50 protein-coding genes (1 of these 50 cut by a window edge) are annotated in these 57,671 nt (G+C 49.8%); 22 read left to right on the top strand and 28 right to left on the bottom strand.

The window, feature by feature from the left end; all coding sequences use genetic code 11:
* Positions 1-474: the 5' portion of a hydroxymethylbilane synthase gene (hemC, locus tag MET42_RS0101065; RefSeq protein ID WP_198289759.1), read on the bottom strand. Its footprint begins 471 nt before the window's first position; only the first 474 of its 945 coding nucleotides appear in the window; the start codon lies at positions 472-474; its stop codon lies off the left edge, out of view.
* 205 nt (positions 475-679) lie between these two features.
* Between hemC and MET42_RS0101060 the strand changes: the two genes are divergently transcribed.
* Positions 680-1,348, top strand: coding sequence for a hypothetical protein (locus MET42_RS0101060; RefSeq protein WP_019880833.1), 669 nt, complete (start codon positions 680-682; stop codon positions 1,346-1,348).
* 16 nt (positions 1,349-1,364) lie between these two features.
* On the opposite strand, the gene MET42_RS0101055 is transcribed toward MET42_RS0101060, so the two are convergent.
* Positions 1,365-2,111, bottom strand: a complete 747-nt coding sequence (locus MET42_RS0101055) for a LytTR family DNA-binding domain-containing protein (protein ID WP_019880832.1) — start codon at positions 2,109-2,111, stop codon at positions 1,365-1,367.
* Positions 2,104-3,123: a sensor histidine kinase gene (locus MET42_RS0101050; protein WP_019880831.1), complete on the bottom strand. Its 1,020-nt coding sequence runs from the start codon at positions 3,121-3,123 to the stop codon at positions 2,104-2,106. Before MET42_RS0101050 ends, MET42_RS0101055 begins: the two co-directional genes overlap by 8 nt.
* Positions 3,124-3,252: 129 nt before the next feature.
* Here MET42_RS0101050 and argH point away from each other — a divergent pair, with 129 nt between their 5' ends.
* Positions 3,253-4,671, top strand: coding sequence for an argininosuccinate lyase (gene argH / locus MET42_RS0101045; RefSeq protein ID WP_019880830.1), 1,419 nt, complete (start codon positions 3,253-3,255; stop codon positions 4,669-4,671).
* Between the two features lie 50 nt (positions 4,672-4,721).
* Positions 4,722-5,381 carry a hypothetical protein gene (locus tag MET42_RS0101040; protein WP_232411643.1) on the top strand — a complete coding sequence of 220 codons (660 nt, stop codon included), beginning with the start codon at positions 4,722-4,724 and terminating at the stop codon, positions 5,379-5,381.
* Between the two features lie 607 nt (positions 5,382-5,988).
* On the opposite strand, the gene hemW is transcribed toward MET42_RS0101040, so the two are convergent.
* The 7 genes from hemW to MET42_RS0101005 are packed head-to-tail and all read right to left on the bottom strand — an operon-like array spanning position 5,989 to position 12,518.
* Positions 5,989-7,197, bottom strand: a complete 1,209-nt coding sequence (gene hemW, locus MET42_RS0101035; RefSeq protein ID WP_019880827.1) for a radical SAM family heme chaperone HemW — start codon at positions 7,195-7,197, stop codon at positions 5,989-5,991.
* Between the two features lie 60 nt (positions 7,198-7,257).
* The gene (recQ, locus tag MET42_RS0101030) at positions 7,258-9,084 is read right to left on the bottom strand and encodes a DNA helicase RecQ (RefSeq protein WP_019880826.1); all 1,827 of its coding nucleotides are present in this window, start codon (positions 9,082-9,084) and stop codon (positions 7,258-7,260) included.
* Between the two features lie 10 nt (positions 9,085-9,094).
* A complete protein-coding gene (locus tag MET42_RS0101025; RefSeq protein WP_019880825.1) occupies positions 9,095-9,310 on the bottom strand; it encodes a hypothetical protein in 216 nt (71 codons plus the stop codon).
* Positions 9,307-9,930 carry an RdgB/HAM1 family non-canonical purine NTP pyrophosphatase gene (rdgB, locus tag MET42_RS0101020; RefSeq protein WP_019880824.1) on the bottom strand — a complete coding sequence of 208 codons (624 nt, stop codon included), beginning with the start codon at positions 9,928-9,930 and terminating at the stop codon, positions 9,307-9,309. Before rdgB ends, MET42_RS0101025 begins: the two co-directional genes overlap by 4 nt.
* Positions 9,931-9,932: 2 nt before the next feature.
* Positions 9,933-10,652, bottom strand: a complete 720-nt coding sequence (gene rph, locus MET42_RS0101015) for a ribonuclease PH (RefSeq protein WP_019880823.1) — start codon at positions 10,650-10,652, stop codon at positions 9,933-9,935.
* A 16-nt stretch (positions 10,653-10,668) separates the two neighbouring features.
* Positions 10,669-11,586, bottom strand: a complete 918-nt coding sequence (locus MET42_RS0101010; RefSeq protein ID WP_019880822.1) for a PP2C family serine/threonine-protein phosphatase — start codon at positions 11,584-11,586, stop codon at positions 10,669-10,671.
* Positions 11,583-12,518: a serine/threonine-protein kinase gene (locus MET42_RS0101005; RefSeq protein ID WP_019880821.1), complete on the bottom strand. Its 936-nt coding sequence runs from the start codon at positions 12,516-12,518 to the stop codon at positions 11,583-11,585. Before MET42_RS0101005 ends, MET42_RS0101010 begins: the two co-directional genes overlap by 4 nt.
* A gap of 159 nt (positions 12,519-12,677) precedes the next feature.
* On the opposite strand from MET42_RS0101005, the gene MET42_RS0101000 reads away from it, so the two are divergent.
* The 9 genes from MET42_RS0101000 (at position 12,678) to recG (ending at position 23,096) form a co-directional block, all read left to right on the top strand.
* Positions 12,678-13,583 (top strand): YicC/YloC family endoribonuclease, encoded by a 906-nt coding sequence (locus MET42_RS0101000; protein WP_019880820.1) that lies wholly within the window; start codon positions 12,678-12,680, stop codon positions 13,581-13,583.
* Positions 13,584-13,768: 185 nt separating this feature from the next.
* Positions 13,769-15,262 (top strand): circularly permuted type 2 ATP-grasp protein, encoded by a 1,494-nt coding sequence (locus MET42_RS0100995; protein WP_019880819.1) that lies wholly within the window; start codon positions 13,769-13,771, stop codon positions 15,260-15,262.
* Positions 15,256-16,200, top strand: coding sequence for an alpha-E domain-containing protein (locus MET42_RS0100990; protein ID WP_019880818.1), 945 nt, complete (start codon positions 15,256-15,258; stop codon positions 16,198-16,200). The genes MET42_RS0100995 and MET42_RS0100990 overlap by 7 nt, the downstream gene beginning before the upstream one ends.
* A gap of 85 nt (positions 16,201-16,285) precedes the next feature.
* Positions 16,286-17,122: a transglutaminase family protein gene (locus MET42_RS0100985; protein WP_019880817.1), complete on the top strand. Its 837-nt coding sequence runs from the start codon at positions 16,286-16,288 to the stop codon at positions 17,120-17,122.
* A gap of 55 nt (positions 17,123-17,177) precedes the next feature.
* Positions 17,178-17,915 (top strand): proteasome-type protease, encoded by a 738-nt coding sequence (locus tag MET42_RS0100980; RefSeq protein WP_019880816.1) that lies wholly within the window; start codon positions 17,178-17,180, stop codon positions 17,913-17,915.
* Positions 17,912-18,523: a guanylate kinase gene (gene gmk, locus MET42_RS0100975; protein WP_019880815.1), complete on the top strand. Its 612-nt coding sequence runs from the start codon at positions 17,912-17,914 to the stop codon at positions 18,521-18,523. The genes MET42_RS0100980 and gmk overlap by 4 nt, the downstream gene beginning before the upstream one ends.
* Before the next feature lie 49 nt (positions 18,524-18,572).
* The gene (gene rpoZ, locus MET42_RS0100970) at positions 18,573-18,788 is read left to right on the top strand and encodes a DNA-directed RNA polymerase subunit omega (RefSeq protein ID WP_019880814.1); all 216 of its coding nucleotides are present in this window, start codon (positions 18,573-18,575) and stop codon (positions 18,786-18,788) included.
* Positions 18,789-18,794: 6 nt separating this feature from the next.
* Positions 18,795-21,011 (top strand): bifunctional (p)ppGpp synthetase/guanosine-3',5'-bis(diphosphate) 3'-pyrophosphohydrolase, encoded by a 2,217-nt coding sequence (locus tag MET42_RS0100965; RefSeq protein WP_024930241.1) that lies wholly within the window; start codon positions 18,795-18,797, stop codon positions 21,009-21,011.
* An 18-nt stretch (positions 21,012-21,029) separates the two neighbouring features.
* On the top strand, positions 21,030-23,096 hold the full coding sequence (recG, locus tag MET42_RS0100960; RefSeq protein ID WP_019880812.1) for an ATP-dependent DNA helicase RecG: 2,067 nt from the start codon (positions 21,030-21,032) through the stop codon (positions 23,094-23,096).
* Here recG and MET42_RS0100955 read toward each other — a convergent pair.
* Together MET42_RS0100955 and MET42_RS0100950 are read right to left on the bottom strand one after the other, a co-directional pair.
* On the bottom strand, positions 23,093-25,075 hold the full coding sequence (locus MET42_RS0100955; protein ID WP_232411206.1) for a bifunctional diguanylate cyclase/phosphodiesterase: 1,983 nt from the start codon (positions 25,073-25,075) through the stop codon (positions 23,093-23,095). The two genes, recG and MET42_RS0100955, sit on opposite strands and share 4 nt — an antisense overlap.
* Before the next feature lie 236 nt (positions 25,076-25,311).
* Entirely contained in the window at positions 25,312-26,205 is an 894-nt protein-coding gene (locus tag MET42_RS0100950; RefSeq protein ID WP_019880808.1) for a LysR family transcriptional regulator, read from the bottom strand.
* Positions 26,206-26,324: 119 nt separating this feature from the next.
* Here MET42_RS0100950 and MET42_RS0100945 point away from each other — a divergent pair, with 119 nt between their 5' ends.
* From MET42_RS0100945 to MET42_RS0100930, 4 genes are all read left to right on the top strand, one after another.
* Positions 26,325-27,185, top strand: a complete 861-nt coding sequence (locus tag MET42_RS0100945; RefSeq protein ID WP_019880807.1) for a pirin family protein — start codon at positions 26,325-26,327, stop codon at positions 27,183-27,185.
* A gap of 104 nt (positions 27,186-27,289) precedes the next feature.
* A complete protein-coding gene (gene ycaC / locus MET42_RS0100940) occupies positions 27,290-27,916 on the top strand; it encodes an isochorismate family cysteine hydrolase YcaC (protein ID WP_019880806.1) in 627 nt (208 codons plus the stop codon).
* A 267-nt stretch (positions 27,917-28,183) separates the two neighbouring features.
* Complete coding sequence (locus MET42_RS14845) at positions 28,184-28,345, top strand: hypothetical protein (RefSeq protein WP_019880805.1); 162 nt, start codon at positions 28,184-28,186, stop codon at positions 28,343-28,345.
* Positions 28,346-28,475: 130 nt separating this feature from the next.
* Complete coding sequence (locus tag MET42_RS0100930) at positions 28,476-29,585, top strand: catalase family protein (protein WP_019880804.1); 1,110 nt, start codon at positions 28,476-28,478, stop codon at positions 29,583-29,585.
* Positions 29,586-29,619: 34 nt separating this feature from the next.
* Here the strand turns inward: MET42_RS0100930 and MET42_RS0100925 are convergent, their stop codons facing one another.
* Genes MET42_RS0100925 through MET42_RS0100900 form a run of 6 tightly spaced genes read right to left on the bottom strand, consistent with a single transcriptional unit; the run spans position 29,620 to position 35,108 of the window.
* On the bottom strand, positions 29,620-30,585 hold the full coding sequence (locus MET42_RS0100925) for a vWA domain-containing protein (RefSeq protein ID WP_019880803.1): 966 nt from the start codon (positions 30,583-30,585) through the stop codon (positions 29,620-29,622).
* Positions 30,582-31,145 (bottom strand): tetratricopeptide repeat protein, encoded by a 564-nt coding sequence (locus MET42_RS0100920; RefSeq protein ID WP_019880802.1) that lies wholly within the window; start codon positions 31,143-31,145, stop codon positions 30,582-30,584. Before MET42_RS0100920 ends, MET42_RS0100925 begins: the two co-directional genes overlap by 4 nt.
* Complete coding sequence (locus tag MET42_RS0100915) at positions 31,142-32,107, bottom strand: VWA domain-containing protein (protein ID WP_019880800.1); 966 nt, start codon at positions 32,105-32,107, stop codon at positions 31,142-31,144. Before MET42_RS0100915 ends, MET42_RS0100920 begins: the two co-directional genes overlap by 4 nt.
* Positions 32,104-33,081 carry a hypothetical protein gene (locus MET42_RS0100910; protein WP_019880799.1) on the bottom strand — a complete coding sequence of 326 codons (978 nt, stop codon included), beginning with the start codon at positions 33,079-33,081 and terminating at the stop codon, positions 32,104-32,106. The genes MET42_RS0100915 and MET42_RS0100910 overlap by 4 nt, the downstream gene beginning before the upstream one ends.
* A 15-nt stretch (positions 33,082-33,096) precedes the next feature.
* Positions 33,097-34,014 carry a DUF58 domain-containing protein gene (locus MET42_RS0100905; RefSeq protein ID WP_019880798.1) on the bottom strand — a complete coding sequence of 306 codons (918 nt, stop codon included), beginning with the start codon at positions 34,012-34,014 and terminating at the stop codon, positions 33,097-33,099.
* 26 nt (positions 34,015-34,040) lie between these two features.
* Positions 34,041-35,108, bottom strand: a complete 1,068-nt coding sequence (locus tag MET42_RS0100900) for a MoxR family ATPase (RefSeq protein ID WP_019880797.1) — start codon at positions 35,106-35,108, stop codon at positions 34,041-34,043.
* Between the two features lie 193 nt (positions 35,109-35,301).
* On the opposite strand from MET42_RS0100900, the gene MET42_RS0100895 reads away from it, so the two are divergent.
* Positions 35,302-36,759, top strand: coding sequence for a PLP-dependent aminotransferase family protein (locus MET42_RS0100895; RefSeq protein ID WP_019880796.1), 1,458 nt, complete (start codon positions 35,302-35,304; stop codon positions 36,757-36,759).
* 213 nt (positions 36,760-36,972) lie between these two features.
* Here the strand turns inward: MET42_RS0100895 and MET42_RS0100890 are convergent, their stop codons facing one another.
* From MET42_RS0100890 to MET42_RS0100870, 5 genes are all read right to left on the bottom strand, one after another.
* On the bottom strand, positions 36,973-37,839 hold the full coding sequence (locus tag MET42_RS0100890) for a DUF3800 domain-containing protein (protein ID WP_019880795.1): 867 nt from the start codon (positions 37,837-37,839) through the stop codon (positions 36,973-36,975).
* Positions 37,840-37,859: 20 nt separating this feature from the next.
* Positions 37,860-41,099, bottom strand: a complete 3,240-nt coding sequence (locus tag MET42_RS0100885; protein ID WP_019880794.1) for a type I restriction endonuclease subunit R — start codon at positions 41,097-41,099, stop codon at positions 37,860-37,862.
* A gap of 39 nt (positions 41,100-41,138) precedes the next feature.
* Positions 41,139-42,392, bottom strand: coding sequence for a restriction endonuclease subunit S (locus tag MET42_RS0100880; RefSeq protein ID WP_019880792.1), 1,254 nt, complete (start codon positions 42,390-42,392; stop codon positions 41,139-41,141).
* A gap of 2 nt (positions 42,393-42,394) precedes the next feature.
* Complete coding sequence (locus MET42_RS0100875) at positions 42,395-44,458, bottom strand: class I SAM-dependent DNA methyltransferase (RefSeq protein WP_019880791.1); 2,064 nt, start codon at positions 44,456-44,458, stop codon at positions 42,395-42,397.
* Between the two features lie 247 nt (positions 44,459-44,705).
* A complete protein-coding gene (locus tag MET42_RS0100870; protein ID WP_019880790.1) occupies positions 44,706-45,152 on the bottom strand; it encodes a helix-turn-helix domain-containing protein in 447 nt (148 codons plus the stop codon).
* Between the two features lie 107 nt (positions 45,153-45,259).
* Here MET42_RS0100870 and fabF point away from each other — a divergent pair, with 107 nt between their 5' ends.
* Positions 45,260-46,525 (top strand): beta-ketoacyl-ACP synthase II, encoded by a 1,266-nt coding sequence (gene fabF, locus MET42_RS0100865; RefSeq protein WP_019880789.1) that lies wholly within the window; start codon positions 45,260-45,262, stop codon positions 46,523-46,525.
* On the opposite strand, the gene MET42_RS0100860 is transcribed toward fabF, so the two are convergent.
* On the bottom strand, positions 46,522-46,866 hold the full coding sequence (locus tag MET42_RS0100860; RefSeq protein WP_019880788.1) for a thioredoxin family protein: 345 nt from the start codon (positions 46,864-46,866) through the stop codon (positions 46,522-46,524). The two genes, fabF and MET42_RS0100860, sit on opposite strands and share 4 nt — an antisense overlap.
* A 134-nt stretch (positions 46,867-47,000) precedes the next feature.
* Here MET42_RS0100860 and MET42_RS0100855 point away from each other — a divergent pair, with 134 nt between their 5' ends.
* Positions 47,001-48,788, top strand: a complete 1,788-nt coding sequence (locus tag MET42_RS0100855) for a glutathione-regulated potassium-efflux system protein KefC (protein WP_019880786.1) — start codon at positions 47,001-47,003, stop codon at positions 48,786-48,788.
* Position 48,789: 1 nt separating this feature from the next.
* Here MET42_RS0100855 and MET42_RS0100850 read toward each other — a convergent pair whose 3' ends face one another.
* The gene (locus MET42_RS0100850) at positions 48,790-49,704 is read right to left on the bottom strand and encodes a LysR family transcriptional regulator (protein WP_019880784.1); all 915 of its coding nucleotides are present in this window, start codon (positions 49,702-49,704) and stop codon (positions 48,790-48,792) included.
* Positions 49,705-49,842: 138 nt separating this feature from the next.
* Here MET42_RS0100850 and MET42_RS0100845 point away from each other — a divergent pair, with 138 nt between their 5' ends.
* Genes MET42_RS0100845 through MET42_RS0100835 form a run of 3 tightly spaced genes read left to right on the top strand, consistent with a single transcriptional unit; the run spans position 49,843 to position 52,022 of the window.
* Positions 49,843-50,592 (top strand): glucose 1-dehydrogenase, encoded by a 750-nt coding sequence (locus MET42_RS0100845; protein WP_019880783.1) that lies wholly within the window; start codon positions 49,843-49,845, stop codon positions 50,590-50,592.
* Positions 50,593-50,609: 17 nt separating this feature from the next.
* Positions 50,610-51,245 (top strand): glutathione binding-like protein, encoded by a 636-nt coding sequence (locus MET42_RS0100840; protein WP_019880782.1) that lies wholly within the window; start codon positions 50,610-50,612, stop codon positions 51,243-51,245.
* A 3-nt stretch (positions 51,246-51,248) separates the two neighbouring features.
* Positions 51,249-52,022: an alpha/beta hydrolase gene (locus tag MET42_RS0100835; protein WP_019880781.1), complete on the top strand. Its 774-nt coding sequence runs from the start codon at positions 51,249-51,251 to the stop codon at positions 52,020-52,022.
* Positions 52,023-52,293: 271 nt separating this feature from the next.
* Here MET42_RS0100835 and gyrB read toward each other — a convergent pair whose 3' ends face one another.
* From gyrB to dnaA, 3 genes are all read right to left on the bottom strand, one after another.
* Positions 52,294-54,699 carry a DNA topoisomerase (ATP-hydrolyzing) subunit B gene (gene gyrB, locus MET42_RS0100830; protein WP_019880780.1) on the bottom strand — a complete coding sequence of 802 codons (2,406 nt, stop codon included), beginning with the start codon at positions 54,697-54,699 and terminating at the stop codon, positions 52,294-52,296.
* Positions 54,700-54,769: 70 nt separating this feature from the next.
* Positions 54,770-55,873: a DNA polymerase III subunit beta gene (dnaN, locus tag MET42_RS0100825; RefSeq protein ID WP_019880779.1), complete on the bottom strand. Its 1,104-nt coding sequence runs from the start codon at positions 55,871-55,873 to the stop codon at positions 54,770-54,772.
* Between the two features lie 257 nt (positions 55,874-56,130).
* Positions 56,131-57,552 (bottom strand): chromosomal replication initiator protein DnaA, encoded by a 1,422-nt coding sequence (dnaA, locus tag MET42_RS0100820; RefSeq protein WP_019880778.1) that lies wholly within the window; start codon positions 57,550-57,552, stop codon positions 56,131-56,133.
* Positions 57,553-57,671 lie beyond the last annotated feature (119 nt).

The following is a 57,671-nucleotide window of genomic DNA, read 5'->3' as shown; positions in this document are numbered from 1 at the left end:
GGTTTGCACATTGCCACGCAAAGATTCGATTTTGAGCGTAGGGAAACGCGCCTGTATCTGGCTTTGACGGCGCAAACTGGAAGTACCAACCACGCTGCCCTCAGGCAGCTCTTCAAGGCTGGCATAGTCGTTAGAGACAAACGCATCGCGCGGATCTTCACGCTCACCGGTGGCGGTCAGCACAAAGCCCTCGGGCAAATGCATGGGCACATCTTTCATACTGTGCACGGCCAAATCTGCGCGGCCATCAGCCAGTGCATTTTCAAGCTCCTTGACGAATAAACCTTTGCCACCAATACGCGACAACGGGGAATCCAGAATCTGGTCACCAGTGGTGGTCATGCCTAAAATGCTGACTTCACATTGTGGATATAAGGCCTGTAACCTGGCCTGGATATGCTTGGCCTGCCACATGGCGAGTGCGCTTTCGCGCGAGGCAATGACTAGCTTGGCTGGAGGATTAAATGTACTCACAACGATGTTACCTATGATGGATTTAGCGCGCTATTTTAACACGGCATCGGCAGACTTCTGCGCCCCTTACGTGCCAGGCTAAGACGCACCTTTACATGAACCTTTTGTTCGCCAAGGCAGTCGGATTGAGTTATGCTGATGCCTGCATAGCAACCCGAAGTGGCTAGAAAAGTCGCTATTCAATGATAAAAATGGAGGACTATCCATGCAATACCAACTTGAAATTTTTCTTTCTTCTCTCAATCAATTCTGGGTCGAATTGGTCCATTTTGTACCCAAATTACTCGCTGCCATGGTCATTCTGTTTTTTGGCTGGCTGGTCGCCAAAGCAGTCAGATTAGGCGTAAAACGCATTCTTGAAATTTCGCACTTTGATACTTTTGCGCAAAAATCCGGCCTCGAAGCCTTTATGCGCAGTGCCAACTATAAAGTTACCTTAAGTGGCATTATCAGCCAGGTCATCTATTGGCTGGTGATTCTGCTATTTGTCATCACCGGTGCCAACTCACTAGGCCTGACAGAGGTCGCTTCATTGCTAAAAGAGCTCGCCAGTTACCTGCCGCATATTATCGTGGCGATTCTGGTGGTCATTTTCGGCACCCTGTTTGCACGCTTTATCAACCGCCTGGTGTTTGCCTGGCTGCATAGCATCAAGTTTGAGCAAGCGCTGATCATCAGTACTTCAGCTGAATATTGCATCCAGATCCTGGCGATTTTTATTGCCCTGGAACAACTTGGCATTGGCATGCAATTGATTCACTCACTTTTTGTGATTGTATTTGGTGCCGTGTTTCTGGCGCTGGCGATTGCCTTTGGCCTCGGTGGCCGCGACTGGGCCGCCAAGGTCATTGATCAGGCGCAGAAGAAGAAATAATGAAAAAAGGCCACCGTCAGGTGGCCTTAATCACACTTTGGTGACGTCGGCTAACAAGCAATGTCTCCGGAATGCCCTTGATTAATACCACCCACGCCGTTTCTCCAGCCTCTTCGCCTTCCGAAATCCGTTGCTTTTCAAACCCGCTGATGGCCGCACGTGCGACCAATGCATTACGGTGTATGCGCACAAACTGCGCCGCATAGGTTTGCTCCAGCTGACTCAATGAGGTTTCGAGCAAGTAACTTTTGTCACGCGTGCGTACCGTCACATATTTCAACTCAGCCCGCAAATAGAGCACGTCTGAGATGGGCACCAGCAATACTTTGCCACGCTCGTGGATGCTCAGGTGGTCGTACGTTTCCTGCAATGGCCGCAAAGCCTGTGACTGCGCGGCTTGTAGTGGCTGCGCTTTGGCTAGTGCGGCGGCCAGGCGCTCACTGCGTATCGGCTTGAGCAAATAATCAATGGCATTGAGCTCAAATGCCTGCACGGCATAATGGTCATAAGCCGTGGTAAAGATGAGCTTGGGCGGCTGGGGCAAACCACGCAGGTGTTGCGCCAGCTCAATGCCATCCATCATCGGCATACGGATATCCACCAGCACAATATCTACCGATGCCTCTTGCAGCATGCCGATTGCCTCGACGCCATTGGTGGCTTCACCGGCCACCTCATAGCCACCGACATCCCCCACTAAATCACGCAGCCGCTGCCTGGCCAGTGGCTCATCATCGACGATTAGCAAACGCGGACTAGCCATGCATCACCTCGGACAACGGCCGTGTTGGAATCACGATTTCGACGATATAACGCTGATCTGCTTCGTATTGGCGCAACTGTGCTTCCAGGTCGTAGTGCAAACGCAAGCGTTCACGTATATTTTTGAGCGCCATTTTATTGCCGCCAGATTTATCACTACGGGGCGGCAAAGGATTACTGATACGTAACAGCAAACTCTTGCCACTAGGCTTGATTTCAATATGCACCACACCGCCTTGTGACTGCGGCTCTATACCGTGATAGACGGCGTTTTCGAGCAAAGGCTGCAAAATCAGTGGCGGAATCATGACTTCCGGCGGAATATCCTCTAATTGCCAGTCGCATTGCAGTCGTTCATCCAGTCGCAGCTTTTCAATATTCAAGTATTGCTGGCACAAGGTGATTTCTTGCGACAAAGGCACCAGGTCACGGTTATCCGCCATCAGCACACGAAACAGCTCCGCCATATCTTCCAGTGCAGTCTCCGCGCGCTGCGGCTGGCTGCGGATCAAAGATAGTGCAGCATTCAGGCTATTGAACAGGAAATGGGGGCGGATACGTGCCTGCAAAGCCTGCAAACGGGCCTCAGCAATGGCGGGCGAATAAGCCCGCTGTAACAGATCAAGATAATATAAACACACCAGCACATCGGCCACACACAGCAGCATCACCTGCCAATATTGTGCGGATGTGAATGGCAAGATCCAGCGCTGGTATCCATAGGCAGACAAAGCGGTGATGCCAATAGCCAGCAAAAAGATCACCAGCAAGGCCAGGCGATAAGGCCAGCGGTTGATCACAGGATACGCCAACGTGAGGGCGCCCATCACCAGCAGCAGTGGCGGCAACCACTGGCTGCCAATCTGCGCCAGGTCATTTAGCCATGACGATACGCTCCAACCCGACTGGCCGTCATAGACCGTGAGCAATGCCAGCAAACACAGATGCAGCAACAGTACACGTAAGTGTATGCCCAGATTGCGGAAATTGGGGATGCGGCTACTTTTACGCACGGCGTGATGTTCGTTTATAATGTCGTGCCAGCATAATAAGTATTAAGTGCCACGGGCGCAAGCCGCGACCAGTGGGCAATTTTCAAGGTTTAATTTGAAGGTGCAAATTTTGGCAGAAAGAATTTTGCTTTGACAACTCAGCAACCCAACACACAATCTTCGCTACACCAAAAAGACCAGGCATGGTCTGGCCGTTTTAACGAGCCAGTCGCCGAACTGGTCAAACGCTATACCGCCTCCGTCGATTTCGACAAACGTCTGGCTGCATTCGACATTCAAGGCTCGATTGCCCACGCCACCATGCTGGGCACACAAGGCATTATTTCGGCGCAAGATGTAGAAGATATCAAACGTGGATTGGGTGAGATTCTGGCGGAGATTACAGCAGGCCAGTTTGAGTGGCTGCTGGACCTGGAAGATGTACACCTCAACATTGAAAGACGCCTGACCGAGAAGATCGGCGATGCTGGCAAACGCTTGCATACCGGCCGTTCACGTAACGACCAGGTCGCGACTGATGTGCGTCTGTGGCTGCGCAGTGTGGTCGACGACGCCATCGCCGGTATCCGCGCACTGCAAACTTCATTACTGGATTTGGCCGAACAACATGCCGCCACCATCATGCCAGGCTTTACCCACTTGCAAGTGGCGCAACCTGTGACCTTTGGCCATCACCTGATGGCCTACTTTGAAATGCTCAACCGCGATGCCGAACGCTTTGCAGATGCGCGCAAGCGTATCAACCGCTTGCCATTGGGTGCCGCTGCACTCGCCGGCACCAGCTACCCGATCAAACGTGAATTAGTAGCAGAATTATTAGGGTTCGACAGCGTCTGCCAGAACTCCCTGGATGCTGTCTCCGACCGTGACTTTGCCATTGAGTTTAATGCAGCGGCCTCATTGCTGATGATGCATTTGTCGCGCTTTTCTGAAGAACTGATTTTATGGATGAGCCCACGATTCGGCTTTATTGATATTGCCGACCGTTTCTGTACCGGCTCCTCCATCATGCCACAAAAGAAAAACCCGGACGTACCCGAGCTGGTGCGCGGTAAAACCGGCCGCGTCTATGGACATTTGATCGGCTTGCTGACCCTGATGAAAGGCCAGCCACTGGCTTATAACAAAGACAACCAGGAAGACAAAGAGCCTCTGTTTGATGTAGCCGACACCTTGCTGGTGACCTTGCAGATTTACGCCGACATGTTACGCGGCATCACAGTCAAAGCCGACAATATGCGCCAGGCGGCCTTGGAAGGCTTTGCCACTGCCACCGACTTGGCTGATTACCTGGTGAAAAAAGGTATGCCATTCCGTGACGCGCACGAAGTGGTCGCCCACGCCGTCAAAGCAGGCGTGGAAACAGGTCGTGACCTGGCCGAATTCAGCCTGGCTGAGTTACAAGCCTTCAGCAATACCATCAGCGACGACGTGTTTGAAGTGCTCACCCTTGAAGGCTCTGTTGCCAGCCGTAACCACACCGGCGGCACCGCGCCCGAACAAGTGCGCCGCGCCATCGCCCAAGCCAGGCAGCAATTAGGACACTGATGCCCCACCGCCATCATCCACCGAGTAAGTGCAAATCACACCCGGTAATGATGGGGCTAGTGTTAGCCATCACCCTATTGGCGACCCAGCTCACGCAAGCAGCGCTTGGCATCGCGAACCCCAAGCACGAACAGGCCATGCTGTGGCCGCTGTTGCCGGGTGAAAGCGTCAACAGCCTGGCCGCCAAGCTTTACCCACAAAGCCCGGTGCTACAGCAGCGCTTTGTGCAGCAATCCATCACCCTCAGTCGGGGCCGCGGCATTCTGCTACGCCCGGATGAGCGCAGTGAAACCGCACAACTCATTGCCGTGCCCAACGCGCAAACCTTGCACACCCTCACCCACCGCATTAAAAAAGCCGATGAAGTCGACACCGACGCATTTGTCACACCGGGGCTGGTGATGAGCGTGCAACTCACACAAGCATCGCAACAAAACGCGACCGGGTGGCATTTGCCAAAGCTGAATCTGCCAGAAGGACTCGCGTTAAAAGGGTATTCTTTTTCCGTGTCGAACTTGACCAGGCGAATTGCAGCCGTACAGTCACATATTGTGGAAACCTATCAGGCCAATGCACGGTCGATTGCGCGGACGCCAGTGAAGAGACTTTATCAAACACCGCAATTGGCGGTGATTGTGGCAAGTGCGATTTTGTTGCTGGTGTTGAGTTTGAGTTGGGGTGTTTTGGAAAAGCGGCAGTCTAAAAAGTAATTCTGTAGATACTCGTCACTTATGCTTTCGCCTTTAGGCGAGTCACTTTCTGATGCTTGCCCCTCAGAAAGTAACCAAAGAAGAGGGCACCCAGCCATCACGGCCTTCGGCTTCCTTGCGTTGCTCAACAAAACAAGCGGTCACGAAACTCGCCCTAGCAGCTTGCACACGACACAAGCTGCCGCGGTGCTCAAACAGTCGCTCCCTTCTTCCTTGTTTTGTCTCCGCTACTCAGCGTGATGGGATGGGATTTATCTCGCCAAACAACCATTAGTGAAAATTTAACGGAAGCATAATTTTTCAGCTGTGCTGATAACCACCAAGAATGGTTGCGCTCAGTTGGTGTTCGGGGTCCCCATCTGCCGCGCCGAGCAACGCAGGGTTGGCGGGAGTCTTCGGCCATCGGCTGTCCGAGCTCCGCAACAAGCCACGCCTTGTGTGGCTTGTCAGGGCAAGTTTCGATGGACGCCCGGCAAGCCGAGTAGCACAGGATACAAGCGGAAGTTGGGGTGCACTTTCTTTTGGTTACTTGTTCTTTGTGCAAGCAAAGAAAAGTAACTCGCCTAGATGGCGAAAAGCAACCTTACCTAATCAGCAAAAACACTGATTAAGGCAAAAACATCCCCAATAACTCATTCAAAAACCGTTGCCCTTTTAACGTCGGCGCAATCACGCCACTCGTTTGCGCCAACAATCTCTGCTGCTGTGCTTCCTGCAAAGTAGCTTGGATACTCCGTAACGGTAATCCCGTGCGCTGCTGAAACAAATCCGCTTCCACACCATCCACCAGCCGTAACGCATTCATCATAAATTCAAACGCCAAATCCTCGCGGCCAATCTGCCACTCACTATCGACCATCTGGCCTTTGGCCACACTCTCCAGATATTTCTTAGGATGCTTATGTCGACTTTGGCGGATAATTTTGTCGTGAAAGCTCAGTTTGGAATGCGCACCGGCGCCTATGCCCAAATAATCCCCAAACGTCCAATAGTTGAGGTTGTGCTGGCACTGCTGACCAGGCTGGGAAAAACCAGAAGTTTCATAATGTTGATACCCATGACTGGCAAGAACCTTCTCAATTTCTTCTTGCATGGTGGCACTAGTATCGTCATCCGGCAAACTCGGTGGCGTGCGGTGAAACGGCGTATTGGGCTCCAGCGTCAGGTGATAAAACGACAAATGCGCCGGTTTGAGTTGGCAAGCCGTTTCGGCATCTTTCAATGCATCTTCCAGGCTTTGCTCCGGCAAGGCATACATCACATCCAGATTCACCTGATCAAAGGTATTTAATGCCAATTCTGCCGCTGCCAGTGCTTGTTCGCGATCGTGAATACGCCCTAGCGCTTTAAGATATTGCGGCTGAAAACTCTGGATGCCCAGTGAAACCCGGTTCACACCTGCCTGGCGATACCCTTGAAAATTAGCGATATCCACCGTTCCTGGGTTGGCCTCCAGAGTCACTTCAGCACCATACTCCAGCGGCGTCAGCATGCGCACATGGCTCAAAATCTTATCAATCGCCTCGGCTGAAAAAATGCTGGGCGTGCCACCACCAAAAAACACACTACGGATTTTTCGCCCCCACACCAATGGCGTGGCCTGCTCGAGGTCAGCAATCAATGCATCCACATAAGCAGTCTCTGGGATTTCCTGGCGAGCCTCATGCGAATTAAAGTCGCAATAAGGGCATTTTCGTACACACCAGGGAATATGAATATAAAGTGAAAGCGGTGGTGGATTAGTGAGGCCGCTGAGCGTGACATCACCTTGCAGAGGTGCTTCACTCAAACTATTGGCAGGGTAAATCGGGATCATGCTGACATTTTAACTCGGAACCTTCCCGTTGAAGTCTAACGATCCCTAGATCGGGGTTGATTAAGTCATTTCTTCTAAAACTAACAAAAACGCATCCCCATACTTCTGCAATTTCGCCTGCCCTATCCCGCTAATTTGCCCCATTTCATCTAATGTCTGCGGCTTGCGGTTATGAATCTCCAGCAAAGTACTATCGTGAAAAATAACATACGGTGGCACGCCCTGCTCTCTTGCCAGTTCCAACCGTTTGGCTTTAAGGGCTTGCCAGAGCGGATCGTCATTCGCCCCTGCAAAGGCTTCTTTAGCGCGGGCGCTGCGTTCGGCTTTGCTCATGCGTTTTTCGGGTTCGGCGTCGCGGCGTAGCCAGACCTCTTGCTCGCCTTTGAGTACTGGCCTTGCTGCTTCTGTCAGCTTTAAGCCACCATACGCCGCCATGTCAGCCTCAAGCATGCCAGCCGCAATCAGTTGGCGATAGACACCACTCCATTGGGCTTGATTGAGGGATTTGCCTATACCAAAGGTACTGACTTTGTCATGGCCGAAGCGCTCCACTTGCGGCGTGAGTTTGCCGGTGAGCACGTCGATTAAGTGGCCGACACCGAAGCGTTGCCCGGTACGGTATACGCAGGAAAGTGCCATTTGGGCGACTTGTGTGGCTTGCCAGGTTTCAACCGGGTGCAGGCAGTTATCGCATTGGTCGCAAGCGCCGGGATGGCTTTCGCCAAAGTAGCGCAAAATGGTCTGGTGACGGCAGGCGGTGGATTCGCAGTAGCCGAGCAAGGCATCCAGCTTCAGGCGTTCAAGCCGTTTGCGCTCTTCGGAGGCTTCGCCACTATCTAGCATTTGCCGCATGGAGACGACATCGCCCATGCCGTAGACCATCCAGGCATTGGCGGCTAAGCCGTCGCGGCCAGCACGGCCAGTTTCCTGGTAGTAGCCTTCCATGCTTTTGGGCAGGTCTAAATGCGCGACAAAGCGCACGTTGGGTTTATCGATACCCATGCCGAAAGCAATCGTCGCCACCATGATAATGCCTTCTTCACGCAAAAAACGGCGCTGGTGATGCTCACGTAATTGCGCAGGTAAGCCGGCGTGATAAGGCAACGCTGACCAGCCTTTTTCGACCAACCAGGCGGCGGTTTCTTCGACTTTTTTGCGCGATAAACAATAAATGATGCCAGCGTCGTTAGCGTGCTCACGCTCAAGAAAGGCCTGCAATTGCTGGCGCGCATTATTCTTGATACCGACATGGTAGCGGATATTCGGCCGGTCAAAACTGGAGACAAACTGGGCGGCATTTTCGAGGTTGAGCTGGCTGATGATTTCGGCGCGCGTGGGCGCATCGGCCGTGGCGGTGAGCGCAATACGTGGTACTTGCGGAAAGCGCTCATGCAGCACAGTAAGCTGGCGATATTCTGGCCTGAAATCATGCCCCCATTGCGACACGCAGTGGGCTTCGTCGATGGCAAACAGCGCCAGGCCCACATGCTGGTGCACTTCATCGAGCAGGCTTAAAAAGCTGCCGACCATGAGCCGTTCGGGGGCGACGTAGAGGAGTTTTATTTCGCCTGCGAGTACTTGGCGCGTAATACGGCTATTGTCTTCTGCGCTTAAACTGGAGTTTAAAAAGGCGGCGTTGACGCCTAATTGCTGCAAAGCCTCGACCTGGTCTTGCATCAGGGCAATTAAGGGCGAGACGACAATGGCCAAACCCTCGCGTGCGAGCGCAGGAATCTGGTAACACAGTGACTTACCGCCGCCCGTAGGCATCAATACCAGCGCATCGCGCCCGTCGATCACATGTTCAACGATGGCTTGCTGCTGGTGACGGAACTGCGAGTAACCGAAAACGTCATGGAGGATTTGCTGCGGTAAGAGACCTGCCATATTGGCAAGCCTATAGCTTGTTGTAAGGATTAACCAGAGTATCGACGAGCGCATGCAACGCAGCACGCATCTGCTCTTCGCTGACTTCCATCAGCAAACCGTCTTCCATGGCATCCTGGGCGATTTGCTTGAGTTCATCAAAATTTTCGGCCATGACTTTGACCTTTTCGGTGCAAGAGACCACCGAACCGTCATCGCGTACCCATTTTGGCCATTCGTTTTTCATACACTGACTCTTTCCAAGGCTTGCAGCAATTTTACCAAAGCCTGACCGCGATGGCTCATGCGGCTTTTCACTTCCAGCGGTAATTCAGCAACCGTTTTACGGGTTTCAAGGTCCATAAATAACGGGTCATAGCCGAAGCCTTCCGTGCCGCGAAATTCGCGCAAAATTTCTCCACGCCACAGGCCATCGGCAATAATCGGCTGCGGATCTTGTGGCGAACGCACCAGCACCAGCACACTGTAAAAATACGCCTGACGCTCGCTGATACGTGACAATACTGTGAGCAGTTTATCGTTGTTTCGTTCATCTTGCGTGAGCAGGCTATTGGCCGGTTGCGGCCCGGCATAGCGCGCCGAAATCACACCCGGCGCGCCTTGCAAGGCATCGACACACAGGCCGGAATCATCGGCCAGCGCAGGCAAGCCTGTGTGCTGGCTGGCATGGCGTGCCTTAGCCAAGGCATTTTCAATAAAGGTGCCATAGGGCTCAGGGCATTCCGGCACATTGAATTCGGATTGCGACACGATGTCGATATTTAGCGGCGCCAGCACATGCGCAATCTCGCGGATTTTGCCTTTATTGCCAGAGGCGATGACCAGTTTATTAAATGGCAAGGCCATGGTTATTTTGCCAATGCCAGGGTTTGCAGCTGGCCCAGCTCATGAATGCCTTTAGCCGCCAGGTCCAGCATCTGGTTCATGGTATCACGGCTAAATGGTTCACCTTCGGCCGTGCCCTGAATTTCAACAAAGCCACCGTTGCCGGTCATTACCACATTCATGTCGGTATCGCAGTCTGAATCTTCGATATAGTCGAGGTCCAGCACTGGCGTGCCCTGATAGACACCGACCGAAATGGCTGCCACTGAGTCTTTGATGGGCGTTTCGGTGAGCAGGCCTTTTTGCAGCAAGGTGCCCACGGCATCTACCATGGCAACATAAGCACCGGTGATGCTGGCAGTACGTGTGCCGCCATCGGCCTGGATGACGTCACAGTCAAAATGGATGGTGCGCTCACCCAGCTTTTGCAGATCAATCACCGCGCGCAGGCTGCGGCCAATCAGGCGCTGGATTTCTTGTGTACGGCCGCTTTGCTTGCCGCGTGCGGCTTCGCGGTCCATACGTGAGCCGGTAGAACGTGGCAGCATGCCATATTCAGCCGTGACCCAACCCTGGCCTTTGCCCTTCAAAAAACCAGGCACTTTTTCTTCTACGCTGGCAGTGCAAATCACGTGCGTATCGCCAAATTTCACCAATACTGAACCTTCAGCATGTTTGGTGTAGTGGCGGATAATTTCGATGGCGCGCAATTGGTCATTCGCGCGCTGGCTTGGTCTGATCATGGTTTACAACTTCCTGTTATTTAATATGTTGCCGGGTTCTACCCAGCGCTTCCTGTATTTCGGCAATCGCCTTTTCAATTTCATCATCGGTCAGGTCCAGCGCATATTGGCTGGGCGGGGCCGTGGTTTCATTCATCATGGTAGTGGTGACGTCTACCGGTAAATCCAGTGTTGAAATCGTCAGCGGGCTGGTCACCCGTTGCCCCCACTGCAGAGCAATCGCGCTCATATTATCGCCGACGGTAATGCTGGCGGCATCGGCATCGTCCAATAAGCGGTTCACGCCATCGTTAATGTCTGCGGCCAGCATATGTTGCGCCATGCTGATATCTGGCACGGTGTTCCATACACCATCCGAGCACAGCATAATGACATCGCCTTCGCGCAGCGGAATCGGCGCCGCCAGCTCTACTTTGGGCGGGCGCTCTCCACCTACGCAATTATAAATTTTATTACGGTGCGGGTGATGATCCATCTCATCTACCGTAATTTTGCCTTCTCTTAATAACGATTGCACGACTGAGTGGTCCTCGGTCTGGTGTTCGACCAGGCCGTTTCGATAGAGATATAAGCGGGAATCACCCACATGGGCGCAAAACAGTTTGTTATGCTGGATCAGTGCGACGACAATGGTGGTGCGTGGCGATTCCAGCAAACGTTTTTGCAAACGCACATTTTCGATCACATCATGCGCCCGGGCAATTTGCTCACGCAAAAACTGCGCAGGCTGGGTAATCAAAGGCTGCGATTCGCGCTGAAAGGCTTCTATCGTGGTTTTCACCGCGATTTCGGCGGCCACATCACCATGCTGGTGCCCGCCCATGCCGTCAGCCAGCACCATGAAAATAGCATGCCGGTGGTAAGAATACGCCAACCGGTCCTGATTATAAGGCCGCGGCCCCTGGCGGCTACCTTGTGCAATGGTGAATTTCATAGCGGTTTATTCAATACCTTGATGATTTTATCCACCAGCGAACCACGAGGATCTTCTACCACGCGGATGCCGATCATTTTTTTCTGTAATGAGAACACGCTTTGCGGCCGTAACAGGTAGTCCAGCTGCATGCATTCATCAATAATCGCCAGTAATTTTTCAGAGTATATCTGTTTACCGAGCTCAATCGCAGGCACCAGCGTATCATCTTTCAGCCGCACATTGGCCGAGATGGGCGATGCGCGTTGCAAGCAGGCATACATGCTGGCACCTATGCTGTAAATATCACTCCAGGGCCCCAGGTGCTTACGGTCTATGTATTGCTCCGGCGGCGCAAAACCCGGTGTGTAAGTCGGCGCCAATGTCACCTCAGACAAGGCCTGGCGCGCTGATCCGAAGTCCAGCAGCATGGGTGAGCCATCCAGGCGGATATAAATATTGGCGGGCTTGATATCCAGATGCAGCAACTTGCGCGTATGCACTTCACGCAAGCCATTGAGCAACTCCACAAACATGCGGATCAGGAAACTCTCAGGCACCGGCTGCGACAAGGCCATGATGTAATCTTGCAGCGATTTGCCGCGCTCGTACTTCATGACCATGTAAACGGTGTTGTTGGCACGGAAGAAGTTTTTCACCCGCACAATATTCTTGTGCTCGATATTGGCCAGCGCCAGGCCTTCTTCAAAAAAGCACTTCATGCCATGTTTGTAGGCAGCTTCATTTTTGCCATTGGAGCGGATATGCGTATGCTCGTCACGCTCAGCCAGCGTCACTGGCATATATTCTTTAATGGCGACGGTATTTTTTTGCGGATCCTGCGCCAGATAGACGAAACTAAACCCGCCCAGACTCAGCACCCGTGTAATGGTGTAGTCATGCAGCGCAGTGCCGACCGGCAAGGCAAAATCGAATTTATTAGAAAGCTTCACTAGCGCTTTAACGTCACAATCATGGCTTTTATTAAGGGAAACGCCGAATTAAGTGGCTTGCCGTCTCTGCCATAAAACCGGGTTTCTTTTATCTGTACGCTATTTTCGCATATCGATAGTGCATTTGATACAATCGTCCAGTTTGCCCGGAGCGCGATAATGACTGCCAACAAAACCACAGAAAAAGAAACCAAAAACGCACACCCCATTTTAAGCATGACCGGCTTTGCCGCAAGTGAAGCCCGTTTTCCGGGCGGCCTGTTGCTGATCGAACTGCGGGCAGTGAATCATCGCTACCTCGAGCTCAACGTCAAAATTGAAGACAGTTTGCGCCAGTTTGAAGCGCTGATACGCGAACAACTGCAAACCCGGCTCGGCCGCGGAAAAGTTGAATGCCGCATGAGCCTCAAGAGTGATAGCGCAGCCACCACCCTGGCGCTCAACCCGGCCATGGTGGCGCAAATTGCACAAACGCTCAAAGACCTGCAACAGCATTTTCCGCAAGCGCAACCGATCAACCTGGTCGATGTCTTCAAACTGCCCGGCGTCTTGCAAACCGAAGCGGTGGATGCCGAAGCCATGGCACAAGGCGTACAAAACGGCCTGTCGCGCGGCATTGATGAACTGATTGCTGCACGCCAGCGCGAAGGTGAAAAGCTCAAACAGGTATTGCTTGATCGCCTGCAAGGCGTGCGTGAACAAATTAGCATTGTTAAACCACTGCTGCCGACGCTAGTGAGCCAATACCAGGAAAAACTGACCGCCAAACTGCAAGAAGCCATGCAGGCCGATGACGACCGTGTGCGCCAGGAAATCGTGCTTTACGCGCAACGCATTGATGTGGACGAAGAGTTGGCACGCTTGCAATCCCATATCACCGAAATGGACCGCATCCTCAATGCCGGTGGCGCCATGGGTAAAAAGCTGGACTTCCTGATGCAGGAAATGAACCGCGAAGCCAATACCCTGGGCTCAAAATCGGTGGCCATCGAAACCACACAAGTGTCTATGCAACTAAAAGTGCTGATCGAACAAATGCGCGAGCAGATTCAGAACATCGAGTAAGCGGCTTAAATGTAAAACGGCACTGCACCAAAATCGTGACGCCAAAACGCACCGCAATGGTGCGTTTTGCTTTGGTAGCAACAGCTAAAAAACAATAACAATATGATTTAAAACACTATTCTTTGCTGGCACACGGCTTGCTCTTATTTAATTGAATTTTACAAGTAAGGCAAAGGTCCAGCATCATGACGCAATCGGCCAAACAGTTTTTTGATGAAATGCAGGGCTATGGGGGCAATGTACGTGCCATCTATCAGGCGTATAACCGCTGGTTAAGCGATGTACCGACACAACAGCTGGCAGCCAAGCGTGCCGAAGCTGAAGTATTGTTCCGCAGGGTTGGGATTACGTTTAACGTCTATGGCGAAGAGGATGGTGCCGAACGTTTGATTCCGTTTGACGTGATTCCGCGCATGATCTCTGCCAGCGAGTGGGCACACCTGGCCAAAGGCGCCGTGCAACGCGTGCGCGCACTCAATATGTTTCTGCATGATATTTATCATGAGCAGGAAATTATCAAAGCAGGCATTGTCCCGAACAGCATTTTAAGCAACTCACAATACCGGCCGGAAATGGTAGGCGTCAATGTGCCTAACCAGGTGTATGCACATGTCGCTGGTATCGACCTGGTTCGCACCAGTGAATCGCAGTTTTATGTGCTGGAAGATAACTTGCGTACGCCGTCTGGTGTCTCTTACATGCTGGAAGACCGCAAAATGATGATGCGGCTGTTTCCGGATTTATTTAAAAAATACCCGATTGCACCGGTCGAGCATTATCCACACGTATTACTCAATAATTTGCGCTCTGTAGCACAAACTGGCGTCACTGACCCGACCGTGGTACTGCTTTCACCAGGCGCTTATAACAGCGCCTACTTTGAACATGCCTTCCTCGCCCAGCAAATGGGGATCGAACTGGTGGAAGGCCAAGATTTGTTTGTCCGCAATAACGCCGTCTACATGCGCACCACGCAAGGCCCGCAAAGGGTGGACGTGATTTACCGCCGCATCGACGACGACTTCCTTGACCCTCTGGTGTTCAAGCCCGACTCCCTGTTGGGCGTGCCAGGTCTGCTCTCCGTCTACCGCAATGGTGGCGTCACATTAGCCAACGCCGTGGGCACCGGCGTTGCTGATGACAAGGCGACGTATGTGTACGTGCCGGAGATGATCAAGTTCTACCTGGGTGAATCTCCCATCCTGCAGAACGTGCCTACGTATCAACTCAGCAAGGAAGATGATCTGGCCTACGTGCTGGATCATCTGCCCGAGCTGGTCGTGAAAGAAGTACAAGGCTCTGGCGGCTACGGTATGCTGGTCGGCCCCACTGCCAGCAAGCAGGAAATTGAAGAATTCCGTTTACGCATCGTCTCCAAACCGGCCAATTATATTGCGCAACCGACATTGGCCTTGTCGACCTGCCCGACGCTGGTAGATCAGGGTATTGCACCACGCCATGTCGACCTGCGGCCGTTTGTACTCTCGGGAAAAACCGTCAGTGTCGTGCCAGGTGGCTTGTCGCGCGTGGCGCTCAAGGAAGGTTCACTGGTGGTCAACTCCTCACAAGGTGGCGGCACTAAAGACACTTGGGTGCTGGAGCGTGATGATGTCTGTGTAGAAACCTCGCAGTCGCAAATGGCTGCCCAACAAACAACGCAAGAGGCCGTCATATGTTAAGTCGTACCGCAGATCATTTATATTGGATGGCGCGTTATATCGAACGTACCGAAAACGTGGCGCGCGTACTGGATGTGACTTACAACATGTCGTTACTGCCTTCCGACAGCAGCAATGAAGAAGAGCTGTGGGATACGGTATTGGAAATCGCCGGTATCCGCGATATTTATGACAAAACTTACAAAGAACTCAATGCCGCCAATGTGATTAAACATCTGGTCATGGATAGCAGCAACCCTTCCAGCATCTACAGCTCGTTGCGCAGCGCACGTGAAAATGCCCGCGCTGTGCGCGTGGCCATGACCACCGAAACCTGGGAAAACATGAACACGCTGTGGCTGGAGTTTGGCCAATATATCAAGCAGGATCTGACACAGACTGGCTTGAGTGAGTTTTGTGAATGGGTTAAAAGTCGCTCGCATTTGTTCCGTGGCGTGTGCTTTGGCACCATGTTGCGCGATGAAGCATTTAGCTTTGTACGGCTGGGCACCTTTATGGAACGTGCTGACAATACCGCACGTTTGCTCGATGTAAAGTATGAATTTTTAATCCCTATGCAGGAAGCGAATGACGGCGCGGTGGATTATTACGAATGGAGTGCCGTGCTGCGCTCGGTGTCGGCTTTCCAGGCCTACCAGAAGGTTTACCGCGATGCGATTGAGCCAATGAAAGTGTCCGAGTTGCTCATTTTGCGCGAAGACATGCCACGTTCACTGCATGCCTGCTACGCCGAAATCATGCCGATTTTGCGGCAAGTGGCTGGTAGCCGCCAGACTGAAGCCGAGCGTCTGGCAGGCCAAATGCATGCCAGGCTGCACTACGGCCGCATGCTGGATATTTTGAAAGATGGCGTACACCACTTTTTGGATGAATTTATTCTGGCCAACCGCAAACTCGGTGAAGAAATACAACGCAATTTTTTAAGTGCGACGGCCTGACAACGACAATAGATTGCCATGAACCCCCTCATGCGCAGACTGTTTAACACAGCGCTGCGCTTTTTCACTTTGGCACACCACACATATGCTGCTCAATATTGAACACCAGACCCACTATGCTTTCAGTGACATGGCGCAATACACTATTCAGCAATTGCGCCTGACGCCACGCAATGGTCACGGCCAGCAGGTCAAGCATTGGCAGATCAAGGTCAACGGGCAGCTGGCTGCGTTTGAGGATGCCTTTGGCAATCTGGCGCATACCCTGGTCATCGACCAGCCGCATCATGAATTAATCATTGCCGTGTGTGGCGAAGTGGAAACCGGGGTTGCAAGCACCCCGCCTGAGCACACACTCCCATTAGACATTTACCTGCGTGATACGCCCCTCACCCAGGCCGATGCCGCCATGATTGCATTTGCCAAACGCTTTGCCGATGCGCCACTGCCAGACATGATGCGGGCTTTGCGTGCGCAGATGGAGTACATCACAGGTGCGACCCAGGTCGATACCTCGGCAGCCGAGGCCTTCAGGCTTGGCAAAGGGGTTTGTCAGGACCATGCGCATGCTTTTATTGGCTGTTGCCATAGCCTGGGGCTGCCCGCACGGTATGTCAGCGGTTATCTGTTCACCGAAAACGGCAACCTGATGCAAACGCATGCCTGGGTGGATGTGTGGCAACACGACCAATGGCTCGGGCTGGATGTGTCTAACGGCACATTGGTAAACGAAACACATGTCAGATTGGCCACTGGCCTGGACTATCGCAGCGCCAGTCCGATCACGGGTTCGCGTATCGGTGGCGGCACAGAGGGCATGGCGAGCATGGTCAGTGTCAACCAGCACGGCGGCCTGACAGATAAACAGCGCGAGCAGCATAAACAACAGCTGCGACAGCAGGCACAAAGTGCGCAGCAGTAGCTTGTCCGTGCATGCTATGATGACTTTTAAACATTAACCTACTCCTCTTTTTCTTATGACTTATTGTGTCGGTATTTTGCTGCAACAAGGCCTGGTATTGGCTTCTGATACGCGCACCAATGCTGGTGTCGACCAGGTAGCGATTGCGCCTAAAATGCACTTATTTGAAGTGCCGGGCGAGCGGATGATTGTGCTGCTGACGGCGGGCAATCTGGCCATTACACAATCGGTGGTCAACCTGTGCCGTGAACAGCTCAAATCGCCTGAACCACACGCGCACCTGCATAATGTGCAGTCGCTGTTTGAAGCGGCCAGTGTCGTCGGCGCCGCCATGCGCACCGTGCATCAGCGCGATGGCAAAGCCCTCAAGGAACATAGCATAGACTTTAGCGCCAGCATTCTGGTGGCCGGGCAAATCAAAGGCGAGCAGCCGCGCCTGTTTAATGTCTATGCGGCAGGCAATTTTATTGAAGCCACCTCGGACACGCCTTATCTGCAAATCGGCGAGACCAAATACGGCAAACCGATTATCGACCGTGTCATCAAACATCAAACCAATGTCACAGATGCGGTAAAATGCGTGCTGATTTCATTTGATTCCACCATCCGCAGTAATATTTCTGTGGCTTTACCGATTGATTTGATGATATACCGCACTGACACCTTTAGCGCCGATTGCCGGCAACGCCTGACGGAAGATGATCCTTATTACGCCTGTATCCGCAAGGGTTGGGGCGAGGGTTTGAAATCCGTATTTTCTTCACTGCCTAACCCGGAGTGGTGTGCATCATGAGTCATGGTCATTTATATGTGATTTCTGCTGCTTCTGGCGCTGGTAAAACCAGCCTGGTGCGTGCCATGCTGGCGCAAGACCCGATTTTAAAACTGTCGGTGTCTCACACTACGCGCGCACCGCGCCCGGGCGAAGAAGACGGCATCCATTACCACTTTGTCTCAGAAGCCGAGTTTTTAGGCGTACTGGATAAAGGCGGCTTTCTCGAAAGCGCCCATGTGCACAGTGCGCGTTATGGCACGGCACAAAGTGAAGTAGAAAACGCCCTGGCATCCGGCCGCGATGTGATTTTGGAAATCGACTGGCAAGGCGCTCAGCAGATTCGCAAACTGTTCCCGCAGGTCACCTCGATTTTTATTTTGCCGCCTTCGATTGAGGCGCTGGCACACCGCCTGAACAACCGTGGCCAGGACAGCGAAGCCGTGATTACGCAACGTCTGGCCGCCGCACGTGAGGAGATGCGTCACGTGCATGAGTTTGATTATGTTACAATTAATGATAATTTTGACGTGGCCTTGCAGGATCTGATGGCGATTGTTCGCGCCCAGCGCTTGCAGTTAAACCGCCAGGTTGCCTGCCACGCGTCATTGATTCAATCACTTACCTGACCCAGCGCGCATGCACGCTGCATGTAGGCTCACATATTAAGAGGTTTTTATGGCACGTATTACTGTCGATGATTGCTTGGACAACATCTCTAACCGTTTTCAATTGACATTGGTGGCAGCTTACCGCGCCAGACAATTAGCCAATGGTTCAGACCCATTAGTGAGCGGCTATTCACAAAAAGACAAGCCAACCGTGATTGCCTTGCGCGAAATCGCTGCTGGTAAGATCGGTGTAGAGTTGTTAGAGAAAAAGGGCCACGCATAAACAGCTATGCCCCATAGCCAAGGCGATTCTGCCCATCGCAAGTCCAGGTCTCCCCTGGAGGAAGTGGACTTGCTCCCTGCTGACCGTGAGGATTCCCCCCTTACCCAGCTAATCCGCAAGTACCTCAACGAAGAAGAAGTGCAACTGGTCTGGCAAGCTTATCGCTATGCCGAGCAGGCGCATGCCGGTCAAACCCGCAAAACCGGCGAACCCTATATTACCCATCCGATTTCGGTGGCCTGCATTCTGGCCAAACTGCATCTCGACTTGCCGACCCTGTTGGCCGCCCTGTTGCATGATGTGGTGGAAGATACCGAAGTCGATAGTGCGGCGATTGCCGAGCGCTTTGGTAAACAGGTGGCTGACCTGGTAGATGGCCTGACCAAGCTGGACAAGGTAGAACTGCAAACCGCCACCCAGGCGCAAGCCGAAAATTTCCGCAAAATGCTGCTGGCCATGAGCCAGGATGTGCGTGTGATCCTGGTCAAGCTGGCCGATCGCTTGCACAATATGCAGACGCTGGAGGCAATGCGCCCGGAAAAGCAGAAACGCATCGCGCGCGAAACGCTGGATATTTATGCGCCAATTGCCAACCGGCTAGGCCTGAACCCGATTTACCATGAGCTGGAAGATCTCAGCCTCAAGTACCTGTATCCGAATCGTCACCGCGTGATTGATAAGGCCATTCGCCTGGCACGTGGCAACCGCAAAGAAGTCATCAGCAAGATTCAGGACGCCATTGAGAACCAGCTGACGCAATACCAGATCGAATATGATGTACAGGGGCGCGAAAAGCACCTTTACAGCATTTATAAGAAAATGGCTGAAAAATCGATGAAATTGTCGCAAATTGGCGACATTTACGGTTTTCGCGTCATTGTCAAAGATACCGCAGCCTGCTACCTGGCACTGGGCGCATTACATGCGCTTTATAAGCCCATTCCCGGCCGTTTTAAAGACTATATTGCCATCCCCAAAGCCAACGGTTACCAGTCTTTGCATACCACATTGTTTGGCCCGTTTGGCACGCCGATTGAGGTACAAATACGCAGCCAGGAAATGCATAACATTGCCGATGCCGGCGTAGCGGCGCACTGGCTGTATAAAACCACCGATGCGCACCTGACCAAACTGCAACAGCAAACCCACCAGTGGTTGCAACGCCTGGTTGAAATCCAGACCGAGAGTGACGACAGCCACGAGTTCCTGGAGAACTTTAAAGTCGATCTGTTCCCGGACGAGGTCTATGTGTTTACGCCTAAAGGCAACATCATGGCCTTACCACGCGGCTCGACGGCGGTTGACTTCGCGTACGCCGTGCACTCAGATGTCGGTAATAGTTGCGTCGCCGTTAAAATCAATAATGAACTGGCGCCACTGCGTACCGAGATGCGCAACGGTGATCATGTTGAAATTATCACCGCACCGCTGGCGAAACCGAATCCGGCCTGGCTCAACTATGTGGTCACCGGCAAAGCCCGCTCACATATCCGCCATTACCTCAAAACCGTCAAGGTGGAAGAATCGGCACAATTGGGTGAACGCATGCTGAATGTGGCGCTGCGCGCCATGCATATAGAACCTGCCGAGATTGCAGACAAGCAATGGCAAAAAGTCATGAACGACTATGGCAGCAAAACCCGCCAGGCGATTTTGACCGATATCGGCCTTGGCAAACGTAACAGCCTGATGGTGGCGCACCAGTTACTGGCGCATCCGGCCGATGCTGAAGATAAATCTGGCAAAGTACTCGATACCATTACCATCCGCGGCTCGGAAGGCATGGCCGTACAATTTGCCCCTTGCTGCCGCCCGATTCCTGGCGACCCCATTCTGGGCTTTATCAATAAAGACAAGGGCCTGGTCATTCATACCCACGATTGCCCTGCCATCCGCAAGTTCAGGCTGGACCCGGAAAAATGGCTGGACGTGGAGTGGGATGCCGACCCGAAAAAACTGTTCAGCGTCAACTTGCGCATTACGGTGGTCGACGAACGCGGCATGCTGGCCAAAATTGCGGCGACCATCTCCAATGCAGATGCCAACATTGATAATGTCAGTGTCGAATCCAGCGATGGCAGCCAGTACTCCAATGTAAACTTTACCGTGCAAGTGCATAACCGCGTGCACCTGGCGACCTTGATCCGCAATCTGCGCAAGATTCAGCAAATCGTGCGTATCAACCGGGTCAAAGGCAACCAGCTGGAACAACGTATCCAGTAAATCAGCGGTGATGCCAGCATGCGGCCCTTGAACGAGATTAAAGGTTTCACGCCCGCCGTATGCAGCCAGCTGGCAAAACTGAATATTCATTCAGTGCAGGCCTTGTTGCTGCACTTGCCACTGCGCTACCTGGACGAAACCCGCATCACGGCCATCCGCGACTTACACCTGGGTGAGCAGACACAAATCGAAGGCGTGGTGGTGCACAATGAAGTGGCCTACAAGCCGCGCAAAATGTTGAATGTCAGGCTGCAGGATGACACTGGCATCATCAATCTGCGTTTTCTGCACTTTTATCCCAACCAGGTCGCTGCCATGCAAACTGGCCAGCGTTTACGCGTGTTTGGTGAGGTGCGGCCTGGTTTTTTTGGCTATGAAATGGTGCACCCGACACAGCGCAAAGTCGATGAAGACACGCCGGTCAGCAGTGCACTCACCCCGGTCTACCCGACCACAGCAGGCTTGAGCCAGGCCACCATACGCAAAGCGGTGAACCGCATCTTGCAAGCAGAATATTTGCACGAAACCCTGCCAGGTTGGGTATACCAGTCCATGCAACTGCCCGACTTTGCCAGCAGCCTGCATTTGCTGCATCAACCCCAAGCCGAGATAGCACTGGCGACACTGGAAGACCGCACGCACCCTGCCTGGCAACGCCTTGCCTACGACGAACTGCTGGCACAACAGCTTTCGATGCGACAACATTACGCACGTCGCAAACAATCGCGCGCACCTGCCATCTCCGCCTCACAGACCCTGGTTGGCCGCCTGCTGGCCAGCCTGCCGTTTGCACTCACGTCTGCCCAGCAAAAAGTGGTGGCAGAAATCGGGCACGACCTCAACCAGCCACACCCCATGCAACGCCTGCTACAGGGTGATGTCGGTAGTGGCAAAACCATTGTCGCCTGCCTGGCGGCCTTGCAACTGATAGAACATGGCTGGCAAGTGGCGATGATGGCGCCGACGGAAATTCTGGCAGAACAGCATTACAAAAAGCTATGTGACTGGCTGCAACCGCTGGGGGTGACAGTAGCCTGGCTGACGGGCAGCCAGAACAAAAAACAACGTGAGCAATCACTGTCAGCCATCGCCAGCGGTGAAGCCATGCTTGCCGTCGGCACGCATGCTTTATTTCAAGACGATGTGCAGTTTAAGCAACTGGGGTTGGCGATTGTGGATGAGCAACACCGCTTTGGCGTCGGCCAACGGCTGGCATTGCGTAAAAAAGGCACGGCCTTGCCAGGGCAGGCACACAACCTGGAACCGCACCAGCTCATGATGTCGGCCACGCCGATTCCGCGCACCTTATCCATGAGCTATTACGCTGATCTTGACGTGTCAGTGATTGATGAGCTGCCTCCCGGCCGCACACCGATCGTGACCAAACTGGTGGCCGATGACAGGCGTGATGAGATTTTACAGCGCGTACATGACGCCTGCGCCCAAGGCCATCAAGCCTATTGGGTGTGCCCGCTGATTGAAGAATCAGAAGCGCTGCAACTACAAACGGCCAATGATACCTTTGCCTATATGCAGCAAGCTTTCCCCGAACTCAAGGTCGGCCTGGTCCATGGCCGCATGAAATCGGCAGAAAAACAGGCGGTGATGCAGGCTTTCTCTGCCAATGAGATTCACCTGCTGGTCGCCACCACCGTCATTGAAGTCGGCGTCGATGTACCGAATGCGAGTTTAATGGTGATCGAACATGCGGAGCGCATGGGACTGAGCCAGTTACACCAGTTACGTGGCCGCGTCGGCCGCGGCGCAGCCAAGAGTACCTGCATTTTGCTCTATAGCAAACAGCAATGTTCGCAAATTGGGCGACAGCGCCTGAAGGTCATTTTTGAAAGCAATGATGGCTTTCAAATTGCCCAGGCCGATTTACATATCCGCGGCCCGGGAGAATTGCTGGGCACACGCCAGAGTGGCGTACCCATGCTTAAAATTGCCGATCTGGAACGCGATACGCAATTACTGGAGATAGCCAAAACCCAGGCGGATCAACTATTACAACGCGATCCTGCTGCTGTCACTGCGCACCTGGAGCGCTGGTTAAGCCAGGGCGAAGAGTGGATCAAGGTTTAGCTGAGTCGGCTACGTAATACTTTGCGCTGACCGGTTGCGGATGGCGCAGCACCGCCGTGTATTGCTGATTGCAAACTGGCTTCAAACTCATGCAAAGGCAGCGGACGGCTAAACAAATACCCTTGAAAGGCGTGGCAGCCCATATTTTGCAACATGACCATTTGTTGCTGCATTTCCACCCCCTCAGCAATCACACTGTGGCTCAGGTTTTTGCCCATATTGATGATGGTCTGCACAATAAATGAATCGTAGTTGTTATGAACAATATCTTTAATAAAGCTGCGGTCTATTTTCAATTCGTCTAGCGGCAGCCGCTTCAATACTGACAACGACGACTGACCAATGCCAAAGTCATCCAGCGAAAAAGTGATGCCCAGTACTTTCAGCGCATTGATCTTTTCAATCACTTCATCGATATTTTTCACAATCAGGCTTTCAGTCAGTTCCAGGCGCAAACAGCTTGCATCGCAATCACTCGCCAATACGGTTTCTTTCACCATCTGCACAAAGTCTGGCTGGCTGAACTGGATGGCACTGACATTGACCGACAATTTAAGCTGGGCGGTATGCTCAAACTGTGACCAGTGCTTGAGTTGCTGGCAAGCTTGCGCCAGTACCCATTGCCCGATGGAGACAATTTCACCGGTTTCTTCGGCAATCGGAATAAACTGGTCTGGCGGAATCATGCCCAAGGTCGGGTGTTGCCAGCGCAGTAATACTTCCGCGCCCGTTGGCTGCTGCAACTCATTGACTTGCACCTGGTAGTACAGGAGCAATTGCTTGCCCTGCAAGGCAAATGCCAGTTCATTCTCCAGCGTGGCGCGCATTTCAACCGCCGGGTGCACGGCCTCATCATACATCTGGATGCTATTGAGGTTATCGGATTTTTTGGCTTGATACATGGCAATATCAGCGCGCCGCAACACTTCATCTTCTTTAAGTAAATCCCCCAGGAACAGGCAAATGCCAATGCTGGGTGCAGTGCGGTATTTACTGTTTTGCAGCTCAAAGGGCTGCGAAAACACCGCCATCATTTTTTCTGCAGTGGCCTGGGCCGCGGTAATCGCTTCTGTCTTGTCGGTTGATAACTCATCCAGCACAGCAATAAACTCATCACCGCCCATGCGCGCGATGGTATCTTTTTTACGCAAGCATTGTTGCAGCCTGAAAGCCACCTGTTGCAACAACTCATCCCCGGCCTGGTGACCTTTGCTATCGTTAAGCCCTTTGAAATTATTCAAGTCCAGGCACAACACCGCCCCATAATGCTGGTGCCGCACACAGCGTGCAAATGCCTGATTAAGGCGATCTGTCAGCAAGCGGCGATTAGGCAAGCCAGTCAAAAAATCATAGTAGGCCAGTTGGTGCACCTTCTTGTTATCCAGGTTGGATGCAATCCGTAACGAGATATTCTCGCGCAGGCTGGTAGCCAGGCTGCGGCCAGCCACCGTCACATAGACCACATACACCACAAACAACACGGCGAGTGCCAGAGAGACTGAACTGCCATGAATCAAAAAGCGCGGAATCATAAACAGCACAATGCCGCCACTAAACAGGTTGGTACTTAAAGTATCGACTGAATAAATAATGATGCCCGCCCCGGAAACCCCCACCAGCGCAAAAATCAAAAAAGCCTGATGCGCCGTATCAGCCTCAGGGAACAGGAGAATACCGCCCAGGCCCCAGGCCAGGCCACAAAAACAGGTGCTGGCACGGAACCACTGCAACCACTGGCGGCTATGCAGTTCGCGCTGCAAGTCTTTTTCATATTGAATAGTCAGATAAGCACGTATGCCGTAAGCCACCAGGAAAATGCTGGACCAGACCGTGAGGATGATATGGTCGATGAGGTGCCATTGCACGAGCAAAAGCGCAATCATGACCACGATGGCTGCCATCAATGATCTGCGATTGTTTGAATACAGCATGCCGACAATTTCTGCGTGTAATGCCGATGATTCCGCCGTCGTGTTCAACGCACGTATCCCCCATGTATATTATTGTTAACATCTTAACAACGGTTATTGCTGGCTGATACTTTAGTTTTACGCACTTATCATGCGCTCAAAATTAAAAAAACACACTATACAAAGGCTTGTTTTTAATAGAAAAATAGAAAATATAATCTAAGAAATGTCAGCAATGACATTCAGATAACCACGTCATAACAGGTAACTATACGTTGCCAAACGGGCAGCCAGCGTAGAAAAGCCTATTGCGTACTGAACAACGGCTTTAACTCAGCCACCGCCAGGTCAATAAAACTGCGCAATTTAGGTGGCATAAAGCGTTGCTTCGGGTAAACCAGATGCACGGCATCCGCGCGCCCGCGCCAGTCTGGCAATACATGCTGCAAGCCGCCAGTCTGTACCGTCGGCTGACAGATAAATGTCGGCAACAAGGCCACGCCCTGCCCGTTTTCGGCCATCGCTCTGACCACGCCTATGCTGTTAACCAGGGTACGTGCAGCCAAGGGGACGCGTATGGCTGTTGTACCGCGCTGCAAATCCCATTGATGCCGCCCCATGGGCGTGAATTGCACGCATTGGTGCTGGCTGAGGTCAGTTGGCGTGGCAATCTGCCCCGCCAACTGCAAATACGATGGACTGGCAAATAGCGCCCATTGTATGGTGCCTAGTGACTTGGCAATCAAACTGGAGTCACGTAATTCCCCCGTTCGAATCGCCACATCCACGCCTTCTGCCACCAGGTCAACATAACGCTCGGTGAGCATTAACTCCAGCGACAAGGCTGGGTAGGTGCGCTGCATCTGTGTCACCAAGCCTCCCAGCAAAGCATCCCCGAGGTCAGCCGGTGCTGTGACTTTTAACACGCCTTGCGGTTGCTGACGCGCTTCATCCAGCGCCGCTTCAGCTTCAAGCAAGTAACCCAGGCCGGTAGACGCGTGCTCAAAATACAAGGCGCCAGCTTCAGTCAGGTTTAAGCGGCGTGTAGTGCGTTGCAACAGGGTGACGCCCAGCCGTCGCTCCAGCCGCGCTACGCGGGTGCTAATGGTCGAGGTCGGCAATCCCAACTGCCGCGCGGCAGCGCTAAAGCTGCCCGCCTGCACCACCTTCACAAATACAGCGGCTTCATTAAAGTCCATGACTCAATTGTTCATTTAATTGAAAAGTAATTTCACATTTAACCATCTAGTACCTTAAAAGTCATGTGTTTATAGTGTGAACCATGCAAACACGCAAACATTTCTGAAAGGGAATCATCATGAAAAAACTGGCTTTTATCAAACGCAGCAACGGTAACCACTGGGTAGGTGATGGTTTTCCGGTACAAAGTATTTTCTCTTACCGTGACATTGCCAATGACATTTCGCCTTTCTTGTTGATGGATTACGCCGGTCCTGCCAGCTTTGAGCCAACCACGCACAGACGCGGTGTTGGCCAGCACCCGCACCGTGGTTTTGAAACCGTGACCATTGTTTATGACGGCCAGGTCTCACACCATGATTCCACTAACGCTGGTGGCACCATCGGCCCAGGCGAAGTGCAGTGGATGACCGCTGGTAAGGGCATTATTCATGAGGAGTATCACGGCGATGACTATGCACGTACAGGTGGTCCGTTTGAAATGATCCAGTTATGGGTCAACCTGCCGGCCAAGGACAAAATGACCGCGCCAGGGTATCAGGGGATTACCCGCGATCAGATTCCGGAAGTGGCTTTGCTGGAGGAAGCAGGGAAAGTCCGCGTGATTGCCGGTGAATATGCAGGCCACAAAGGCCCGGCAAATACCTTCAGCCCGATGAATGTGTGGGATGTGCGCCTGAATGCGGGCACACGCACTACCTTCACCTTGCCGGAAGGCCACACCACCGCCATTTTTGTGCTGCATGGCGCTGTGAAAACCGGTGAAGTGCATACCATCCGCCCCGCTGAGCTGGCTGTGATGCAGCGCGAGGGCAATGAGCTGGTATTGCAGGCCCAGCAGGACACCGTGCTGTTGTTACTCAACGGTGCACCGCTGAATGAACCTGTGGTAGGTCATGGCCCATTTGTCATGAATAGCTGGGAGGAAATTGACCAGGCGATTAATGACTTTAACCAGGGTCGCTTTGCCACTGCTTAAATCGGTAAACTATTTTAAAAACAGGAAACACGGCAGCCAGCGCCCCATTCTTTATTGCTGGCTGCCGTGATCTCCAACCAACATCTCTTGAGAGGATACTCACCATGAACAACAAACCTTATGTACGCCTGGACCGTGACAACGCTGTCGTCTTGCTGGTAGACCACCAGGCGGGCCTGCTATCACTGGTACGTGATATCGAACCGGACCGTTTTAAGAATAATGTACTGGCGTTAGCTGATGCCGCCAAGTTTTTCAACTTACCCACTATTTTAACTACCAGCTTTGAAACAGGCCCGAATGGCCCGTTGATGCCAGAATTGAAGGCCTTGTTTCCTGATGCACCCTATATTGCCCGCCCTGGTCAAATCAACGCCTGGGATAACGAAGACTTTGTCAAAGCGATTAAGGCCACCGGCAAAAAACAATTGATTATCGCCGGGGTGGTCACCGAAGTCTGTGTTGCCTTCCCTGCACTATCAGCCATAGAAGAAGGCTTTGAAGTATTTGTCGTAGGCGATGCCTCAGGCACCTTTAACGAACTGACGCGCGATGCGGCATGGCGTCGCATGGAGGCCGCAGGTGCACAAATGATGACCTGGTTTGGTGTGGCCTGTGAACTGCACCGCGACTGGCGCAATGATATTGAAGGCCTGGGTGCCTTGTGCGCCAATCATATTCCAGACTATCGCAATTTGATGACTGCATTCAATGCGCAACAAGCCAGGTAAAAATTGGCAAGTTGTAGAAAGATGCGGAACTTTTTTTGCGTACTTTTTGTCTAATAATCGCATGGCATTTTTTAGTTTTATGCCATAAAGCGTTTCCTACATCACAATAGGAACATTGCTTATTAAGTATTCAGGTCAATTAGCGTAATCTGCAATTGTCGTGTGTGAAATGAAGTGTCGAATGCATTTCGAGTTTCATTCATCACATGGCAAATACGGCAGCCTTAACGGCTGCCGTTTGTACTCAACGAATGAAGGAGTATGCATATGCCTAGAGGATCCAGTCCCAAGCGCGAACAAGAATACGAAACCCTCAAACACGCGTTCAAGCAAGACCATCGTTACCCCGGCCGCGAAGAAGAAGTCGCCGCTAGAATTGTCAACAAGCAACGCAAACAAGCTGGTGAAACCAAGGATAACTCCTCCTGAGTCTCCTAAGCTTTAATCCATCAATACAGTGCCAATGTTTGGTAAACATGCTCAAAAAATCCATTCAGGTTTGAAAGGGTGAGTCTTTTATAAAGCCCCTGCCAGACTTGTTTAAAAAGTGGGGGTTGTTATGCAACAAACTGCTGATATTGGAATTTCACCACTCAACTATCAACCAGCGTATGAAGTGCTGGCGGACAGCGAAACCCAAAGCCGGGAAAACCTGCAATATACCCTGCGCAAAATCTCAGAAATCACGGCCAGACATTCTGCTTACAGCGCCCGTAGCGTGCATATTAAAAGTCACGGCCTGATCTCTGCAGAAATGGAGATTTACGATAACCTCCCCGCGCCCCTGGCACAAGGCATGTTTGCCAAAGCGCAAACCCTGCCGCTGGTCATGCGCTTTTCAACCGTGCCGGGCGATATTTTGCACGACAAAACCTGCACGCCACGCAGCCTGGCAATCAAGGTGCTTGGCGTGAATGGTGACAGATTACCTGGCAGCGAGAAGGCCATTACGCAGGACTTTTTATTTGTGAATGGTGCCAGTTTCCTGTCGTCCAGCGTACAGGTGTTTCTCTCCAACCTGAAGCACATCGCCTCCACGCCCGAAACCAGCACTGAGTTCAGGCATTTTTTGTCACAAATATTCCGCTCAACGGCCAAGCTGGTCGAGTCACTCAAAAGTGGCCAGCAAACCCTGATCAGAAACCTGCACCAGGCACAAGAAACCAATATTCTGGGTGAAACCTATTTTAGTCAGGACCCGATTCTATACGGCAACTACATGGCCAAAATTGCCTTTGTACCGATCTCACCCGACCTGCTCACCCTCACCAACAAACCGATTGATACCCTCGCCTCCGATGGCCTGAGGAAATCCATCGTTGATTACTTTATTGCCCACACCGCAGTGTGGGAGTTGCGCGTACAGCTATGCACCGATATCAAGCAAATGCCGATCGAAGACTCTACCGTGATCTGGTCGGCAGATGTGTCGCCGTACATTCCGATTGCCCGCATTACCGCCAAACCGCAAATCGCCTGGAGTCCCTATCGTTCGCATGTGGTCGATGAAGGCATGATGTTCTCGCCCTGGCATGGCATTCAATCGCATCGGCCCTTAGGCTCGGTGATGCGCTTGAGAAAAATGAGCTACGAGATGTCCAGAAATCTGAGCGCGGCACCGACAGGCATGCCGGTGTGTGAGCCAACGAGCCTGGATGACTTGTGCTGATGCACAGATCACGCCAGCCTCTCAACAAATCCCCCTAGGCGGGGCGAGGTGCACGCCCGCGGCACGCCCACACATCCGGCAGGTAGGTGGCAATCACCATCAATGCCGCCAGGCTTAGAAACAGCCACTTGACCGAATAGCTGGTGACAAATTTGGCGGCGGGCGTTTGCGACTGCACAAATGTATAAAATGCCGGCTGGTCTATGCCTTCGATATATTGCCCCTTGATCTCGGCCGCCATCTCTTTCAAATGTTCCACATCCTGGCTGGACAAATAGCGGTCAAACTCGGCGTACGCCACCGGTGGATCAGGATCATCCTTGCTGGCATCACTGTAATTGACACCACCACCCGCGCTTTCGGCCGCGGCATCGGTGCCCCAATAACCGACAAAGTGATTATTCGAATTAAAGCGCTTGATCGGTGCAGGCTCTTTACCGCCGACGCCAACAAAAATAACATTTTTACCTATACGCACATCGCTGATATCCAGTTTGTTAATGCCATTGGCTTTGGGCGCTTCGTCACCATCGGTAAAAAACAGCATTTGTGCCGGAATATTCAGGTAATCAAACGTCGCCTCGGCAGCCTTCACGCCAAACGTCATGCGGCTGTTACCACTCCAGGCCATGCGCCACTCCAGGTGGTTAATACTGTCAGTGATAATATCGAAGTTAGCGCACACTTCCAGTGGCATAAACAATAAAGCCACGTTCTCCGCGGCAAACACGCCCACGCTGACATACGTACCGCAAGGCGATGTTTTCACCACTTGCTTCATCAGATGCTGTGTATAAGCCAAGCGCGTGGCTGGTTTGTTATCGACCTGCATATCTTCCGCATTCATGCTTTGCGAAATATCTGCCAGCAACAAATAATTGTGTACTTCTTGCTTGAGTTGAATGTCCGGCTTGACCAGCGCCAACAGCAGAAAGACGGCAGCGCCCAGCAAAAAAGCCGTTTCGTAGTGCGCTTTTAACAGTGAAAAAAAGCGTTTCATGGCAACCCCTGTGGCAAATTGCTGATTTCCATGCCTGAAGGATCCTGCGGCACAGTCTTGATATGGGTCGGAATCACGCCATGCAATAAACTCAAATTGAACTTGGCCGCCTGGTTGCCCGGATCAAGTTTGAGTGATTGCTCATATGCCGCCCTCGCCTGCAAATAATCAAATTTGGCTTGCTCCTGAATCGCACCATCTGCCTCCACCAGGCGTTGCAAACCAGACCGGAACAGCTGGTTACCGATATTGAAATGGATCTGTGCCTTCAACGTTGGACTAGGCGTGAACAAGGCCTCATCGTGCTGTTTAGGCGCCTCTAACAACTGGCCGAAATTCTGTATCGCATGCTTGTAATTACCCGTTTTACCTTGCTGGTAAGCATCGGCAAACTTCTGGTGAAACGGGAACAAGTCGCCCTCCAACACGTCACCATGTTGCAATACTGTATTGGCCGAGGTAATTTTGTGCACTTGGTAAGCTTCGTAGAGACTGCCCAACACGCCGACAATGAAGACAACGCCAAGCAGCTGGTTTTTGCGCATTAAATGGTTTTTCATTCGTACACCCTCAAATTTTTAATCACCAGCATCAACAACACCAAAAGCAGCGCAGAAACCATAAACACCTTGGAATAGTCATAGCCAGCAATGGTCTCGCGATATTGAATCGCCTTTTTTTCACGTGAGTCGATGTCATTAATCGCCGATTGCAAGGTCTCCGGATCATCCGCCTCATAGGCTTTGTATTTCAGGCCCAATGACTGGAAATACTTATGCAGCACGATGGAATTTGGCGTACGGTCTTCGTCATATTGCTCTTTGGAGAAAATACTCGGCTCACCTGGTTCGCGTAACATGATCCAGTAAATACTCAATTTGCGGCTTTTCAGGCGCTCGCTCAGTAAAAACTTCACGCGCGGACTGAGTTTGCCGGCGCCGTCCGACAATAAAATCACCGCCCGTGAACCAGAGCTCTGGATGTTATCGAACAAGCCAACGGCCTCGGTTAATCCGGCGCCGATATTGGTCTGGTTCAATGACGGGCTGGTGGCCGCCACGATCGCCGCATGGATGGCGTCGCGATTAGTGGTGATTTTGATGCCGTACAACGCCGAGTTGGTGAACCCCACCACGCCCATCATGTCATTCGGCCGTGAATCAATAAACTGCGTAATAATGCGCCGCGCCGCAGCAGACTTGATTTCCGCCACATGCCCTGAAGCATCGCCCGCAAACGGGTGGTCCATACTCACGCTACGGTCTATCACCATCACGGTTTGCGCACCCTTACCCACGCGGGGCACTTGCTCATCCGCGCCGCGTGGTGCCGCCAGCGCAATGACGATGCTCAGCAACAGCAAAGACATAATCACCTTCACCGCCAGGTTCAGCCGGTCTGAAAACAGGTCCTCCGGGATGATGTCCAGCCAGCTGTAATGCTGGCCTTGATGGCCCTTTAACCAGAAAGGCAACAGCGCGATAGGCAATAAGGCAAACGCCCAGGGATTTAAAATAATCATGCCACGCCCCGCTCGCAATCCCGCAGCTGCTTGCTGAATTGCACCAGTTGCGTAATCACCTGCTGGCTATCACGGGCACGCACGTCATACAGGGATTGATTCGACGCGGCAAAAAACTGTATGATCTCAGGCTGCAGGTTTTTAAAGCTCGGGCGCAAACGCACAAACTCATCCACATCCCGCGCAAAAATATTGGCGCCATAGTGCTGGTTAAACGCCTGGTGCAAATAGACCAACGCCTTTTTCTCTTCTGCGGCGGTTTTGGGCCGGGAGGATTTTGCCAGGCGCTTGAGCTGCCGGTGCGCCCGCGCAAAGGCCCCGCCCATAAATGGCAACCAGTGGCCATCAGCATTCATATAAAGCAAGGCCAACAGGCTTGTGATTGCCAGGGTTAAAAACAAGCCCAGGCGTTGTCGATCGGCACGGCTATCTATCAGCGGTGTGTTCACTTCCGGCAATAGATTTTTCTTGGCGGTTGATGTGCCGCCAGTCACCAACGGTGAAAACCAGAATCCCCACGCCGGGATATCAATAGTGGTAGCGCTTGCCGCAGGATGACTGAAATTCAGTTTCTCAGCGGGTAAATGCATCACACTAGGGGTCGTGCTCACCGCAAATACCTGGTAACGCAATTGCAAGGTGTACTGGGTGTGGTCCGCCTGCGCTTTGGTTTGTAAGGCCACATCGACCAGCTCGATGCCATCATGTTTGCTACCTTTTTTAGGCAAGCCACTGTCGGCCAGTTGATACGCGGTTGGCGCATCCACAATAACGGTTCTGCTGAGCACATCGCCAATATGTACACCATGGCTTGACGCTGGATTAGCCACGCGCAATGCTGGTGATGCCGGTTTGCTTGCGGATGTATCAGCGTCTGCTGCCAGCGCATGGTTAACCGTGAATAATAGACTGGTGACGATCAACAGGCGTTGCAGCGCCCTGGTTGTCGTCCTGTGTGAAATCTGTGTTTGCATGATGGTCTCTTCGCGTCACATGGCTTGTTCAAAATAATGCGTCATCAGCTCTGGCCTGTAGTCGCCATGCATAAACAACGCCGGGCTCTCAAAGCGCAAAAATAAAGCCTCTAGCGCATGCCTGCGCGCATTAAATGCGTTGATGAACTTGGCTTTCACTTCGCTGCGGAAAAACAGCGTACGATTGCGGCCACTTTCCAGGTCTATCATGGTGCCAAAGCCAAATTTGGGCAGTTTTTTGTATTCCTCGTCGTCCCACAATACAATCGGCACCACTTTGTGGGCAGACATCGCCAACAAGGTTCTCTCGATCACTGGCAGCGGCATATGAAAGTCCGAAATCCAGAACACCAGCGCACGTGTCTGGCCCAAAAAGTTAGGCACATCCGTCACACCATCCACGCCGATACGCAACTGCTGGTAATCATGTAACAAACCGATAGTTTGTTTGCTCTGGTGATAATTGCGGCTCAACGGCAAGGTAAAGTCTTCTAGCACTTGCTGGTTGTAGCCAATAAAGCCGAACAAATCGCCCATGTGATAAGCCGAATTCGCTACCGCCGTTGCGATTTCAATCGCCGTATCCAGCTTGCGTTTATGCCCCTTGAATTGCATGGAGCTGGACAAGTCGCACACCGCATAAATCGGCGTCGTGCTGTCCTGGTTAAACTGCCGCACCTGCACCTGCTCAAACGGATCACGTATGGTTTGCCGTAAATCCATGCGCCTGGCATCCGGGTAATCCACCAGGTTAATCGTGCCACGATAATCCGAGCCAAGGCCGCGCTGCGTGCCTGGATGATCACCGAGCTGAATGCTGTCCGACTTCCAGCCAACCACATACTCAAAAGGCCGCGCGTAGCTCGCCTCATCGAGATGCGCGCGCGCCTGGCTGTCGACGGCTTTCCCTGCCCGCTTTGTCAATGACCGCATGATTGCTGCTTTCATATGCAGAGACCTTAAGCAGCTTTGCTAAACGACAGGCTAGGCACAGCCACGGTGCGGATAATGTTGCTGGTCAGCTCCCTGGCTAGCGCCGTTCTGCGATTTTCATAGGCCGCGTTAAACACCAGGCGGTGTGAAATCACCTCATGGAACACAGCATGAATATCTTCCGGGTACAAACTGTCACGGCCATTCAGCCAGGCATTCACACGTGCTGCCTTCATCAGCATACCCATACCGCGCGGGCTGGCGCCGGTCTGGATCACACGCCCCACATCCACACTGTCCATGGTCACGCCAAATTTTTCCGGATGTTGCGTCGCATCCCACAAATCCATGGTGTACTCTTCAAGCACATCGCTGGATTTAATATGGTCTTGCAGGCGATCAGAAAAAGCATTCAGCTGGTCGAATTTCAAAATATCGCTCTCAACCTGTTGCGTCAGTTTTTCGGCATGCTGGAACTTGGTATTGAACACCAGTGACTTTTTCAACTCACGATCTGTTGGAATCTCAATCGGGATTTCCATCATAAAACGGTCACGCGCCGCAGATGGAATCTCAAACGTCTCGTTCTTTTCCACCTGGTTGCGGTCGGCAAACACAATCATGTGCGGCATGCGGTATTCTTTTTTAAACGCGCTGATATGTCGCTCCGCCATCACCCGCAACATCAAGGCATGTACCTGCGGCCGCGCACGGTTGATCTCGTTAAAAAAGAACACGGACAAATTCTCACCCGCACGCAGCAACGGGCCCTCATCAATCTGAGGACGACCATCAGGCCCCAAAAACGTGTGGTAGATCAGGTCATTCGGCATCAGGTCGACCGTCCCTTCGATACGCTCGTATGCCCCGCCAATGCCGCGCGCAATCGATTGCAGCAAGGTGGTTTTACCCACGCCCACGCCACCATCCAGCAACACATGCCCACGGGCAAAAATAGCGATGTTCATTAACCGCACGGCTTTACTTTGCCCAACGATCACCTGATTTACCTGCTTTTCAAGGTTCAAAGCATGCTGACGCCAGTCTGTCAGTTGGGTATCTAATGCCAATCGAATATCAGAGGTAGGTGACATGAATCTTTCCTTTAATAGAATGTTTCAAAAATGTAACAGAGTGTTACAAATCCACAATCCTCCAGTTTCAAGAACTTTGCTGGTCCAGTGAGTTGTGAGATATAGTGATACTTGAGTAATCCAGATTGACGCCCAAGGAAAGGGATTTTTTCCCTATATTGAGGATGTGCTGTGAGTAATGGAGAGATGAAAAATGCTACGTTCGTGGAGCCTTAAACTAACAATCACCGAGACCTCAGGCTTGCCGGTCTATCTGCAAATTGCCCAGCAAATCATGGAAGAAATCCAAAAAGGCAGGCTCGCGCCCTCCACCGCCATGCCAGGCACGCGCGAACTGGCAGAAAAGCTCAATGTGAACCGCAAAACGGTGATCCTGGCCTATGACGAACTGATCGCCCAAGGCTGGCTGGTCACCGAGCAACGCCGAGGCTCGTTTGTCTCGGCTAACCTGCCCAATTTCAATACGCAAGCGCAAACTGCCAAAACCAGCCAACAACCTGCCAACGTGGTAGCCGCCACCACACACCCGCTGCTGTGCTACCAATCGCCGCTGGAAGGCGTCATCGACTTTAATGACGGCATCCCCGATTCACGCCTGATCCCGTTTAATATTCTGTCACGTGCTTTCCGCCATGCCCTGATCGGCTCCAGCAAAGGCAACAACCTGGGCTACGGCGACCCACGCGGCACGCTGGCATTACGCCAATCCATCGCCACCATGCTCAATATGGAAAGAGGCCTGAGTGTCGATATCGACCAGATCTGTATCGCACGTGGCAGCCAGATGGGCATTTTCCTGGCGGCACGTGTACTCACTCGGCCAGGTGACAATATTGTGGTGGAACAACTGAGTTACCCGGCAGCGAAAGAAGCGTTTCGATCCTGCGGTGCCAATATCCTCACTGTCGGCCAAGATAAACATGGCATTGATGTAGTCGCGCTAGAGAAACTGTGCCAACAACACACCATCCGCGCCATTTATGTGACACCGCACCACCAATTCCCCACCACCGTCATTATGACCGCCGAACGACGCTTAAAGCTACTGATGCTGGCCGAGCAATATGATTTCACCATTGTAGAAGACGACTACGATCACGAATTCCACTTTGCTTATCACCCGGTGTTTCCACTCGCCAGCACCAACCACGGCGGCCGTGTCATGTATGTCGGCTCACTCTCCAAAGTGCTCGCCCCCGGTTTACGGGTAGGTTACCTGGTGGCAACACCCAGCCTTATAGACCGCTGTGCAAAAGAAGTGATGCTCATAGACCGACAAGGTAATTCAATCACCGAACTGGCCGTGGCCGAGCTGATGAATTCCGGCGAAATCAAACGTCATATCCGCCGGACATTTAAAGTGTATAACGAACGCAGAAACCTGCTGATTGCGCTGATTAAAAAAGAACTCAAAGAATACGTTATCTTCGATGCCCCCGATGGTGGACTGGCGATTTGGTTACGTTTGAAGGAAGGTTATGATGTGGAGAAAGTTGCCGAACAAGCTTTAAAACATAAAGTACGCATTTTGCCAGGTACCTTGTTTTCAGAATCACAGCAAAGCGTTCATGCAATTCGGTTAGGGTTTGGTAGTTTAACGACTATGGAGTTGGAGAAAGGTGTATTAGCCTTGAAAACAGTTTTTTCATGAACGAACTACCGAGTAATTCTCGGTAGTTGAAAATTGATTTGGGCTTGCCAGTCGAGATAAATATTAAAGATTTATTGAAGCAGTTAGGTGTCACAAATACATACAACTAGTTACAGTTTTGTAAATTTTATTGACAGCTGAGTAACCACTAACTTATCATTCGCCCTATAAATGGACTGGGAGTACCCGGTCGGCGCTAATGCCTCGGTGAGATCATCGGGGCTTTTCGCTTTCTTGGGGTGGATAAATCTTTAACCCCCAATTTTCGTATTGCTCTCCGACTTTTTCTCTACCACCTTCACAATAAAACTTACGCTTCAAAATTTCATAAGCTCTATTTTGTTGATCGGGCCTAATGACTCTCAATCCAATAGGTCTCGCTACTAAATCTGCCAATTGCAAGCCACTTGAATTTACCTGCTTTTTAGCAAAAACAATATTGAAGGGCAAAGTCGTTCCGAGTTGATTTTCGCCATCGCATATCCGTCTGAATTCCAGCTCTAACTCGTTATCCTCTTTATCGCCTCGACACTCCACAACAACATGCGTTTGCTTTTGATCTTGTTTCTTTTCTTTCAAAAACTCAAAGAGAGTTTCTAAACAAAATCCCAATGCTAAATGGTAAGGATTTGAAGCATCACCATTCTTCGCTCGCAATGCTTCTTTATCAATCACACAACTTACGAGAATAAAATTACTTTCTTCAATAATCGACGTTAACTCATTCAAAAATGCCGATTTGTGTTCTCTATCTTTGAAGAAAGTGAAAAAGCCTTTTTCTTTTCTAATTTCATGTTCATGCAAAACCACATGATCGTGACCAAAATGGTTGAACTTGAATTTCTCAAGCGCTGGGACTACTTTTTCACTGTAATATCGCTTATGAAATATGCAAAAAGCCAGCACAAATACAGGATAGTTCGGGTCAATCGTTTGCAGACCATGATCACCACTTTCATCTACATAAACGATGTAGTTACTAAAAGGAGATGTGGCAGAAATCACTTCATCATCTGTGTGTTTGGACTCTTCGTTTTCAAACAAGGAAAATTGTTGTGGCTGACTTTTTGATTTTTCCATATGCGATCATCCAATCACCCTTATGCTGCCCATTTCTTACCACTGCTTGCGTAGTTAAGCATTAGATGAAAAACGTTATCGCATTTTTCTCTAAAAATTAATCGATCATAACTTTCTGGCAATTGCGCATTTAGTACCTGCTCTACAGCTGAAAAAACACGTTTCTGAGATTGTGTGTCTTTGAACCAATCCTGAACAAGAACTTTGGGATGTTCCTCTAATAGCCGCTTCAATAATGATTGAGCCGTTAGTTTTACCAACTGCTCTTCATCTTTTGTCATTTTCTCTTTCTTCAGCAGATCAAATAACTCAAGTTCGTCCTCGGTAAGTCCCTCTCGAATGTGGCGCTCTTCTTCTGCGTGCAAATCCTCAGCAAACCGCATCAAATCCTCATAGTAGTTTTCAGTAGCAGTACCACCTGAATTGTACTCATCAATGATTTTTTGCATGCGCTCTGCAAAGTCGGTTCTAGTTGCATTCTGCTCCAGCATAGAAGCAATTTTCTGCTCCAAAAACTTACGCAAATCTGCGATCTCAATATGTTTGTAAGTAGCTTGCTTGAACTCCTCACGCAATTTATCAAAATTGACTTTACTTAAATCCCAAGTCTTACCTTTTTGAATGATTTGATACTCAGATTGATTCTGTCTCGCAGAAAATGATTCAGCGTCATTCACGACAACACTCTCATCTAAAAGCTCACCTATTCGCAAACTCACAGCATCAATGTCTACTTGCTCAATAAGGCTATCAATCACACCACGCAAATATTGGAAAGCAGCTATCGTTCTCAGACGGCCTTGCTGATGCCCATGACCCATAATCTCTGGCTTACATGCCTCGTAAAGTGAGGTCATGGTGTTTTCATAAACATTAAATGTTTTGCGCCACTCATCATTGGTTAGCAAAATATCCGCATATTGATTAAACCGCCCAAGCTTCTCAAAAACGGCATCATCATTTAATACATCTGTGAGTGGAATTTCTCGCTCATTACAAAATGCTAACCCTTGTGAAATGGCATCGTCTAAAAGCACGAATAGCGCATCTTTTTCTTGCACAGGTGGTCTAGCCTCTTCGTCACCCTGAGCATAATCTTTTAGCGCTTGTTTCATACTGCGGAATACGTTGTAGTAATCCACAATTTCACCATTCCGCTTTTCAATGCCATTTATTTTGTAGGAGGTAACTCTATTGGCGCGAGCAATAGTCTGCATCAATGTGTGACCTTGCATTGGCTTATCTAGATACAAGGTAGAAATGGTGGGAGCATCAAAGCCTGTGAGCCACATTGCACATACAAATACTAGCTGTAACTTATCAGCTTCATCTTTAAAGTTATATTCGATGTCATGTCCATTGGCATCCAACTTATTCATGCGTTGTCGATGCTGTGCAACACTTAACCCTTGCGCCGAAAACTTTGCATCTTCGCCTGCTTCTTCACTTACTACAACGGCCATCTCAACATTGCGCATGTAGTCAACGATTCTCTTTAAACGGGCTTTCTCAAGGTCATTTTTAGAAGAGTGTATTTGACCAACTAGCTGCTTAATCTCTTCTTTCCACAGCCGCTGTACTTTGTCGTACATTTTGACTGCAGTAAATTTATCCACTGAAACAACCAATCCCTTGCCCAGATAGCCACGCCGTGGGAAGTGATAAACAATGTCTTCCGCTATTTTCTCTAAGCGATCATCTCGTTTAATAACCTCTAGTTCTTTTGCAAAGCGCCTTTCAAGTTTGACCTGCTGAGCTTCATCTAAATTTTCGTCTTCCAAAATCTCATAAAACTCATCACTGAGAGATTCGTTTTGATTTTGTACTTCAGGAACACGTTTCTGATAGAACAATGGCACTGTTGCGCCATCATCCATTGATTGTTGAAAGTTATATTCCGAAACATAACCACCAAACCATGCATTGGTTTTACGCTCTTTACCTAATAAAGGTGTGCCGGTAAAAGCAAGGTAATTTGCATTTGGTAAGCCTGTTCGCATGTTTTCGGCTAGAGATTTATATTGCGTCCGATGGGCTTCATCGACGATCACAATAATATCTTTGCGATCTGATAGCACAGGATATTGACGGCCTTTATCAAATCTAAACTTTTGGATTAGTGTAAAAACTAGGCGCTTATGCTGGCCCAAAAACTTACGCATTTCTTCACTATTTTTAGGTTGTGCTGACTCAGCTTCAGAAACTGTATTAGTGTTTAAAAAGTTGCGATAAATCTGGCCATCTAAGTCATCCCGATCAGTAACAATAACAAAGGTGAAAGTGCCTGTTTGCTTACGCAGAATTTTGCGCGCATAAAAAACCATGGAAAAACTTTTACCAGAACCCTGAGTGTGCCAAAACACACCCAGCCTTCCTTGTAAATCTGCACGATTAAGAAATGCCTCATACGCTCGATTCACTCCAATAAACTGGTGGTTTTGCGCGATTATTTTTTGGCTGCCTTTATAAAACAGCACGAAGTTTTCGACGTAATCTAATAACCTTTGTGGAGGCAATAAGCCTGCGATGACCGCCTCAAGACTGGTTCCCTGCTCCCTTATTGTTTCTCGATCCAGTTTTTCTTTTTCATCCTCAGCCCGTAACCAATTAAAGAAATGCTCCCATTCGGCGGTAATACTGCCTACTTTGGTTTCTATGGCATTTGAGAGTATGCAAAAAATATTGGTATGAAAAAGCTGAGGAATCTCGGCTTTGTAATTAGTCAGATTGTCATCAAAAGCATTTTTCAGTTTTACATTAGAATTTTTTAGTTCAACAAAGACTAAAGGTAACCCATTCACATAAAGCAACAAATCTGGCCTGCGATAACCTTTTTCACCTCTTACCCATAATTGAGTAACCACTAAATAACGATTATTTTTTGGATCATTAAAATCAATGACTCTCACATACTCTTGCTGAGTGAGACCTTGATCGTTTTCAAATGTGACGGGCACACCTTCGCGTAAAAGCTCATATACTTCGGCATTCGCCGCAACCACACTCATAACTAGACGGCGATTGAATATGACTTCAACTACTTGCTCAAGTGCTGTAGTGGGAATTGTTGGGTTTAGATAGATCAGTGCCTCAAGCAAGCGGTCAGTAAAAATTACATCCCGCTTATTTTTACGCTTTGACCCATCATTTAAATCTTCTGATTGAGCGGTATAGCAATCTAATACATCAAAACCATGCAGATGCTGCAACTTTTGCACTAAAGCCTTTTCTATTTGGTCTTCTGTGATTAAGTTTGGCATGGCAGTTTTTAATTTGGCCTATTTTTCTTAAATTATTAACTAAGAATTCTCTTCCAACATACTTGGTGGAAATCGAATATCTAAATGTTCGATGGAGAGCTCACCTGAAATTAAACGAGAAAGGAGCTTATTTCGGATGTTCTGTAAGCCAATATTAGCTTGCATCAATTTTTCTATTTCTAAAAATATTGGCTCTGCTTTTTCCGAAAATGCCGCTATTAACTCTTTTCTTGGCGTGAGTAATGGAAATATTTTTATTAATGCCTGACTTAAGTTTTGCTGTGCTGCACCATGAGCAAAATTTATTAAATGTTTTTGTGCAGCTTTAATCACCATGTAATTGTATGTGTAATGTAAGAAATCCATTTTGGGAAAGAAAGCGCAACACGCTTGATTAGTCGCAGACTCTACTGCAAGAATACTGATGTCTGGCATCGCACAGTACATCGCAATTATGACTGTATGCTTCGGATAAACTTTAGCAGAAGAATTTTCCAAACCTTGCTGGGTAATCTTTTCCTCCGTATCTAATACAAAGGTAGACTTTAACTCGCCCGTCTTGAGCCAACAAACATCCCCACCATAATTCGACTCAACCTCTCTAAACGGAGTGCCTCCTGAAGAAGTTTTATAAAGATCACCTAATTTAAAAATCCTCCATCCTTCTGGTAACCCTTTATTTATTTTATCTTTCTCATATCCAGGATATCGGAAATGCACAAACCATTCGTTATAAATTTCCTCTACTATTTTTTCTAACAATTCAATTCGCTTTTGATTGTTTTCAATCAAATCATCATAAGCCGTTAAGAAACCAGCAATTTTTTGCTGATGTTTAAAACTCGGAATACGGAAACGTAAACTTAAAAGTTTTTCTTGACTAAGATTATCTTGGGTAGTGCCTAATGAAATTGATTGCATTTCATTTTTATAAGTATCCAAGCAGTACTTAACAAATCTAACATCAGACTCATTTTCTCGCGGAAGGAACCCAATGATGCTATCGGGGAAGCATGCGGGTATTTTCAATATTGCTGTATCAGCAATATTTGCAGCTATAGTTATGCAAAGTGTGCCAGGTTGCCAGAGTTTACTTTGAGCAAGCCCTTTTTCGTTATAGGTTTGAGTATAGTGAGTGATATAAAAATTCGCATGCTTTACATCTCCCGTTTGCACAAATGGATAAAGTCCTCCATATAGCTCCGGAGCATTTCTAGGACGATGTTTGGATTTTCCTCGACTTATAGTACCGATGTCCGTCAATTTTTTAAACTGTGTGTCGTACTGCTGCATATTTAATCTGTGATCAAAGAGATATTAAAATCAATAATGGATTCTAGCTGTCTCGCGCTTTTACATAACTTTTTAAACTCTTCGTGATCTTTCATTAAGTCCTCAATGAACTCCTCTTCAGTCTTTCCATCACTTTCAATTACTACTCCAACATATCTACCAGCATTGAGTGAATAATCTTGCTCTCTAATTTCTGTTTGACTTGCAAGCTTACAAAGACCTGTAACATCTTCATATTTTGCTTTTGGAAAGCGAGTTTGTAACCACTTAATATGTATGTAATAAAGCTCTGCAAGTTTTACCTCATCATGCAATTGTTGCAGAGCATCTTTTAAAGTTTTAGTCCTACGATCAGCGATAGCTTTTTTCCCAAGTGCTTGCGCATTTTCAGCTAATTGTTTTTCATGATGACGTACCGTTTTGTCTAATGTTTTTAGTCCATCATGTAAACCTATAAAAAACGGGTTAAATGCTTCAAGCAATTGCTGCTGAGCTATATTTTTCTTGCCAATATTTTGCTCATGCACAGATTGTTCAAGATATGCAGAATAGCTTTTTTGCAGTTGGTTTAATCCAGACCATTGTTTAACTAGCTCCCCAACAGCATGTTTGCCAGCTGAGTCATCCAGCACTTCAAGTAACTTATCTGATACTGGTGAGACTTTCGATTTATTTTCTAACATGTGCTGCATACCAGACTCAAAATAGCGATCTATGAGTTGCACAAACTTATCGCTGTGTCCTTTGTGTAATTGGCTGATGATCGCAATATTTTGAATTTGTGCATCACTGAATTCTCGATGCACCCGATCTATCTGCGTAAAAACATTTCGCGCATCGATAAACAAAATTCGGTCATCCGTTTTGGCTTTATCAAAAAACCATACAGTTGCTGGCAGCGTAACCGTATAAAACATATTGGATGGCAATGTGAGCATGCCATAGATGAGGTTTTTCTCGATCAGTGTTTTGCGTATATCTGCTTCAGAATGGCGTGCATCAGATGCTGAATTTGCCATGACCAATGCGGCACGCCCATTTGGTTTTAATGAGGTTGCAAATAGATTAATCCAAAGATAATTGCCATTTGGAACCGTTTGCTTTGCCTCATCCTCTTTTTTAACTTTGGTTTTATTACGGGGAATTCCATAAGTATTAAACCGAGGGTCTTTCTCAACTGAGTTTAGATTAACGTCATCAACGTTAAATGGGGGATTTGCTAGTACATAGTCAAATGAGCCAAAACTTTTGTGAGGGTCTTCATAGTAAGTGTTCGCTTGCTTGATTTCACCTCTTAACCCGTTCACGGCCAAGTTCATTTTGGCAAGGTTCACGGTTTCACGAGTCTTCTCTTGCCCGTAAACATAAACATCGCTGGCGGTACCTTGCAACTCTTTACGATGTTCATTTATAAATTCAGCTGATTGTACAAACATCCCCCCAGAACCACAGGCTGGGTCATAGACCTTACCACCATGTGGTTCGATAATCTCTACCATTAAACGCACAACGGAGCGTGGTGTGAAAAACTCGCCGCCTTTTTGACCCTCACTACGCGCAAATTCAGAAAGGAAATATTCGTAAATCTGTCCGAATAGATCACCTGAAGCGGTTGCTGGAATATCTGCAAATGCACGAAGTAATGATTTGGGTAGCGTTTTATCAGTGCGCGTCAGCGCAGCGTATTCATCTTTTGGTAATACACCATCTAGTTCTACCTTGTACTCTTCCACAGCTTTCATTGCCTCTTTAATAGCTTTGGCAATGTCTTTCTCTTCAGGTAGATTTAGTAAATGATCGTAGCGCGCATGATCTGGTAGATAAAAACCACATTGTTCTAAAGCGATATCTGAAATGCTTTTTTCAGCACGAGTGCCTTTTAATTTTTGATATTCCGCAATAATTGATGCCTCATGTTTGCGGTAATTGTTATCTGCAAATCTTAAAAAAATTAGCCCTAATACAGGAGTTGAATATTCACTCGCTTTAAGGTCAGAGTTTGCCCGTAAGTTATCGGCTGCCCTCCATAAATCGTTTTCTAATTTTTTTAACTGCTCTTTATTCATACTGACTGCTTTATTTAAATTAATTAGGCAAAAGCCTACGTATAGACGATTGTAAAGTTAGTGCAACATAGTGAACTGATTTTTTACTGTGCTCAACCCTTTTAGAGAGTTTTAAAAGACTTAATGATTTATACAAAACAAATATGCCTTGAAACTTAGATATAGCTTTCTCTTCACCAAATATTAGGACGTGCCTACAATTGTTTCCCTGCATTTTTCCTGAAAATGAAATTTAGAAAAAATACTTTTAGCCCATTAAAAATCTTGTAGTTTTATGTTGTTCAGCAGTAATCTCCAACTGCGTATTTTTATCCACTAACCCTATTTCCACTGGTTTTCCGGTTTCAGTATCTATCAATAAAACGTTAGGCCCTTCTTCAGCATAGTACTTATTCCCCCACTGCATTATTGTCAATAGCACCGGTCTGAAATCCAGCCCTTTTTGAGTAATCACGTATTCATACCTTGGTGGCTTTTCACAGTACATATTTCTTTCTAGCAGCCCTGACTCCACCAACGCATTTAAACGCTTAGTGAGTGTGCTTGTGGCGATGCCCAAATTGGTTTGAAAGTCATCAAACTTGGTGACGCCCAACATGGCTTCGCGCAGAATTAATATGTTCCACCACTCCCCCACGTGCTCAAGGCTTCTGGCAATTGGGCATGGCATATCGCCCAGGCTTTTGTTTTTCATAGGTGATCCGTGTATGTGATTGAAGTTACTTTTATTTTGAAAGTTACTGTACTATAGTGACTTCAGTTACGAAAGTGACAGTATAAATAGTTACGCTTGAGGAAGATATGGAAAGAATTGTCATTACCGGTATGGGCATGGTTTCTCCTTTGGGTTGTGGTGTGGAGCTGGTCTGGCAACGCTTGCTGGCCGGGCAATCTGGTATCAAAAAACTGCCGGCAAGTATTGCTGATTACCTGAATACCAAAATCGCTGGCATTGTGCCGGATAAGGCTGAAGATGCTGCTGGCGGGTTTGATGCTGAGGGTGTGATTGCGGCCAAGGAAATTAAAAAGATGGATAGGTTTATCCAGTTTGCCTTGGTGGCGGCGGAAGAAGCGATCAAGCAGGCGAAGTGGTTTCCCAGCACTGAACGTGCCAAGGCCAGGACGGCGACAGTGATTGCTTCTGGGATTGGTGGCTTTCCGGCGATTGCCAATGCGGTGCGCACCACGGATAACAAAGGTGTTTCACGTTTATCGCCTTTTACCGTGCCATCGTTTTTGGTGAATCTGGCAGCGGGACATATTTCTATTCGCCACGGCTTTAAAGGCCCGTTGGGTGCACCGGTAACGGCTTGTGCCGCGGGCGTGCAGGCGATTGGCGATGCGGCGCGCATGATACGGGCGAATGAGGCGGATATCGCCATTTGTGGCGGGGCTGAAGCTTGCGTGGATTTGGTGAGCTTGGGCGGCTTTGCCGCGGCCAAAGCACTTTCGGCTGGATTTAATGAGCACCCGGAACTGGCTTCGCGCCCATTTGATAGCCAACGTGATGGCTTTGTGATGGGCGAAGGCGCGGGAGTGTTGGTGATTGAAAAACTGAGCCATGCACTGGCAAGAGGCGCGACGCCGATTGCAGAAGTGGTCGGTTATGGCACCTCTGCCGATGCTTACCATATCACCGCCGGGCCAGAAGATGGCGATGGCGCCAAACGTGCAATGGAAGCGGCCATTGCGATGGCCGACATTTCGCCAAGCGATATCCAGCACTTGAATGCACATGCGACTTCTACCCCGGTGGGGGATGCTTGCGAAATTGCGGCGATTAAATCTGTGTTTGGTGCTGACAACTCGGTAGCGATTGCGTCGACTAAATCGTCCACCGGGCATTTGCTAGGCGCAGCCGGTGGCATTGAAGCGATTTTTACTGCATTAGCGGTACGCGACCAGATTTCGCCATTCACCTTAAACCTGGCAGACACGGATGCACAGGCCGAAGGGCTTAACTTTGTAAAAACCAGGCCACAAAAACTGCCGATTGATTATGCGATTAGTAATGGCTTTGGCTTTGGCGGCGTGAATGCCAGCGTGATTATCAAACGCTTTAGCTAGATTCTATCGCCGCTGAAATCACGAGGCGATGACACGCTGCTTAAGGCGGCTCTTAAGTCTGCGGCGTCAATTTGCCTGACCAGGCGCTGAATCTCGACGCCGTCTTGCATAAAGATTAATGTGGGCCATAGTTTCACGTGGAACGACCGGCCCAGCCTGCGACCTTTGCCGTCTTCAATTTTAAGATGGCGAATGGTTGGGAACTGGACCATTTCAGCGCTGATGGTGGCTTGTGCTGCCTGGCAATAGCCGCACCAGCTGGCGCCAAACTCGAGCATGGTGGGGCCTTTGAGGCTATTCACCTCGTCACGTGAAGGTTCTGGGGGAGTCAGTTTTTCCATATTGACCGTTATCGTACTGCAATCTGTGCCGCCTGGCGCCTACATTCTAAAGCTAAGCAGAAACACGCATCGCTTCCATCGCTCAGGCAAGTGTGATAGTTTCCCCTGCAAATAGCACACTCACAAAGGCATGCATGAATACCTCCAGCTTTCTCGTCCAGGCAGCGATTTACCTGTCTGCCGCCATTATTTTAGTGCCCGTATTCAAGCGGCTGGGCTTGGGCTCGGTGCTGGGGTATTTGATTGCGGGCATTTTGATTGGGCCTTATGCCTTAAAACTGATTGCGGACCCGGAACATGTGCTGCACTTTGCCGAGTTTGGCGTGGTGCTGATGTTGTTCCTGATTGGTCTGGAACTTGAATCGCAAAAAGTATGGGAGTTACGCAAACTGCTGTTTGGGCTGGGTGGCTTGCAAGTGACGCTGACCATAGGTTTGGTGACGGTGATTGCGCATAGCCTGCATTTTAGCTGGCCTGAGGCACTGATTATCGGCATGGGCGTCGCCATGTCTTCAACCGCCATTGGGCTGACCGCGCTGATTGAGAAAAAACAATTACACACTGCTGGCGGCCAGGCTGCGTTTGCCACCTTGCTGTTTCAGGATTTATCGGTGATCCCGCTGTTTATGCTGCTGGCGTTTATTGCGCCTAATCATACAGGCGCCAGCGTTGACCTGTTGGCTGTGGCTAAGGCAGTTGCCGTGATCGTCGCCATTGTTCTGGCCAGCCGGACGGTGTTGCGCCCTATCATGCGCGTGATTGCGCAAACCGGTGTGCGCGAGATTTTTGTCGCTTTTTCATTATTGCTGGTGATTGGTATCTCGCTCGCCATGGAGTCGGTAGGCTTGTCGATGGCGCTGGGCACTTTTCTGGCTGGTGTGTTATTGGCCGACTCGGAATACCGCTATGAGCTGAGGCTGGATATTGAGCCGGTGAAAGGCTTGCTGCTCGGCCTGTTTTTTATTGCCGTGGGCATGACCGTCGATCTAGCGCTGGTTGCCAACCAGCCATTGCTGATTTTTGGCGGCGCCTTACTGATTGTACTCACCAAACTATTGGTGCTGGTGGGCCTGGGCTGGCTGTTTAAATACCCACTGCGTGACAAGTTGCTGTTCGGCGCATCATTGTCGCAAATCGGTGAATTCGCCTTTGTGATTTTTGGCCTGGCACTCGCACAAGACTCCATTTCACGCGACACCTACAACATCCTCAATGCCATGGTCGCCGTCTCCATGCTGACCACACCGATACTGCTGTTGCTGTATGACGCGTTTGTCGGCCTGCAATGCAGCGAACGCCCCAAAGACGCCATCCCCGAAAATAACGCCGTCATCATTGCCGGTTTTGGTCGCTTTGGGCAAATCGTCGGCCGCGTACTCATGGCCAAAGGCATCACCCCTACCCTGATTGATAACGACCCTAACCAGGTTGATTTAACACGGCAATTTGGCTGGCGTTGTTATTACGGCGATGCCTCCAGACTGGACCTGCTGGAAGAAGCAGGCATTGCCGAGGCAAAGTTACTGGTGATTGCGGTTAATGACTCCCATGCGGCATTGGAGATGGCAAGGCTGGTTAAAGAGCGCTGGCCGCAGGTAGCGATTGTGGCCAGGGCCAGAAGCAGAACGGACGCGTTTGATTTACGCGAGCTGGATTTACATCCGATTCGGGAAACGTTTTACTCTTCATTAGAAGCGGCTAAACAATCCCTGGTCGCTATTGGTGAAACCGCCAGTGCGGCGGCCAGAATCATCAAGCAATTTGAAAAACACGACCAGGAACAACTGGAAGCCACACTTAAAATCAGGCATGACAGAAAAGCCTTATCCAGCGTCATGGAGCAAGGTCGCCAGGATCTGAAAACCCTGCTGGAAATGGAAAGCACGAGTGCCGAAAAAAATGAGGTGCAAGCAGCGCCTTGATTCAGCGTACGTTCTGTAGCAAGCTACATTCAGAAAACAACTCCGCCACCCACTCAATAAAGGCCCGCACCTTCGATGAGAGATGTCTGTTTTGTGGATACAGCGCATTGATAGGCAAACTGCCGGCCGGGTAATCCTTCAATACCTTTTCTAACTTACCGTCACTTAAATAGCCTTGCACCATAAACGTAGGCAATTGGCAGATGCCTATGCCTGCCAGTGCAGCGGCGACAATCGCGTCACCATTATTAATGGCCAGTTTGCGTATGGTAGGGATTTCTTGCTCTACGCCATTTTGCTGAAGGATGAAGTTGCGCACTTTGCCGGTTTTGGATGAAAAGAAGTGCACAGCCTGGTGACGTTGCAGGTCGTCCGGGGTTTGTGGTGTGCCGTAGGTTTTTAAATACTCTGGCGAGGCTACCAGCAAAAACTGCATGGTGCCAACACGGCGGGCGACCAGGCTGGAATCGAGCAGATTGCCGATGCGGATCACACAATCAACGCCCTCTTCCAGCAAATCAATCGGCCTGTCATCACAGCCGATCTCCAGTTGTATTTCCGGGTAACGTTTAAAAAAATCCGGCAGCGACGGAATAATCACTAACCTCCCCAACGGGGTAGGAACATCTACCCGTAACCGCCCTTTTGCACTGACCGTGGCCTGTTTAAGCGAGGCCTCGGTTTCTTCGAGTTCGTTTAGTAGCCGGATCGCGCGCTCGTAATACGCTGCGCCATCAGTGGTGACGCTAATGCGCCGGGTGGTGCGGTGCAGCAGTTTGACGCGCAGGCGTTTCTCCAGCGCCAGCACCTGCGCCGAGACCGTGGTCTTGGGCAGGTTGAGTGACAGTGCGGCTTTGGTGAAACTCTCGAGTTCTACCACTCGCGTGAACGCCAGCATGGTGTCAAAGCGGTCCATACACTTCCTTGTTGATCTTGATTGTCCAATAAATTAGCACAGTGATTGCATATTTAGCTTATTTAGCTGTGATTTTTATTTATTTATAGTGGTCAGCAGATTTAAACAACTTCATTACTTTTTATTTAGGAGATTTTTATGAGCAAGAAACTTGAAGGTAAAGTGGCCGTGGTGACTGGTGCATCCAAAGGCATAGGCGCAGAAATTGCCAAACGTTTTGCACGAGATGGTGCCGCAGTGGTCGTTAATTATTTATCCAGTAAAGCAGGTGCAGATAAAGTGGTGGCCGAGATTACCCAGGCCGGTGGCAAGGCGGTTGCCGTGGGTGGCAGTGTGAGCGAGGCGGCCGAGGCGCAAGCCATTATTGAAGCAGCGATCAGCAACTTTGGCAAACTGGATATTTTGGTCAACAACTCCGGTATCTACGAATTTGCCACCATTGAAGAGATCACCCCTGAACATTTCCACAAACAATTCAACATTAACGTGCTGGGCTTGTTGCTCACCACGCAAGCCGCGGTCAAATACTTACCTGAGGGCGGCAGTATTATCAACATCGGCTCAGTGGTCAGCCGCTTAACGCCTCCAGGTGCTGCCGTATACACCGCCACCAAAGGCGCAGTGGATGCAATTACTGGCTCATTATCTAAAGAACTGGGCCCACGCAAGATTCGCGTCAATGCCTTGAACCCTGGCCTGGTAGCAACAGAAGGCACCCAAACCGCTGGTGTGATTGGCTCAGAGATGGAGAGCGGCTATGTAGCACAAACACCACTGGGGCGCACTGGCCAGCCGAATGATATTGCATCAGTGGCAGCCTTTTTAGCCTCTGAGGATTCCTACTGGCTGACTGGCGAGCAATTGTTGGTAGGTGGTGGCTTGCGTTAATTTTAGAGAGTAAATAAATGATCAACTTATATACATGGGCAACGCCGAATGGTCGAAAAATCTCCATCCTGCTGGAGGAGTTAGGACTCGACTATGCAGTGAGCCCGGTTGATCTGGGCAAGCTGGAACAGTTTTCTGCCCATTTCAGCGCGATTTCGCATAATAACAAGATTCCGGCCATCATCGATACTGAACCAGATCGCGACCCGGTCGTGATTTTTGAGAGCGGCGCTATTCTGACTTATCTGGCGGAGAAAAGCGGCCAGTTTCTGGCACCTCATGGACAGGCACGCTATAGCGCTATGGAATGGTTGCACTGGCAAACCAGCGCGCTGGGGCCAATGTTAGGACAGCTTGGTTTTTTCGCAGTGAGAAGCCAGGAGAAATCACCATTAGCCATTGCGCGATTTACCGAAGAAGTGGAGAGATTGTTCACGGTGATGGAGAAGCAGTTAACAAGCAATGCTTATCTGGCAGGTGAAAAGTATTCAATCGCTGATATTGCCTGCTACCCTTGGGTACAAGCGGCTACGGTCTATTTCAAAGAAGCTTTAAATGGCTCGTTTGACACTAAACCAGCGTTGCAACGCTGGTTAAAAACAGTGGGCGAACGCCCTGCGGTTAAGCGAGGCATGGTGGTGCCAACACTTTAAGCCATGTGGACAACAACCTTTGAATACTCGACCAGTGCAACACCAATTACTTTGCAGGTGTTTGGCAAAGGCGATGCTAAACGCAAACAACCCGTCCTGATTTATTTTCATGGCGGGTTGTTTAACTGCGGCAGTATTGAAACCGCTTATGACATCGCCCATGCGCTCTCTGAGCACATGGTGGTAGTGTGTGTCGCCTATCCCTTGGCGCCGGCCATGCAGTTTCCTGACACCATAGAAGTCGCCTACGCAGCGCTGGCGTGGGTAAGTGCGCACGCGAAAACAATAGGCGCGGATACCAAAAGGATCTTTGTTGCCGGGGAGCAAGCGGGAGGCAATCTGGCAGCAGTCGTCGCCATGCTGTTTCGCGACCGCGGATTAACTTGCCGTAATCAATGCAGCCTGCAAGGACAAATATTGATCAACCCCATGCTGGATGCGCTACAAACGTCAAAATCACTGGCAGCTGTGGCAGATAGCCCCTGTCGCCGGGCGTGGGCGGATTATACGCAGGTGGCCAGCAATGCCTTGCATCCGTATGTGTCGCCGGTCAACTCCTGTCGACTGGCCGGACTGGTACCCGCCATGATCATCAACAGTGACACCAACCCGCTCAGGGATGAAGCTGAAACCTATGCCACAAAACTGGTGCTCGCTGGCGTGCCAGTGCAAGTACAAAGACTGGAGGATAATACTTTGAACTTAAGTAACAGCCAGCATCCTGCTTTTCACACACTCTGCCAGTTAATCAGGCAGTTTATCGGGCCGACCGCATAAATTAGCTGCTGGCTCAGCGGTAATTCATCCTGTCGAGCGCCAGGGCCTGCCCTTTATCCGTCGTAGATGTCATAGAAAGTGCTAGCAAGGCCGCCTAGCGCACGAATAGGCTGCTGCCCACCCCAAGGTATGTCCTGGAGAGTATTTTAAGCGCAGGTGCGCCGAGAATCATATCAGCCTGTAATCCTGCAACGCTAAAAATCAAACGAATGGCAGAATAATAAAAAAGCGCCTGAGGGCGCTTTTTTATTACAGGTGAAAACGAATTTCCTTAGACATCCAGTGAGCTGACGCTAAGCGCATTGCTTTCGATAAACGCACGGCGTGGCTCCACGTTGTCGCCCATCAGTGTAGTGAAGATTTCATCAGCACCGATAGCATCTTCAATTTGCACTTTGAGCAGGCGGCGTACGGTTGGGTCCATGGTGGTTTCCCACAATTGTTCCGGGTTCATCTCGCCCAAGCCTTTGTAACGCTGAATATTCAGGTTATGTTTGGCTTCGCCCAGCAACCAGTCCAGCGCTTGTTTGAAGGTGCTGACTTTTTGCTCTTTCTCACCGCGCTTGATCAATGCGCCCTCACCTAACAGGTTGTTGACCATGTTTGAGGTACGGTTGATCTGGCGGAAATCGCCACTGTTCAGGAACTCGGCATCGATCACGCAGCTTTGCAGGTTACCGTGCACGTATTTGTTTACTTCCAGGCGATAAGCACTGGTTTCAGTATCTTGCGCCACAATGACTTCTGAACCAACCGCACCCAGGATAGGGCGCAATTTTTCAGCTGCAGTATTGGCTGCAGATTCTGTGCTCAAATCCAGGTCGCCTAAATCCTGAATCGCGCGCAACACGCTTTCATCGTAAAGGTTGGCGATACGGCGAATCACGGCTTCTGTCAGTACCATTTGTTTGGCGATACTGGTCAGGGCGTCATCTTTCAGAATGTCGCCACCGTCTTTGGTCACCAGCACGGCATCACGCAGGGCTGAGTTAAGCAGGTATTCATCCAGCTCATGCTCATCCTTGAGGTAACGCTCGTCTCGGCCTTGTTTGACTTTGTACAACGGTGGTTGCGCAATGTAGATATGGCCGTTTTCAACCAGCTCAGGCATTTGACGATAGAAGAAAGTCAGCAGCAGGGTACGAATGTGCGCACCATCCACGTCAGCATCGGTCATGATGATGATGCGGTGATAGCGCAATTTTTCCAGGTTGAAGTCATCTTTACCGATGCCCGTGCCCATGGCAGTAATCAGCGTGGCGATTTCCTGTGAGCCCAGCAGTTTGTCAAAACGCGCTTTTTCTACGTTAAGAATCTTACCTTTGAGCGGCAGAATCGCCTGGAACTTACGGTCACGCCCTTGTTTGGCTGAACCACCCGCAGAGTCACCCTCGACCAGGTAGAGTTCGCTCAAGGCTGGATTTTTTTCCTGGCAATCAGCCAGCTTGCCTGGCAGGCCCATAGTATCCATCACACCTTTACGGCGAGTAATTTCACGCGCCTTACGCGCCGCTTCACGCGCACGCGCTGCTTCTACAATCTTGCCGCAAACAATTTTGGCATCGACCGGGTTTTCTTCCAGGAACTCTGCCAGTTTGGCTGCCACAATCTCAGACACCACTGGCTGCACTTCGCTGGACACCAGTTTGTCTTTGGTTTGTGATGAGAATTTAGGATCTGGCACTTTGACTGACAGCACGCAAGTAATGCCTTCGCGCATATCGTCACCGGTGGTTTCGACTTTGGCTTTTTTAGCGAATTCGTTTTGTTCGATATATTGATTCAGCGTGCGCGTCATCGCGGTACGCAAACCCGTCAAATGGGTACCGCCATCGCGTTGCGGAATGTTGTTGGTAAAACACTGTACGGTTTCAGAGTAGCTATCGTTCCATTGCATCGCCACTTCAACCGTCATATTGTCTTTTTCGCTGATGGCATAAAACACTTTTGGGTGCAGCACTGTTTTAGTACGGTTCATGTACTCCACAAAGCCTTTGATACCGCCACTGAAAGCGAAGTTTTCAGATTTGCCTGTGCGTTGGTCGATCAACTCGATCTTCACGCCATTGTTCAGAAAAGACAGTTCACGGATACGCTTGGCCAGAATTTCAAAGTGATATTCAACCAGGGTAAATGTTTCAACCGATGCCAGAAAATGGACTTCAGTGCCCTTCTTTTCAGTGGTACCGGTGATGGCTAACGGCGCTTGTGCCACACCACGATGAAACTCCATCTGATGCACTTGGCCCTTGCGGTAAATTTTCAGTCTCAGCCAGTCAGACAAAGCGTTCACCACAGACACACCCACACCGTGCAAACCGCCAGACACTTTGTAAGAGTTCTGGTCAAACTTGCCGCCCGCATGCAACTCTGTCATCACAATTTCAGCGGCCGAGCGTTTAGGCTCGTGTTTATCATCGTCTTTAATATCGGTTGGAATACCACGACCGTTATCAGAAATACTGATGGAATTATCCGGATGGATAATCACTTTAATATCGTCACAGTGGCCTGCCAGTGCTTCGTCAATCGCATTATCGAGCACTTCGAATACCATATGGTGCAAACCGGAACCATCTGACGTGTCACCAATGTACATGCCTGGACGTTTACGTACGGCGTCCAAACCTTCCAAAATCTTGATACTGTCTGAGTTATATTCTTGTGGCTGTGCCATAACAAAAGTTTCTTTAATTGAGATTTAAAAGTCACTGCAACGTGTTTCACGTGAAACACGGGTGCAGGCATTATATGCGCATTGGCATCACAACGTATTTATAGTTGCTATCGCTGGCAGCTGTAATCAGGCAACTACTGTTGGCGTCGGCAAAAGCAAACTCAATTTGCTCATCCCCCAGGTTATTCAGCACATCAATCAGATAAGTGACATTAAAGCCAATATCCAGCGCTACCTGACTGTAATCAATTTCCAGTTCTTCTTCCGCTTCTTCTTGCTCGGTGTTGGTGCTAATCAGCTTGAGCAGGCCTTGCGTGATGACCATGCGAATACTGCGGTATTTTTCGTTAGACAAAATCGAAGCACGTTGCAAGGCACTCAAAATCGCCACGCGGTTCACCATAAAGGTATTTTGATGGCCGGTTGGGATCACGCGGTTGTAATCGGGGAACTTGCCGTCAATCACTTTGCTGATCAGTTGAATATCACCAAACTCAAAACTGACCTGGCCATTGAGTAAATCAATGACGACTGGTGCTTCAGATTGTTCATCCAGTAACTTGGTCAGCTCCAGCACGGTTTTACGCGGCAAGATAACTTCCGTTTTTTCAAAACTTTGATCCAGCGTGGTGTTGGTATAGCTCAAACGATGGCCATCAGTGCCCACAACATGCAACTGGTTGCCATTCACTTCGAGCAACAAACCATTGAGGTAATAACGGATATCTTGCTGGGCCATGGCAAACTCAACCTGTTTCAACAGGCGCTTAAGCTCTGACTGCGCCAGGCTGAAACTGATGTTCTGGCCGCTGGCTTTACTCATCAAAGGATAATCAGCCGCTGGCAAAGTTTGCAAGTTAAAACGGCTCTTGCCTGCCTTCAGCGTAATGCGGTTGTCCTGGTTGTTCATTTCAATAGACGAGCTATCTGGCAATGAGCGACAAATATCCAGCAATTTTTTTGCAGAGATGGTGGTACTCAATTCACCTTCTACCCCGCCATTGACTCTCAGCGAAATCTGCATTTCCAGATCCGTGGCTGTCAGATGCATTTCTTGCTGCTTGATGTTCACCAGCAGATTAGAAAGGATAGGCAGTGTATGTCTGCGCTCTACGATGCCAGTGACACTATTGAGGGGTTTAAGCAGTACCTCACGGTTTATTTTGATTTGCATGGCCTGACCTGATTAATAACTTTATTTCAATATATAAAAGATAAGACTAATAGTAATGTACGACTTTTTTGTGGGTAACTCTAAAAATTAATTTAATTCAAAGACTTACAAACATTTTAGCTTGTGTATAAATTGCGTTTTAAACATGCATTATTTGTGGCTGATATTGTAAACTGATTTTATCCTGTCTATACGCAATATTTAAACACACGTCATTCTCAACTTATCCACAGCTTATCTTGTTAAAATTTTTTTCCCTAATCACGAATGACTTGCGTTAGCAAACCAATATCGCGCGCTAACGTTTGGTCATTTAAGCGTAATTGTTCAATTTCTTCACAGGCATGCATCACGGTGGTGTGGTGACGTCCGCCAAAAGCTTCACCGATTTCCGGGAAACTGTGATTGGTCAGTTCACGTGCCAGTGACATCGCGACCTGACGTGGTCTGGCGACATTCCGTGAACGTTTTTTACTAAACATGTCGCTGACTTTAATCTTATAGTAGTCAGCGACTGTTTTCTGGATGTTTTCAATGGTGATCTGGCGTCCACGCACAGCAATCAGGTCGCGTAAGGCATCTTTAGCCAGATGCACATCAATGGCATGGCCGGTGAAATTGGCCATGGCAATAATACGGTTTAGCGCACCTTCAAGCTCACGCACGCTGGAGCGAATCTGCTTGGCGACGAAGAACGCCACATCTTCATGCAGGTTGATTTTGAGGTTTTCAGCTTTTTTGCGCAAAATTGCGACGCGCATTTCCAGTTCCGGCGGTTCAACTGCTACAGTCAGGCCCCAGCTAAAACGCGTACGCAGGCGCTCATCCATGTCTACGATCTCTTTGGGATACGTATCGCAAGTGATGACGATTTGTTTTTTCTCTTCGATTAAAGAGTTAAAGGCGTAGAAAAACTCTTCTTGTGTACGGGTTTTTTTGGCAAAGAACTGAATATCATCAATCAATAATAAGTCGAGCGAATGATATTGCTGCTTGAACTCGTCAAAGGCCTTGTTTTCGTAAGCTTTCACCACGTCAGACACATAACGCTCAGCGTGCAGGTAGCGTATATTGGCTTCTGGCTTGGCTTTTTTCAGCTCATTGCCAATCGCCTGCAACAAATGGGTTTTGCCCAAGCCCACACCACCATAAATAAACAAGGGGTTATACGCCTGGCCAGGATTGCCTGCTACTTGAATGGCTGCAGCACGTGCCAATTGGTTGGCGCGGCCGGTGACATAGTTATCAAACAGGAAGCTGTCATTGAGGCCACTGCTTTTCTCTGACTTGAGATGTTTGGCCGGGGCGCGGTTGCTCACCGGTTTTTTATCAATGACTCTGGCTGTGTGTTGTTGTGTGGCCGCTGCAACCACCGCTTCTACTGGTGATTGCGCAGATGGCGTAGTTTTTATTGGCGCCGCGCTAGGTGCGGGCGCGGCCTGCTCAGACGTATCTACGATGAGTTCAACGACTGCGCTGGGGGATAATTCGGTCGCAATGGTGGCAATGCGGGTGAAAAACTTGCTTTTTACCCACTGCATGACAAATTTATTAGGCGCGACAATCTGCACCGCCTCGCCATTGACGCGTGCTTTCAGGGGTTTAATCCAGGTATTGTATTGTTGTGCCGAAAGTTCTTTTTCGAACTTGAGCAAACAATAGGCCCAAAAATTTTCCATTGCTCCAGTGCTTTTTAAAAGTGTCAGCAAAAAGTCAGCCTGTTTCCGTGTTTCAGGCGCTGTTTGCGTTTATTCGTTATAATTGCCGGGAAGAGTGGCAGAAGACGTGGTCTTGATGG

Source organism: Methylophilus sp. 42 (genome assembly GCF_000384155.1).
Lineage (GTDB): Bacteria > Pseudomonadota > Gammaproteobacteria > Burkholderiales > Methylophilaceae > Methylophilus.
This window is presented reverse-complemented; position numbering and strand designations above follow the sequence as displayed.

What these genes read in the sequence shown, in the direction of transcription:
- MET42_RS0101060 (WP_019880833.1), top strand. Translation starts at nt 680, where the DNA reads ATGCAATACCAACTTGAAATTTTTCTTTCTTCTCTCAATCAATTCTGG.
- MET42_RS0101055 (WP_019880832.1), bottom strand. Translation starts at nt 2,111, where the DNA reads ATGGCTAGTCCGCGTTTGCTAATCGTCGATGATGAGCCACTGGCCAGG.
- MET42_RS0101040 (WP_232411643.1), top strand. Translation starts at nt 4,722, where the DNA reads ATGGGGCTAGTGTTAGCCATCACCCTATTGGCGACCCAGCTCACGCAA.
- hemW (WP_019880827.1), bottom strand. Translation starts at nt 7,197, where the DNA reads ATGATCCCGATTTACCCTGCCAATAGTTTGAGTGAAGCACCTCTGCAA.
- recQ (WP_019880826.1), bottom strand. Translation starts at nt 9,084, where the DNA reads ATGGCAGGTCTCTTACCGCAGCAAATCCTCCATGACGTTTTCGGTTAC.
- MET42_RS0101025 (WP_019880825.1), bottom strand. Translation starts at nt 9,310, where the DNA reads ATGAAAAACGAATGGCCAAAATGGGTACGCGATGACGGTTCGGTGGTC.
- rdgB (WP_019880824.1), bottom strand. Translation starts at nt 9,930, where the DNA reads ATGGCCTTGCCATTTAATAAACTGGTCATCGCCTCTGGCAATAAAGGC.
- rph (WP_019880823.1), bottom strand. Translation starts at nt 10,652, where the DNA reads ATGATCAGACCAAGCCAGCGCGCGAATGACCAATTGCGCGCCATCGAA.
- MET42_RS0101010 (WP_019880822.1), bottom strand. Translation starts at nt 11,586, where the DNA reads ATGAAATTCACCATTGCACAAGGTAGCCGCCAGGGGCCGCGGCCTTAT.
- MET42_RS0101000 (WP_019880820.1), top strand. Translation starts at nt 12,678, where the DNA reads ATGACTGCCAACAAAACCACAGAAAAAGAAACCAAAAACGCACACCCC.
- MET42_RS0100995 (WP_019880819.1), top strand. Translation starts at nt 13,769, where the DNA reads ATGACGCAATCGGCCAAACAGTTTTTTGATGAAATGCAGGGCTATGGG.
- MET42_RS0100990 (WP_019880818.1), top strand. Translation starts at nt 15,256, where the DNA reads ATGTTAAGTCGTACCGCAGATCATTTATATTGGATGGCGCGTTATATC.
- MET42_RS0100985 (WP_019880817.1), top strand. Translation starts at nt 16,286, where the DNA reads ATGCTGCTCAATATTGAACACCAGACCCACTATGCTTTCAGTGACATG.
- MET42_RS0100980 (WP_019880816.1), top strand. Translation starts at nt 17,178, where the DNA reads ATGACTTATTGTGTCGGTATTTTGCTGCAACAAGGCCTGGTATTGGCT.
- gmk (WP_019880815.1), top strand. Translation starts at nt 17,912, where the DNA reads ATGAGTCATGGTCATTTATATGTGATTTCTGCTGCTTCTGGCGCTGGT.
- rpoZ (WP_019880814.1), top strand. Translation starts at nt 18,573, where the DNA reads ATGGCACGTATTACTGTCGATGATTGCTTGGACAACATCTCTAACCGT.
- MET42_RS0100965 (WP_024930241.1), top strand. Translation starts at nt 18,795, where the DNA reads ATGCCCCATAGCCAAGGCGATTCTGCCCATCGCAAGTCCAGGTCTCCC.
- recG (WP_019880812.1), top strand. Translation starts at nt 21,030, where the DNA reads ATGCGGCCCTTGAACGAGATTAAAGGTTTCACGCCCGCCGTATGCAGC.
- MET42_RS0100950 (WP_019880808.1), bottom strand. Translation starts at nt 26,205, where the DNA reads ATGGACTTTAATGAAGCCGCTGTATTTGTGAAGGTGGTGCAGGCGGGC.
- MET42_RS0100945 (WP_019880807.1), top strand. Translation starts at nt 26,325, where the DNA reads ATGAAAAAACTGGCTTTTATCAAACGCAGCAACGGTAACCACTGGGTA.
- ycaC (WP_019880806.1), top strand. Translation starts at nt 27,290, where the DNA reads ATGAACAACAAACCTTATGTACGCCTGGACCGTGACAACGCTGTCGTC.
- MET42_RS14845 (WP_019880805.1), top strand. Translation starts at nt 28,184, where the DNA reads ATGCCTAGAGGATCCAGTCCCAAGCGCGAACAAGAATACGAAACCCTC.
- MET42_RS0100930 (WP_019880804.1), top strand. Translation starts at nt 28,476, where the DNA reads ATGCAACAAACTGCTGATATTGGAATTTCACCACTCAACTATCAACCA.
- MET42_RS0100925 (WP_019880803.1), bottom strand. Translation starts at nt 30,585, where the DNA reads ATGAAACGCTTTTTTTCACTGTTAAAAGCGCACTACGAAACGGCTTTT.
- MET42_RS0100920 (WP_019880802.1), bottom strand. Translation starts at nt 31,145, where the DNA reads ATGAAAAACCATTTAATGCGCAAAAACCAGCTGCTTGGCGTTGTCTTC.
- MET42_RS0100915 (WP_019880800.1), bottom strand. Translation starts at nt 32,107, where the DNA reads ATGATTATTTTAAATCCCTGGGCGTTTGCCTTATTGCCTATCGCGCTG.
- MET42_RS0100910 (WP_019880799.1), bottom strand. Translation starts at nt 33,081, where the DNA reads ATGCAAACACAGATTTCACACAGGACGACAACCAGGGCGCTGCAACGC.
- MET42_RS0100905 (WP_019880798.1), bottom strand. Translation starts at nt 34,014, where the DNA reads ATGCGGTCATTGACAAAGCGGGCAGGGAAAGCCGTCGACAGCCAGGCG.
- MET42_RS0100900 (WP_019880797.1), bottom strand. Translation starts at nt 35,108, where the DNA reads ATGTCACCTACCTCTGATATTCGATTGGCATTAGATACCCAACTGACA.
- MET42_RS0100895 (WP_019880796.1), top strand. Translation starts at nt 35,302, where the DNA reads ATGCTACGTTCGTGGAGCCTTAAACTAACAATCACCGAGACCTCAGGC.
- MET42_RS0100890 (WP_019880795.1), bottom strand. Translation starts at nt 37,839, where the DNA reads ATGGAAAAATCAAAAAGTCAGCCACAACAATTTTCCTTGTTTGAAAAC.
- MET42_RS0100885 (WP_019880794.1), bottom strand. Translation starts at nt 41,099, where the DNA reads ATGCCAAACTTAATCACAGAAGACCAAATAGAAAAGGCTTTAGTGCAA.
- MET42_RS0100880 (WP_019880792.1), bottom strand. Translation starts at nt 42,392, where the DNA reads ATGCAGCAGTACGACACACAGTTTAAAAAATTGACGGACATCGGTACT.
- MET42_RS0100875 (WP_019880791.1), bottom strand. Translation starts at nt 44,458, where the DNA reads ATGAATAAAGAGCAGTTAAAAAAATTAGAAAACGATTTATGGAGGGCA.
- MET42_RS0100870 (WP_019880790.1), bottom strand. Translation starts at nt 45,152, where the DNA reads ATGAAAAACAAAAGCCTGGGCGATATGCCATGCCCAATTGCCAGAAGC.
- fabF (WP_019880789.1), top strand. Translation starts at nt 45,260, where the DNA reads ATGGAAAGAATTGTCATTACCGGTATGGGCATGGTTTCTCCTTTGGGT.
- MET42_RS0100860 (WP_019880788.1), bottom strand. Translation starts at nt 46,866, where the DNA reads ATGGAAAAACTGACTCCCCCAGAACCTTCACGTGACGAGGTGAATAGC.
- MET42_RS0100855 (WP_019880786.1), top strand. Translation starts at nt 47,001, where the DNA reads ATGAATACCTCCAGCTTTCTCGTCCAGGCAGCGATTTACCTGTCTGCC.
- MET42_RS0100850 (WP_019880784.1), bottom strand. Translation starts at nt 49,704, where the DNA reads ATGGACCGCTTTGACACCATGCTGGCGTTCACGCGAGTGGTAGAACTC.
- MET42_RS0100845 (WP_019880783.1), top strand. Translation starts at nt 49,843, where the DNA reads ATGAGCAAGAAACTTGAAGGTAAAGTGGCCGTGGTGACTGGTGCATCC.
- MET42_RS0100840 (WP_019880782.1), top strand. Translation starts at nt 50,610, where the DNA reads ATGATCAACTTATATACATGGGCAACGCCGAATGGTCGAAAAATCTCC.
- MET42_RS0100835 (WP_019880781.1), top strand. Translation starts at nt 51,249, where the DNA reads ATGTGGACAACAACCTTTGAATACTCGACCAGTGCAACACCAATTACT.
- gyrB (WP_019880780.1), bottom strand. Translation starts at nt 54,699, where the DNA reads ATGGCACAGCCACAAGAATATAACTCAGACAGTATCAAGATTTTGGAA.
- dnaN (WP_019880779.1), bottom strand. Translation starts at nt 55,873, where the DNA reads ATGCAAATCAAAATAAACCGTGAGGTACTGCTTAAACCCCTCAATAGT.
- dnaA (WP_019880778.1), bottom strand. Translation starts at nt 57,552, where the DNA reads ATGGAAAATTTTTGGGCCTATTGTTTGCTCAAGTTCGAAAAAGAACTT.